The sequence below is a fragment of the Bacillus atrophaeus genome (assembly GCF_001584335.1).
GTDB classification, from domain to species: domain Bacteria; phylum Bacillota; class Bacilli; order Bacillales; family Bacillaceae; genus Bacillus; species Bacillus atrophaeus.
Window position 1 is genome coordinate 860,932 of the sequence record NZ_LSBB01000020.1, and the last position, 57,671, is coordinate 918,602.

Here is a 57,671-nt window from a genome sequence, read left to right on the forward strand (position 1 = left end):
CATCTGGCGCTGGAAAGCATCCGCCACGGCGAGTGCGAAGTCGCATTGGCAGGAGGAGTTAACTTATCACTGCATCCGAATAAATATATGACATACGGGGTTTGGGATATGTTTTCCAGCGATGGCTATTGCCGCACTTTCGGTAAAGACGGGGATGGCTATGTGCCGGCTGAAGGAATCGGTGCGGTATTATTAAAACCTTTACGCCAGGCGGTGGAAGACGGAGACCGAATTTATGCTGTGATTAAAGGAAGTGCTGTTAACCACGTGGGAACAGTAAGCGGGATTTCTGTGCCGAGTCCTGTTTCGCAGGCTGATCTCATTGAGACATGCCTGGACAAAACAGGGATTGACCCGCGGACCGTCAGTTATGTGGAAGCACACGGAACCGGCACGTCCCTAGGAGACCCGATTGAGGTACAGGGACTGGTGAAAGCCTTCCGGCAATATACACAAGATCAGCAGTTTTGTTCAATCGGTTCAGTGAAATCGAATATCGGGCATGCGGAATCTGCCGCAGGTATCAGCGGATTGAGCAAGGTTGCCCTGCAGCTTCATCATCAGACGCTTGTGCCTTCTCTACATTCAGAGGAACTGAATCCGTATGTAGATTTCAGGAAATCGCCATTTTATGTGCAGCATGAAACAGAAACATGGAAACAGCCTGTTATCAAGGAGAATGGCGAGGAAATCAGCTGCCCGCGCCGGGCGGGGATCAGCTCGTTTGGAGCAACAGGCTCAAATGCGCATATTATCTTGGAAGAATATATTCCTGAAATAGCGGAGCAGCACATTTCTTCGCCTGAGGACAAGCCTGTGATCATTCCGCTGTCTGCCCGCAATAAGGAACGGCTTCATGACTATGCGGAACGGCTGTTGGACTTCCTTCATGATGGCATTCACATTTCAGATTTGGCCTATACACTGCAGGTGGGCCGCGAACCGATGGAAGAACGGGTTGCTTTTGTAGCAAGCGGCATTCCGGAGTTGATCGGACAATTGGAAGCCTTCTGTCAAGGGAAAGAATCGATCCGCAATTGTTGGAACGGCCGCGTGAACAGAGGGAACGGCGATCATTCGGACTCTCCCGCAATGGTACATAAATGGTTGGAAGAAGGCAGTTTCGAGATCATCGCCAAACGGTGGGCTGATGGAGTTACTGTTGATTGGAAGCTCTTGTACGGAGAAAACAAACCAAAACGCATCAGCTTACCGACATATCCTTTCGAAAAAGTTCGCTATTGGGTGCCGGAAGCAGAAATCGGAACTGATATGGCGGCAACGAATTCGATAGAAGATCATGTCATTCACCCTCTGCTTCATCAAAACGTATCCGATATGTCGGGCGTGCGTTTTCGGTCGGAGTTTACGGGAAGTGAATTTTTCCTTAAAGATCATGTCATTAAAGGCCAGCGTATTTTGCCCGGAGCCGCTTTTTTAGAAATGGTTCGGGCGGCAGTGGAACAAGCGGTCAGGGAGCAATCGCAAGCCAGCATCCGGCTTCAAAATATTGTCTGGATACGCCCTTTTGCTGTAACCGATCTGCAATCGGACATACACATTCGCCTATATCCGGAAGACAATGGAGAAATCGCGTATGAACTGTATAAGGAGCCTGACAGTTTAGAAAAGGAGCCTATCATTTACGGACAAGGAAGCGCAGTGCTTTATCAGGCTGATGAACCTCCTGTATTGGACATTCAACAGTTGAAAAACAATTGCAGCCAGCGTATTCTTTCACCCGATGAATGCTACGAAGCTTATAAAAATATGGGGATTGAGTACGGTGCCGGCCACAGAGCGATTGACAAGATCTATGCAGGGGAAAACGAAGTTCTCGCTAAGCTGTCCATGCCATCTGCCGTTTCCTTTACACAAGACCGTTATATTCTGCATCCAAGCATGCTGGATTCTGCATTCCAGGCATCTATAGGCTTGAAGCTTGGGAACAGAGATTCAAGCCCGACAGAAAGCAAAGCAATGCTGCCTTTCGCATTACAGGATATTCAAATATTCAGAGGCTGCGCGTCCGCGATGTGGGTGCACGTTAGATACAGCCAGGGAAGTACGGCGCAGGACCGTGTCCAGAAGCTTGACATTGATTTGTGTAATGAAGAGGGACTGGTATGCGTGAGAATGAAAGGCTATTCTTCCAGAGTTTTAGAAAACGAAACAGATGGGGCAGACGCCGCGCCGGCAATCGGAACGCTCTTGTTCGAGCATGTCTGGGAAGAAAAAGCCATTTCAGAAAAGGATAGATCAATTGAATATAAAGAACATAAAGTGATTGTTTGTGATATAGAAGAAAAACTAACCGAAAGAATTCAAGCACAACTTGACTGTGTGATACTGCATTCTAATCGTCAAGCGATACATGAACGGTTTGAAACATATGCCGTACAGGCATTTGAAGAAATACAACAGACACTAAACGCAAAATCCGGCGGAAAGATGTTAATCCAGATCGCTGTCCCTGCACAGAGCAACCCGCAGCTTCTCAGCGGCCTGACAGGACTGCTTAAAACGGCACAGCTGGAGAATCCAAAACTGACAGGCCAACTGATTGAAATCGATTCCGGTATGAATGCAGACGATATGGCCGGAACAATAAAAGAAAACAGGCTATGCCCGAGTGACAAACACATCCGTTATTGGAACGAAAAACGTTATGTCGGCGAATGGAGAGAAACAGACGCAGAACAACTGGGCGTAAAAGTGCCGTGGAGAGATCAAGGGGTTTATCTTATCACAGGCGGAGCTGGCGGTCTTGGTTTGATATTTGCCAACGAAATTGCACATCAAACAAAAGAGGCTGTATTGATTCTTACAGGACGATCTCCGCTAGATGACAGGAAGATGTCCCAGCTCCAGGAATTACAACATTCAGGAGCGCGCATGGTATATAAGCAAGCCGATATTACAGAAAAAGAAGCTGTTCATGCTTTAACCGAAGAGATTCAAAAGGAGTATGGCAGTCTGAACGGGATCATTCATAGCGCAGGCATCATCAGAGACAATTTCATCATTAAGAAAAAGAAAGAAGAAATCCAAGAAGTGCTGGCTCCAAAGGTAACCGGTCTGGTCAACCTTGACGAGGCAACGAAAGATATACCGCTCGACTTCTTCATTCTGTTTTCTTCAGGAGCCGGAACAGTGGGAAGCGCAGGACAGGCGGATTATGCAATGGCGAATGCATTTATGAATACATTCAGCGAATACCGGAATAGCCAAGCGGCGTTACACAATCGTTATGGAAAAACACTCTCCATAAGCTGGCCGTTGTGGAAAGACGGGGGCATGCATGTTGATGCTGAAACTGAACGGATGCTGACACGGGATACCGGCATGATAGCCATGGAAACAGAAAGCGGCATTCAGGCATTATATCGCGGATGGGCTTCAGGAAAAGCGCAACTGATGGTGGCACAAGGCGTAGTGAAGAAAATCCATTCGTTTTTACAGCAAACGGCAAACAATTCTGCTCAAAATACAAGCGGCAGCAGCGGGAAGCCGTATGCAGAGAACGAAAATTCCGTGCTGAAAGTCCAAGAGGAGTTGCTGAGAGAAAAAGGGGAGAATTATTTCAAAAAAGTGCTTTCTGCTGTTATTAAACTCCCGGTAAACCGTATAGATGCCGCGGCTCCTATGGAAGATTACGGAATAGATTCTATTATGATCATGCACTTGACGGGTCAGTTAGAAAAGGTATTCGGTTCATTGTCCAAAACATTGTTCTTTGAATATCAGAACATTACATCCTTAACAGAATATTTTATTGAATCACACAAGGAAACGATGTTAGACATTTTGGGAATTGAAACAGAAGAAGCGCCTCCTTCTGAAAAGGTTGACATCTCAGATTCAGAGGCCAAGCATGTAAAACCGGTCACTTATGGCCGAAAGAAACCCGGGTTTGCTCCTTTGCGAATGAAAGTGCAAGAGCAGCCAAGTAAAAATGACAGTGAAGATATTGCGATTATCGGTATTTCCGGACGCTATCCTCAAGCGGACAACATCCACGAATTTTGGAAAAACTTGAAGGAGGGCCATGACTGCATTACTGAGGTTCCGGAAGACCGCTGGGATCACAGCCTTTATTATGATGAAGATAAGGACAAAGCGGGAAAAACCTACAGCAAATGGGGAGGCTTCATCAATGATGTAGATAAGTTTGATCCGCAATTTTTCCACATCTCTCCTCGGGAAGCAAAAATGATGGACCCGCAGGAACGTTTATTTTTACAGTGTGTTTATGAAACGATGGAAGATGCGGGATATACAAGAGAGCATCTTGGCCGTGAAAAAGATGCTGAACTGGGCGGGAACGTCGGAGTTTACGTTGGGGCCATGTACGAAGAATACCAATTATACGGAGCGCAAGAACAGGTGCGGGGCAGACCGCTGGCTCTGACCGGAAACCCATCCTCCATAGCGAACCGGGTATCCTATTTCTTTAATTTCCATGGACCGAGCATCGCGTTGGATACAATGTGCTCTTCTTCATTAACTGCGATACATCTGGCTTGCCAAAGTTTACAGCGCGGAGAATGTGAGGCGGCATTTGCGGGCGGGGTCAATGTTTCGATCCATCCAAATAAATATTTGATGCTGGGTCAGAACAAATTTATGTCAAGCAAAGGCCGATGTGAAAGCTTTGGACAGGGAGGCGACGGCTATGTGCCGGGTGAAGGCGTCGGAGCCGCGCTTCTAAAGCCATTGTCTAAAGCTGTTAAAGATGGTGACCACATTTATGGAATCATTAAGGGAACAGCCATTAATCACGGAGGAAAAACAAACGGATACTCAGTCCCTAATCCGAATGCTCAGGCAGCTGTAATTAAAAAGGCGCTTACGGAAGCGAAAGTTGATCCGCGGGCAATCAGCTATATCGAAGCGCACGGCACTGGGACATCCCTCGGAGATCCGATTGAAATAACCGGACTGGCAAAAGTGTTTAGAGAACAAACAAAAGACAAACAGTTTTGCGCCATCGGATCAGCCAAATCCAATATCGGCCATTGTGAGAGTGCGGCAGGTATCGCCGGGCTGACAAAGGTATTGCTGCAAATGAAGCACAGGCAGCTGGCACCTTCACTGCACTCAAAAGTACTGAATCCGAATATTGATTTTCTCAATTCTCCATTCAAAGTGCAGCAAGAGCTTGAAGAATGGGAGCAGCCGGTCATTCAAGTGAATGGACAACAAATTGAATATCCAAGAATCGCAGGCATCTCTTCGTTTGGCGCTGGAGGAGTAAATGCTCATGTGCTGATAGAAGAGTATATTCCGAAATCTGAGCCGACGATGTCAGCTCCGTCTGCGAATCAACAGCCGGCCATCATCGTACTGTCAGCAAAGAATGAAGAGAGGCTTCAAAAGCGTGCTGAAAGTCTGCTGGGTGCCATTCGTGACAAAAGGTATTCTGAAAAGGATCTGATCCGTATGGCATACACGCTTCAAGTCGGGCGTGAAGCGATGGACGAGCGTTTGGCGCTTGTGGCTGAAAATATGCAAGGACTCGAAGAAAAGCTGAATGAATTTATTGCCGGGAAGGAAAATACCGAACATCTATACCGCGGACAAGTCAAACGAAACAAAGAAACCATGGCCGTGTTTGCGGCTGATGAAGACATGGCAAAGACAATCGAAGCTTGGATACGAAAAGGAAAATATACGAAGTTTTTAGACCTTTGGGTAAAAGGTTTGAACATCGATTGGAACATGCTCTATCAAGATGACAAACCGCAGCGCATCAGCTTGCCTAGTTATCCTTTTGCAAGAGACCGCTATTGGATAGAAGAAAATGAGCGGCAGACCGTCGAAAAAAATTCAGTCAGACCGGTTGAACCGATTAAACCAATTAAACCAGTTGAAACGGTCAAACCTGTCGTTACAGTACAGCCTGTCAGTCAAGAGCCATCGATTTCTCGCAGAGTCAGCAGCAAGCCTGCCAATATCTCTTTGCAGCCCTTGGCAGTTCAGGCGATAACACCAAGTAATGGAACTGAAGACTTGCAAAATGTCGCTTCGGAGCCGCATCGATCCCTTTCTGCCGAAGTGCTGTGTGATGAACTGACGGCAAGCTTAGCAGAAGTGTTATACATGGACCAGCATGAAGTCGATCCGGATGAAACATTCATTGATATCGGAATGGACTCTATTACAGGGCTTGAATGGATTAAAGCGATTAACAAGCAATATGGTACGTCACTCGTTGTTACAAAGGTGTATGATTATCCGACGATCCGTGATTTTGCAGCATTTTTAAAAAGTGAATTAAGTAAACAAGCTGAAGGTGAAAAAACGGCAGGAGTTTTCGCGGTGAAAGCGCCAGATACACATATGCCGATAAACCGGACAGAAACAGTGTCAGCTAAACCGGTCAATATTTCTTTACAGCCATTAAGCAATCAGCAGCCCGCTCATAATGAACCCATAGAAGACATTCAGTATGCAGCCGCGGAAATATCGGCGACAAGCCAGTATCCGGAAACAGTTGAAACGCTCCATGAAGAATTGAAGGAAAGTATAGCCGATGTTCTTTACATGGATCAGCACGAGGTGGATATCGACGACACATTCATTGATATCGGAATGGACTCTATTACGGGGCTTGAATGGGTAAAGGCGGTTAATAAGCAGTACAATACGTCATTGACCGTAACCAAAGTTTATGATTATCCGACGATTCGTGATTTTGCGGGATTTCTAAAAACTGAGCTGGTCAAACGAGGCAAAGGAAAAAAGGAAGTCAAGCCAAAGAATCTCAATTCGCCTTCAGAAGTGTCTGTAAAGCCTATAGCATCACTTGAGGCGAAGCCGGCAGACGTACCGATTCAGCCTGTTCAATTAAAGCCGGTAAAGGAACCCGAAAAGAAAACAGCCCGATTTGAACAAGATTACCCAGCGGATGCGATAGCCATTGTCGGGATGTCAGGAAGATACCCCGGCGCAAGTGACGTAAGCACATATTGGGATAACTTAGTCCATGCCAGAAATTCAATCAAGGACATTCCGAAATCTCGGTGGGATGTGAACCAATATTATGACCCGGCTCTGAATCAAAAAGGGAAAATATACTGTAAATCACTAGGAATGTTAGATGATATCGAGCATTTTGACCCGTTATTTTTTAATATACCGCCGTCAGAAGCTGAACTGATGGATCCGCAGCATCGAATATTTTTACAGGAAGGCTATAAAGCATTTGAGGATGCCGGATATAACGCCCAAACATTAAATGATAAAAAGTGCGGAGTCTATCTGGGTATCATGAGCAATGAATACGGGATGATGCTGAATCAGCATCAGGCCAGAGCAAGCGCCACGGGGAACAGTTTTGCTATAGCGGCAGCACGTATTCCGTATTATCTTAATTTAAAAGGCCCTGCCATTCCTATCGATACGGCTTGTTCTTCCTCATTAGTCGGGACCCATTTGGCCCGCCAAGCTCTATTAAATAAAGAAATTGATATGGCGTTGGTTGGCGGCGTGAGCTTATACCTCACTCCGGAATCATACATCAGCATGTGTGAAGCCGGGATGTTATCGCCGGATGGACAATGCAAAGCGTTTGATAATAGCGCAAATGGTTTCGTACCCGGCGAAGGTGCAGGAGCGTTAGTCCTAAAGCGACTCAAAGACGCAGAAGCAGCTAATGATCATATATATGGAGTCATTATCGGTTCAGGAATTAATCAGGACGGAAAAACGAATGGAATTACAGCGCCGAGTGCAAAAAGCCAAATGGACTTAGAACGTGACATATATGAAAAATATGATATACACCCTGAGAGCATCAGTTATGTAGAAATGCACGGCACGGGAACAAAACAAGGGGATCCGATTGAATTAGAAGCCCTATCGACCGTATTTAAAGAGAAAACAGACCGAAAGAAATATTGTGCGATCGGTTCAGTGAAAAGCAACATCGGTCATACATCGGCGGCGGCAGGGGTAGCTAGCGTCCAAAAAGTGTTAATGTGCATGAAACACGAAACACTGGTGCCTACTTTACATTTCACAACGCCTAATGAGCATTTTCAATTTGAAGATTCGCCTTTATATGTAAATACCGAGCTTAAGCACTGGGAAACGAGTAAAGGACAGCCGCGGCGAGCCTGTGTGAGTTCCTTTGGATACAGCGGGACGAACGCCCACCTTGTGATTGAAGAATATCAGCCTAAAAGGCACAATGACAGGCCATCAGACCAGGATAGCCAAAAGTTATTTGTGTTATCTGCGAAAAAGACAGAGCAATTAAAAGGTTATGCCCGATTGATGAAAGACTTTGCGGAATCCCATGAAGATATAAATCTGGCTGATATGGCATACACCCTTCAGGTTGGCCGGGAGCCGATGGATTATCGGATGGCGTTTTTGGCAGATTCAAGAGAATCGCTTGTCAAAACATTAGAGGATTATATCGCCGATGTTCAGCATGCTGGGATTTATTCTGCTCATGTGAAAACGAAAAAAAGTGACATTAAAGCTTTTGAAACAGATGGTGATGCCAAAACATTGCTGCAAACATGGATAGAGAAGAGAAAGATTAAAGAAATAGCAGATTTATGGGTGAAAGGGCTTCGTGTAGATTGGAACGAGCTTTATGAAGATCAAAAACCTTATCGAATCAGTCTCCCCGCTTATCCATTTGCAAAAGAGTATTATTGGCTGCCCAAAGAAACAGCTGCAGCAAGCAGCAGTTCTGCAAGTCCTGAAACTGGGGGACGGCATTGCTTTTTACAAAAACAATGGGAGCTTTGCCCGATTGCTGCGAAGGAAAAAGGTAACCGGACGGTGGCCATATTGGCCAGTCCGAAGACAATGACGTTGGCTGAAGAGCTTTCTAAGTATTTCTCAAAATATCATATTTTTGATATTGAAGGACACACCGATTTCTCAGATGCGGACTGGGAGAGTTTCGATGGCGCAGTGGATTTGGCCGGGTGTGAAATGAGCGATAACCAATCCATGAAATGGATCAGCCCGCTGCAAAAGCTGATTGAGCATGGACGTAAACACAAACAAGGTTTAACCGTCATGTGTGTGACAAAAGGGCTGGAATCGTTTCAAAATAGAAATGTCAATTTATCAGGCGCCTCTCGAAGCGGTTTATATCGTATGCTTCAAAGCGAATACAGTTATCTCAAATCGAGACACATGGATGCAGATGAAGCGGCAAAAGAGACAGAGTTGGCGAGGCTGATCGCAGATGAGTTTAGTGCTGACAGTACAGAGACCGAAGTTTGTTATCGGGACGGACAGCGCTATCGAGCATTTTTGGAAGAAAGATCTGCCCATGAGGATAGCGAGCATCAATCAATATCGTTTCCGACAGACAAGGTGCTGCTGATTACAGGCGGGACAAGAGGTCTCGGATTACTATGCGCTCGGCATTTTGTGCAAACATACGGAGTTAAACGATTAGTGCTTACTGGCCGTGAGCCGCTGCCACCTCGTGCACAGTGGGAATCATTCAGTCGGCAAAACACGCCGCTTGCAAAAAAAATTCAAGCGGTCCAAGAGTTGGAAGCTTTGGGCGCACACGTGCAAGTGCTGTCTCTTTCCCTGTCCGATCCGCATGCTGTGAAAGAGAGCCTTGAAGCAATCCAGCACACCATGGGGGGAATTGGCGGAGTCATTCATTGTGCCGGTATGGTGAATACGAAAAATCCGGCATTTATAAGAAAGTCCGCAGAAGACATTCAACAGGTGTTGGAGCCTAAAGTCGAAGGCCTTCAAACATTATTTGACATTCTCAAAGAAGAGCCGCTGCAATTTTTCGTTCTGTTTTCATCAGTATCAGGGATTATTCCGGTTCTTGCATCAGGCCAAGCTGATTATGCCATGGCGAATGCTTACATGGACTATTTTGCAGAGGCACATTCTGATGATTGTCCGATTGTCAGCATCCAGTGGCCCAACTGGAAGGAAACCGGTTTAGGTGAGGTTCGAAGCAAAGCTTTGGAACAGACCGGGCTGTTAAGCTTGAAAAATGAAGAAGGATTGCACCTTTTAGATCAGATTCTGTCTGAAAAACGACATGCCGTGATCCTGCCGGCAGTGACCGATCTAGATGTATGGCAGCCGCATCAGCTGATGCAGCAGTCGATTCAGCCAGATTCTGTGATAAGTATGCCGTTTCCAAGTTCTGAGGCAAGCGGCGATCAAGCCGTTCAAAACCTGCTGCATGAAACGACAGCCTGGCTTGTAAAGATCTTTTCTGATGAGTTAAAGATAGACCCCAAGGATCTTGAAACCGATGAACCATTTCAAGAGTATGGCGTGGATTCGATCATTTTGGCTCAGTTATTACAGCAGATCAATCAGAAGATAGAAGGGGACATTGATCCGTCCATTTTATTTGAATATTCAACGATAGAGTCTTTTGCAAAGTGGCTGGTGTCTGCTTATGAATCTTCCCTATCAAATGCAGTATGCCGCTCCACCTCAAAAGAGCATGAGTCTGCCATATCTCCGCCTTCACTGAATGCGGTATCTCTTGGCGAAGCGGAACCGGAAAAGAGCCGTGAGATGAAACCGGTGAATCATACAGAAGACATCGCGATTATCGGTCTTACTTGCCGGTTTCCCGGAGCTGACACTCTTGAGTCATATTGGGATTTAATAGCTGAAGGACGATCAGCCATCAGACCTGTTCCGCCTGAACGCTGGGGTTATTCCAGTCCGTATTATGCCGGCGTAATTGATGACCTGGAGCGATTTGATTCTGAATTCTTCCTTATGTCGGAAGACGATGTCAGGGCAATGGATCCTCAGGCTTTAGCTGTATTGGAAGAAAGCTTGAAATTGTGGCATCACGCCGGGTATACACAAAAGGAAATTAAAGGAATGCAGGCAGGTGTTTATATAGGCGGGCGCAGTCAGCACAAACCTGATCCATCCAGTCTTTCAAAAGCACGTAACCCGATTGTAGCCGGAGGGCAAAACTATTTAGCGGCTAATATTTCTCAATTTTTCGATTTGCGCGGTCCGAGTATCGTGATGGACACAGCTTGTTCCTCTGCTTTGGTCGGTTTAAATATGGCCATTCAAGCTTTACGGAGCGGTGATATTGACGCTGCAGTAGTCGGCGGTGTCAGTTTGCTTGATACAGATGCTGCGCATCACATGTTCCAAGAGCGGGGCCTTTTATGTGAAAAGCCGTCTTTCCATGTATTTGACAAGCGTGCAGACGGTGTGGTGTTGGGAGAAGGCGTAGGCATGGTGTTAGTCAAAACGGTGAGGCAAGCGCTCAAAGACGGAGATTCCATCTATGCTGTCATTAAAGCCGCTGCTGTTAATAATGACGGAAGGACCGCGGGACCCTCTACTCCGAATCTGCAGGCACAGAAGGACGTGATGCAGACGGCGCTCGAAAAAAGCGGCAAAAAACCTGAAGACATCAGCTATATCGAAGCGAACGGTTCTGGCTCGGTGGTGACGGATTTACTTGAGCTTAAGGCGGTCCAGTCCGTTTACCGTTCCAGCGGCAGAGCTCCTTTAGGATTAGGATCAGTTAAGCCTAATATCGGACACCCTTTATGTGCAGAAGGAATCGCCAGTCTCATAAAGGTCGCATTGATGCTGCAGCATCGCCGATTGGTCCCGTTTATGTCGGGCGACCAAAAAATGCCGCATTTTGATATAGAAGAAACTGATTTGTATTTTTGTAAAACACAAGTTGAATGGGCGGCGGCAGAAGTGCCGACTGCAGCGATTAATTGTTTTGCGGATGGAGGAACGAATGCCCATCTGATTGTAGAAGCTTGGCAGGAATCGGTTCAGCGTCCGATTCGAAGAAAACCTCTGCCGCTTCCGGCATTAAATCGGCAGCCTATTTTAAAACAGAAAGCCGCCGCATCAGCTCGTACCGTGCAAAAGCAAGAGCTTCCGGCCAAGGGTGCTCCTAAAGAAATGTTTTGGAAAACATTCAAATAAGAGAGGAGTGGGGAAGAAATGATAACTGAACAATTAAGCCTATCGTTACAGCATCCTATTATGCAAAATCATAAGGTATATGGACAAGCGTTATTACCCGGCCTTGCTTATATAGATCTCATTTATCAAGTATTTCAAGAACACGGTTACGCTTATCAAGAACTTGAACTTAAACATGTAACCATTTTTCACCCGCTGATCGCGGAAGAGCAATATGACATCATTCTTTCTATTCACGTGTCTGAAAACAACGAAGGAAAATGGGTTATTCAAATTGACGGACAAAAACAGCAAGGAGACTTGTTAACAGACAAAAAACAATATGTAACTGCAGAAATGCATCAAAGAGAATCTGTTGCTTTCAGCGAAACCATTGATATGACTCATTGGGAAAAAACGGCTGACAAAGTTGTAGATTTGCACGATATCTATGACCAGTGCCGCCGTCATGAATTGGTGCATACAGGGATGATGAAGGCAAAAGGAAAGATATATGAAACGGGTGAAGGCGCCCTTATTGATATTTCTGTCGGCCAAGAAGCTCTGGTTCATTCCGAGTCGTTTATGTTCCATCCGACTCTCATTGACGGCAGCGGATTAGGGTCAAGCGTCCTGCTCTCGAATACGAATCAAGACAGACAGACTCTTTATCTGCCTTTGTTTTATGAATCCTTTTCCGCTTCGGAATTATTACAGAAAGAATGTGCTGCTCGCATTCAATCTTCTTCAGTTCGTCAGGAGAAAGAACTTACTTATATGACGATTGAATATTTCAATCAACAAGGAAAAAAGGTAGCCGAGCTTAAAAACTTTGCAAGTAAATCTGTGCGCGAAGCGGAAGCCATTCATCCGGAAAGAAAGGAAACGAATAGGTCTCAAGCACTGATGCAGCGGAACGAATCTGTTCAGACGGCAAGTGCAGACAACAGCCGGGAATATGCTGCAATTGAAGAGTTTTTACGTCAGCTTCTGGCTGAACAGCTTGGAAAACCGGCAGAACAGATTGAAACACATGCCGGGTACTATGAGCTTGGTTTGGACTCGCCTTCCTTGCTTGAAACCGTTCAGGCGATTGGTTCCAAGATAGGGGCGGATCTCTCTCCGACCCTGCTGTTTGAATACACAACCATTGCAGAATTGTCAGCTTATCTTGCTGAACACTTTTCATTTGGAGAGGCGGACAACGTTGTCCGCCAGTCTCCTTTACCTATGCCGGAAGATCCGGAGCCGGAATCATTAAAGGCTGATGAAACTGTATCGAAAGCCTGCGGAGACATTGCGATCATTGGGATGGCAGGCCGTTATCCCAAGGCTGAAAATATCCAAGCATTTTGGAAGAATCTAAAGGCGGGCATGGATTGCATCACTGAAATTCCGCCATCGCGCTGGGACTGGCAGGAATTCAGCCATTTGAAATCGCCTGCCGGGAAGCCTGTGTCAAAATGGGGCGGCTTTATCGAGGATGCAGATTGCTTTGATCCTCAATTCTTCAGAATATCTCCCAGAGAAGCAGAAAACATGGATCCCCAAGAACGTTTGTTTTTAGAGGCTTGCTGGGAAGCGATTGAAGATGCGGGATATACACCAAACACGCTTGCAGCACCGCAAGGCAGACATAAAAGACAGCATGTCGGCGTATTTGCCGGCGTTATGCATAAAGATTACTCCCTGATTGGAGCGGAGGCTTTATCTGAAGACAACCCATTTCCTTTGTCACTGAATTATGCTCAAATCGCCAATCGGGTTTCTTACTACTGTAACTTCCACGGACCGAGTATGGCGGTGGATACTGTATGCTCTTCTTCTTTGACCGCCGTTCATTTGGCGATAGAGAGCATCCGAAATGGAGAATGCGAGGTGGCACTTGCGGGCGGAGTTAATTTGTCGCTGCATCCGGCTAAATATATAAGCTATGGCAGTGTGGGAATGCATTCCAGCGACGGATATTGCCATACGTTCGGTCTAAACGGCGACGGCTATGTATCGGGAGAAGGCGTCGGAACGGTTCTGCTGAAGCCTCTGAAAAAAGCAGAGCAGGATGGGGACCGGATCTATGCCGTCATTAAAGGAAGTGCCATTAATCATGTAGGAAAGGTAAGCGGAATTACGGTTCCAAGTCCTGTGGCGCAAGCTGACGTCATCGAAGCCTGCTTAGAGAAAACAGGAATCAATCCTAGGACCGTCAGCTATGTAGAAGCCCATGGCACAGGCACCTCCTTAGGAGACCCGATTGAAATTCAAGGGCTGGTGAAAGCTTTCAGCCGGGATACGCAGGATAAGCAGTTCTGTTCCATCGGTTCCGTGAAATCAAATATTGGGCATGCCGAGTCTGCAGCCGGAATCAGCGGCTTGTGCAAGGTCGCCCTTCAGCTGCACTATAAAACGCTGGTGCCGTCTTTGCATTCACAAGAGCTGAATCCATACCTTAAACTGGATCAATCTCCTTTTTATGTCCAGCATGAAACAAAGGAATGGGAGCAGCCGACATTGACAGAAAACGGGGCTAGCATCACCTATCCCCGCCGTGCCGGATTAAGTTCATTCGGAGCTTCGGGGTCAAATGCGCACCTAATTCTGGAAGAATACATCCCGGCAGCTTCTATGTCTCCTGCAGCGGAAGCCGCACCGGCTATCATTCCGCTGTCTGCCAGAAACAAAGACAGGCTGCAAGCCTATGTGAAGAAACTGCTCGATTATCTTCATGAGGACATCAATCTTTCTGAGCTTGCTTTTACATTACAGTCAGGACGCGTAGCAATGGAAGAGCGAGCAGCTTTTCTGGTGACAGACATAAAGGATTTAATCGTTAAATTAAAAGCATTTGCGGCAGGCAATGAGAAGATCAATGATTGCTGGACCGGACAGGTCAAAGATGTGAATGATCTTTTTATGTCCAGCGTGAATCAAGCCGCAATGGAATCGGTGCAGAAGCCGATTACTGAAGGCGGTTTGAAGAAATTGGCGGAAGCATGGGTTCAAGGAAAGCCGGCGAATTGGGAAGAATTGTACGGGAATAAGAAGCCGCTCAAAATCAGTGTTCCGACCTATCCGTTTGCAAAAGAACGTTATTGGATACCGGCACCTGAAACGAAAAACAGCAGCACCGATGCCCAATTACATCCGCTGCTGCACCGAAACACATCAGACTTCACTGAGCAGCGATTTAGTTCTACCTTTACAGGCGAAGAGTTTTTTCTCTCAGATCATGTAGTTAATGGTCAGAAAATTTTGCCGGGCGTAGCCTATTTGGAAATGGCCCGTGAGGCAGCGGAAAAAGCAGCCGGTGTTCAGGAAGATGAACAAAGAGTGGTGTCACTCAAAGATATCGTGTGGATACGGCCTATCGTGATTGAGAGCGAACCGAAAGAGATACATATCGGCCTTTATCCGGAAGATAGCGGAGAGATTACCTATGAGATTTATAGTGAACCGGAAGATATGGATGAAAATCCGATCATACACTGTCAGGGCAGTGCAAGGATAGGCGACGTAACGGACATCCCGGCTTTAGACATTAAAACATTGCAGGCGCAATGCAGCCTGGAGACCGTAGCGTCAGACCAATGCTATGAGGCGTTCCGGAAGATAGGGCTTGACTATGGCGAGGGCTATCAAGGAATTGAAAAGGTGCTCGTGGGACAAGACCAATTGCTTGCAAAAATCTCCTTACCCGCTTTCTTGAAAGGCGGCCAGCAGCAATTCATGCTTCACCCTAGTGTAATGGATTCCGCTTTTCATGCTTCGATCGGTTTAATTGTAAGTTCAGTCAACGCAGGTACTCAAACACACAAACTGTCACTGCCGTTTGCAATGCAGGAACTTGACATCCTTGGCCCTTGCCCTTCTGACATATGGTCCTTTATTCGATACAGTCAGGACAGCAAAGCGGATGACAAAGTGAGGAAGTATGATATTGATTTATGCGATGAGAACGGCAACATTTGTGTTCGGATGAAAGGGGCTTCCATCAGAGCATTGGAAGGAGAACATTCATCTGCACCAAAAACGAATGCGGCAGAAAATGCGGCGCATCCGCCAGTCGGGCATACGATGATGATTCCCGTCTGGGAACCTATTTCTGCAGATGCAGAGGATGATCTCCCAGCTTTTGAAGAGCGGGCAGTTTTAATTGGAGGGTCTGAGGATGACCCGAGATTAATCAAACAGCATGATTCGAAGATTACAGTTTTAGATGTTCAGTCAACAGATGATATCTCAGCAATATCGAACAAGCTGCAAGCATGCGGCAGCATTGATCACGTGATATGGATCGCTCCGTCCCGCCAGCTGAACATAATGTCAGAGGATATGTTTATTGAAGATCAGGAAAAAAACGTTCTTCACGTTTTTAAGATTGTCAAAGCACTTCTTCAATCAGGATACGGTGACAAAGATGTAACATGGAGCCTTGTCACTGTCCAAGCGCAGCCGGTTGTTCAACAGGAATCAATAAACCCTTCTCATGCCAGTATTCACGGGCTTGCCGGCACAATGGCTAAGGAATACCCGAACTGGAAAATCCGGCTTCTTGATCTTGAGGAAGACTGTGTTTGGCCAATCAAGCAGATGTTTACACTTCCAGCTGACCGTCATGGGCATGCTTGGGCTTATCGTAATCAGCAGTGGCATCAGCAGGAATTGATCCCGTTTCAACACTCACCGTCAAACAGCACTCTGTATAAAACAGGGGGAGTGTATGTGGTTATCGGCGGTGCGGGATACATTGGTGAAGCGTGGAGTGAATATATGATCCGCAGCTATCAGGCGCAGATTATTTGGATTGGGCGCAGTCCATTAAATGACGCCATCCAGGCTAAATTAGACCGTCTTGCAAACGTCGGACCTATGCCTCACTACATTGCTGCCGATGCAGCTGATGTAAACTCCTTGCAGCAAGCTTACGAAAAAGTGAAAGAGCGTTATGCCCACATTCACGGCGTCGTTCATTCAGCGATGAACTTATCTGAGCAAAGTCTGGAAAATATGAGACTTGAAGAATTCAGATCGGGGCTGGCGGCCAAGGTAGATGTGAGTGTGTGTATGGCTCAAGTATTTGAGCGGGAAGATTTGGATTTTGTCCTATTTTTCTCCTCGCTTGTGGCTCATATCAAAAATGTGAAGCAAAGCCATTATGCTTCCGGCTGCGCTTTTGCAGATGCTTTTGCTTACCGGCTTTCACAAAACTGGACGTGTCCGGTAAAAGTAATGAATTGGGGATATTGGGGAAACAGCGAAGCGGCTGGTGATGAGAATTTTGTCCAGCTCATGGATCAAATAGGCCTAGGCTTGATTGAACCGGAGGCAGGCATGAACGCATTACAAGCACTGCTTTCGGGGCCGGTCAGCCAAGCGGCTTTCATTCATACAACCAAACCGGTTGCAGTAGAAGGCATGAATCAGATGGAGGCCATAACCGTTTATCCGCACCAGCCTCAGGTTGACGTAAAAAGCTTGAGAGGGCGTTTGTCAGAAAAAGGGTCAAATGCAGACCATATAAAAGGAGTAAAGCATGAGGAACTGGATGATTTCCTTTACAGGCTTCTTTTAGGTCAATTGCAAACGGCCGGGTTGTTTAAAGGTGACAGATTTTCTGCGGAACATTTTAAACGAAACAATAAAACCCGTGATTTTTATGAAAAATGGCTTCAGCAAAGCATAGCGTTCCTTCTGGAGCATCACGATCTTAAGCAAGATGGAGAGTCATTGGTGACAAAAGACAGAGCAGACCACAATATAGATGAGCTTTGGAAAGAATGGGGCGAGAAAAAGGCAGAGTGGCTGAAAGACAGCAATACGAAAGCAATGGTTGTGTTGGCAGAGTCCATGCTTAAAGCATTGCCGGATATTCTGGCCGGAAAAGTGCCAGCGACGGATGTTATGTTCCCTCATTCCTCTATGGAATTGGTGGAAGGAATCTATAAACACAATCAAGTTGCAGACTACTTCAATCAAGTGCTTTCTGATACATTAATTGCTTACTTAGAAGAGCGGCTGAAAGAAGACCCGCAAGCATCCATTCGGATCTTGGAAATAGGCGCGGGCACCGGCGGTACAAGTGCGGGCATTTTTCAAAAGCTGAAGAGCTATCAACAAAACATTGAAGAATATTGCTATACAGATCTATCCAAAGCATTTTTGATGCATGCGGAAAAAGAGTATGGCCCAGAAAATCCTTATCTGACCTATAAAATATTTAACGTGGAAGCACCAATTGTAAATCAGGAAATTGATGCAGGCGGCTATGACATTGTGATTGCGGCTAATGTCCTGCACGCGACGAAAAATATCCGCCAAACCTTGCGTCATGCGAAAGCGGTTCTAAAACATAACGGATTACTCTTATTAAATGAAATGGCCGGCAACAGCCTGTTCCCTCATATTACATTCGGACTTTTGGAAGGCTGGTGGCTGTATGAAGACCCTGAGCTTCGTATACCTGGCTGTCCCGGTTTATATCCTGATGCGTGGGAAAAGGCTTTAGAAAGTGAAGGCTATCAATCGGTGTTCTTCCCGGCGGAAAAAGCTCATGACTTAAGCCACCAAATCATTGCGGCACAAAGCAACGGGGTCATTCGCAATGTGACCCCGCCAAAGGAAAACGCGCTTCCGGCAGTAAGGGATTTCCGTTCAAGCCCGTTGAAAGACCCGGCGACTGAACAAATGAACGTGGCGGAGGAAGCCGGACAAACAAAAGATTCCGCACTCCAAGAGAAAAGTACGGAGTATATGAAAAAATTAATCGGAGAAACGCTGAAAATCCCAGCCGGCAAGATTGACTCGTCTGAACCGCTGGAAAAGTACGGTATCGATTCTATCGTCGTCGTCCAGCTGACCAATACGTTACGTAAGGTATTAGATCATGTCAGCAGCACGTTATTTTTTGAGTACCAAACCATTGATGCATTAGTAGCGCACTTAATCAAAACAAAAAAAGAAGCGCTCATAAAGCTGACGGGGTTAGATCATCAAATGCAGAATGACAAGCGAGTGGCAAAGCTGCTTCAGGATGGGCCATCGCAAGAATCGCCGCAGACCTTCAGAAAATCCCGGCGCTATCGCAAGCTTGGAAGCCAAAAGGAGCAAGAAGAGCCATCCCAAGCCATGACCAGCCGAGATGTAGCCATTATCGGCATTTCCGGACGTTACCCTCAGGCGGAAACGGTTGCTGATTTTTGGAACAATCTAAAAGAAGGAAAAAACTGCATTGAAGAAATACCTAAAGAACGCTGGGATTGGAAGACATATTACGATGAAGAAAAAGGAAAAGAAGGGTCGATTTATACGAAATGGGGCGGCTTCATAAAGGATATGGATAAGTTTGATCCTTTGTTCTTTCAAATTTCTCCGTTAGAAGCAGAAAGAATGGACCCTCAAGAGCGATTATTTTTACAAACCGCATATGCAAGTATTGAGGATGCGGGATACACGCCGGAAACGCTGTGTTCAAGCAGAAAGATCGGCGTATTTGCAGGAGTGATGAACAAAAACTACCCTACTGGCTACGGCTACTGGTCCATTGCCAACAGGGTGTCCTATCTTTTGAATTTCCAAGGGCCGAGCATAGCCGTTGATACGGCCTGTTCTTCTTCCCTGACAGCCATTCATTTAGCGCTGGAAAGCATATACAGCGGGTCAAGTGAATGCGCCATTGCCGGAGGAGTCAATTTGATTGTCGACCCGATCCATTACCAGAACTTATCTGTCATGAATATGCTCTCGTCAGGTGATAAATGCAAATCATTCGGGGACGATGCGGATGGATTTGTTGATGGAGAAGGTGTAGGGGCCGTCATCTTAAAGCCTCTAAAAAAAGCGATTGAAGACGGTGACCATATTTACGGTGTCGTTAAGGGCAGCATGGTGAATAGCGGAGGAAAAACCAACGGCTATACTGTGCCAAACCCGAACGCGCAATGCCAGTTAATGAAGGAAGCCTTTCAAAAAGCGAATATTTCGGCTCGGACCATCAGTTATCTGGAGGCTCACGGCACGGGCACGGCATTAGGTGATCCCATTGAAATCGCAGGATTAACAAGAGCTTTTGAGGAAGACACAACAGACAGGCAGTTCTGTGCGATCGGTTCTGCCAAATCCAATATCGGACATTGTGAAAGCGCGGCAGGCATCGCAGGGCTGACAAAAATACTGCTTCAGCTTAAATACGGCCAAATCGCGCCTTCATTGCACTCTGAACGGTTAAATCCAAATATTGAATTCGGCCATACTCCTTTTATCGTCCAGCAAGAACTCGGAGAATGGAAACGACCGATCATTGACGGGCAGGAGGTGCCGAGACGCGCAGGATTAAGCAGTTTTGGTGCGGGAGGGTCAAATGCTCATATTGTCATAGAAGAATATATTCCGAAAACGGAGACGCAAACGCTATATGCTCAACCGCCGGCTTTAATTGTGCTGTCAGCAAAAAATAGCGAACGGCTTCGGGATAGAGCAGAACAGCTGCTGGCGGCCATCAGTGAAAAGAGATATAGCGAAACAGATCTTGTCAGGGTGGCCTATACCCTTCAAACAGGTCGTGAAGCGATGGAGGAAAGGCTCGGCTTTATAGCAGATTCTATTGAAGACCTTGAGACCAAGCTGAACCATTATATAGAAGGTAAAGAAGAAACAGATACTCTGTACCGGGACCGTACTGATCATAACAAAAGAGCATTGGCTGTCTTTTCAGCTGATGAAGATATGGAAAAGATTATAGATGCCTGGATAAGCAAAGGAAAATATACAAAATTACTGGATCTTTGGGTGAAGGGCTTGTCCTTTGATTGGCACAAGCTTTATGGAACCAAGGCGCCGATCCGGATCAGCCTGCCGACATATCCTTTTGCAAAGGAACGCTACTGGGCCTCAGTGAATGAAGAGAAACCAGCTGTAAGGAGAGCGGCATCCACAGAGGACCATATGGAACAGCAGCAGGAGACGGCAGAAGACTTTCAGCTGATGACGTTTAAAGAGGCTTGGAAAGAGATGCGCGCACCTGAAGCAGCCCGTAAGAATATAAAAACGTTGGTTTGTTTTCTCTCTGACCCTGAAAAACAACAAGCATTCGTTTCAGCTGTCCAAACCTTTGACAAAGAGACGCGGATCATTTTTATTTCACAAGGTGCGGCATTTGAAAAACAATCTCAATATCACTATCGTATTTTGCGACATGAGCCCGGCGCATATAAGGAAGCATTCCGGCGCATTCAAGAAGAACACGGTGAAGTAGATGCGATTCTCTATTTATGGGCGCTAGAGGATCAAAGTTGTATTCAAGATTACTCATGCATTGTATATCTGTTACAAGCCATGGCATCTGCAAAGCTTCAGCCTTCCCGGCTGTTATTGGCGGGAGGTTTTGAAAATGGCCTGGACCGCTGCTATGTAGAATCATGGATCGGTTTTGAACGTTCGCTCGGACTGGTCCTTCCGAATACAAAAGTCACAGGCGTTTTTCAAACAATTGACAGCCAGAATCGGAGATCAATGGAGGATTGGGCGCGTAAGATCTGGACGGAATTACAGGCTGCAAGCGAACAAACCGTCCTGTATCAGGATGAACAACGTTATGTATCTATCATTGAACCGGCAGCCATACAAGCAGGAAACAGCTTATTGAAGCATGGAGGGACTTACCTGATTACAGGCGGATTAGGTGGGCTAGGTTATTTATTCGCCAAGCATTTGGCTGCAAAATATGCGGCAAACATCATTCTTACCGGCCGTTCGCCTGTCAATGAGGAAAAACAAAACCAAATACAAAAATTAAAGAATTTGGGAAGCAGCGTCATCTACGCAGAGGCGGATGTTTGTGATCCGATTGCGATGGGAGACTGCGTGAAACGCGGCATCGAACGGTTCGGAGCCATCAATGGCGTCATTCATGCTGCAGGTTTAGAAAGCGAGTCTGCTATTTTTGAAAAAGAGATGGAAAGTTTCCGTCACATTATTGAACCGAAAATCAATGGAACCATAGCGCTTGATGAATGGCTAAAAAAAGAAACGCTTGATTTTATCTGTTATTTTTCATCATCATCCGCTATTTTAGGAGACTTTGGTTTTTGCGATTATGCGATAGGGAATCGATTTCAAATGGCTTACGCACATTATAGAAATGATCATCTCAATCAAGGCAAAACATTTGTCATCAACTGGCCTGTGTGGAAAGACGGAGGTATGGCAATCGGTAATGCCGAGACAACCGATATGTATCTGAAATCAAGCGGCCAGCGTCTATTAGAGGCAGATGAAGGTATCGGCATATTTGAACGAATCTTATCTCAACAAGATACGCAGCATCTCATTATAGCAGGTCAGCCTAGCCGCGCCCGGCGCTTTTTGGGACTCAATGAACATATACAGCCTGAACCGGCCCTTTCAACTCATCCCGTAATAGAAAGACAAGATGAGAACAAGTCATTAAGTGTGGAAAAACGTCTTGAAATGGATTTGAAAGAGCATATCCATACTTTGCTCAAAATCTCAAAGGACAAGTTAGAGATGAATAAAAATTGGGCCGACTTCGGATTCGATTCGATCTATTTGGCCAAATTCTCAAACCTATTGTCCGACCATTACAAAATTGAAGTAACACCGGCTTTATTTTTCGGCTATTCCACTCTAAAAGAACTGATCCGATACTTTTTAACGGATCATAAGGAGATGATTGAAGAATTTTACCGGGAAGACGTTCGGAAACAGCCTGTCTTGCCAAAGTCTCCAGTTGCAACAGATGATGCGGCAGCAGCTAAAGGCGAAGAATCCCGAAAAAGAAAAAGTGTTCAGCAAAATCATGCAGAGCCGATCGCCATTATCGGAATGAGCGGCAGATTTCCTCAGGCGGATACGGTTCAGGAATTTTGGGACAATCTGAAGAACGGAAAAAATTGCATTTCGGAAATTCCAAAAGAACGATGGGATTGGCGTGATGGTAACGGGGATTCAGAAAAAGCAGTGCCAAGATGGGGTGCATTTTTGAATGACATAGACCGATTTGATCCGCTGTTTTTTCAAATATCACCTAAAGAAGCGGAAAGCATGGACCCGCGCCAGCGCATTTTCTTAGAGGAAGCATGGCATACATTTGAAGACGCAGGATATATGGGAAAACGGATTAAAGGAAAGTCTTGCGGCGTTTATGTGGGTGTGGAAGAAGGGGAATATGCGCATTTAACCGGTGATACGGACTACATTAATGGCACCCAAAACGCCACATTATCTGCCCGAATCGCATACGCTTTGGATTTGAAAGGGCCTAATATGTCGTTAACAGCGGCGTGTTCCTCAGGGCTCGTTGCCATTCATCAGGCATGTTCGGCATTACGCCAGGGAGACTGTGAAATGGCGTTAGCCGGCGGTGTCAGCCTGAATATGACTCAGATGTCATATGCGGCGCTGACTAGGGCTGAAATGCTTTCTCCAAACGGGCAATGTAAAGTATTTGACCAGGATGCAAATGGGCTCGTGCCTGGCGAAGCGGCAGCAGCTGTGCTGTTGAAACCATTATCAAAGGCGATTGAAGACAAAGATCACATTTATGGATGTATAAAGGCAAGCGGGGTCAATTATGACGGGAAAACAAACGGTATCACAGCCCCTAACCCTTTCAGCCAGACGGAATTGATAGAAAGCATATATGATAAATTTCAAATCAATCCGTTGGATATCCAATATGTGATGGCGCACAGCACCGGATCAAATATAGGAGATCCGCTCGAAGTCCAAGCGTTAACGAGGGCATTCAATAAGTATACAAAACAGAAGCAATTCTGTGCAATCGGCTCTATTAAATCGTTAATCGGACACACATTTGCCGCTTCAGGTGTCGTTAGTTTAATCAGCATGCTGATGGCTATGAATGACCAAACCATTCCGGCGACACATCATTGTGAAACAAGCAATTCATATATTCAGTTTAATGAAAGTCCCTTTGTGTTCCATAAAGAAAATCAGGCATGGAAAAAGAAAAACGGCATGCCGAGGGTGGGAACGATCAGCACGACGGGCATAAGCGGAACCAATGCACATGCAGTAGTGGAAGAATATGACGTAACGCGTTCACACTCAACTGAGTGCCCGCAAGTCATCGTACTTTCTGCTCAAAACGAGGAACGGCTGCAAGCTGTTGCCCGAAAAATGCTTGAGTATGCCGAGCGTAATGAATTTTCTTTACCTGACTTTGCCTATACGCTGCAGGTCGGAAGAGAAGCAATGGAAGCCCGTTTGGCAATGGTTGTGAACAATAAAGAAGAACTGGTGCGAAAATTGAAGGAATATGACGAAGCGGTGAAGAATGGTGAATCATTCGAAACTTTTGCATCCCTATTTACGGGGAATGCGGAAGAGAACCAAGAACTCCAAGACGAAACGGTTTTACAAGTTTTCGTCAAAGAAAACAATTTGCAAAAAATCGCACAGTATTGGACCAAAGGAAACGATATGTCATGGGAATTACTCCATAACGGCAATGAAGTTCGCACTATCCCTTTACCCGGCTATCCATTTGAAAGGGAACGCTATTGGGTGTCAGCAGGCAAAAAGGAACAAGACCAGCCAAAAGCCATAAAGCAGTCTATAGAAGAAAATGAAACGATTCAAGTCTTAGAAGACCAATCAAGCCAGGAAAAAATGCAGGAATGCATTGTGCAATTTTTATCGCGGGAGCTCAACCTAACGCGACATCAAATCAGTTTCAAAAGAAAATTTCTAGATTACGGACTGGATTCCATTCTTGGCCGAAAACTGATGCGTCATATAGAAAAAAATGTTCATATCAAAATCACCGGACGCGACATTCTCGAGTTTCAGACGGTCCAGTCATTAGCAGCTCATTTGGCGTTAAAAGCTGACGGACAAAATCAGCCTATAAAAGTCCCGTCAACAAAGAAAACGAGTTCATACACTGATGAGCAAATCATCGGCATGATGAAAGAGGTGGCGCAAGGGAAATTGGATTTTAAGAGTGTGCAAACCATCATAGAAGGGAGTAAATAGCATGAATCATAAAGACATTCTTGACGCCTACAGATCGGGAGAATTAACCATCACTGAGGTAGAAGAACAGCTTCAAGGCATAAAGCGGCAATCGTCTAAAGGTCCGCTTTCAGAAGGTCAAAAAGGGTTATGGATGCTTCAAAAAATGTCTCCTGATATGGGCGCTTATAATATTCCTTTATGCTTTCGTATCAGTAAGAAATTAGATATAGAGAAATTCAAGAAAGCCCTTCTGTTTGTGCAGAAACAATATCCTGTTTTAACCAGTGTGATCAAAGAGGAGAATGGGATTCCTTTTCAAACGGCTGAGTCATCAAAGACTCTTCATTTTGAGGAAGCGGATATGTCAGATATGAATTCATCTGACATTCTGCCTTTCATCAGAGAAAAAGCAAAAGAACCTTTTGTACTGGATAAAGGCCCGTTAATGCGCACTCATCTTTTTCATTTATCAAAGGATGAATGCATGGCGCTTATTACGATTCACCACGTGATTTTTGACGGTGTTTCGCTGTTGACGTTTATTTCAACGCTTTTAGATGCGTATTCAGAATTTATTCAAGGCAGAGAGCCGGCTTTACAGGTTTTATCAGCAAGCTATCATGATTTTGTTGATTGGGAGAAAAACATGCTGGATACAAGAGAAGGGGCAGAGCATCTTGCTTACTGGAAAGAACAGCTTTCCGGGACACTGCCTGTTCTTGAGCTTCCGGCCGACCATCCCCGGTCTTCAGCTCAGAAAGGGAAGGGGCAGGCTTATAAAAGCTTGCTCCCTCATGAACTGGGCAAACAAATCAAATCATTCGCACGTTCCCATCACGTGAATGAATCTGTTGTGTTTCTCGCGCTTTATAAAGTGTTGCTGCATCACTATACGAATCAAAAGGACATCATTGTCGGAATGCCGACGATGGGGCGGCCTGAAGACAGTTTTGAATCTATCATCGGCTATTTTATCAATATGATTGCGGTGCGGAGTAAGGAAATAGGCACACAGACATTCACAGACTTCATTCGTGATTTGCAGCTCACAGTAGCTGATGGCCTGGACCATGCTGCATATCCGTTTCCCGCGCTGGTAAGAGAATTACATGTAGACCGCGCGGCAGCGGAGTCTCCTGTTTTTCAAGCGGCCTTTCTCTACCAGAATTTCTTTCAAACAGCAGGTGTAAACAACATGCTGGAACAATATCAAACTCTCGGCATCGAATTTGTTGAAGAACTTCGCCAAGAGGGGGAGTTTGAACTGGCATTGGAAGTTTACGAGCAGGGCGATGAAACAGCGCTTCATCTGCTGTATAATCCTGATTTATTTGAAATATCCTCCATTGAGAGGATGATGGGACACTATATAAAGCTTGCGGAAGAGATCATACACGATCCGTCTGCGTCACTTGAGACGTACTCTAACCTATTACATCTAGAGCAAACCAATTTGCTGAACCAGTGGAATGCGACAGAGACAGATGATTCAAAAGACAAATGCATCCATGAAATTTTCGAAGAAAAAGCGAAAAAAACCCCTGATGCGATTGCGGTTATTTTTGAAGAAGAAACTCTTACATATCAGGAATTAGATGAAAAAAGCACATCGGTGGCAGTGTACCTTCAAGAACTAGGCGCAGGCCCGGAAAGTGCGGTCGGAATTTGTACGGAACGTTCGTTGGATATGCTCGTCGGAATTTTGGGTATTCTCAAAGCCGGCGGTGCGTATGTGCCGTTTGATCCGAATTTCCCGAAAGAGCGATTAGAATTCATGCTCAAGGATAGTGAAGTATCAATTGTCCTCACGCAATCAAAAGTATATGACAAAATAGAGCAATTGCATGTGAAAAACATAAACATCATAACTATTGACTCTGCCTGCGAAAAAACTAACCTGACTCAACAAAACAGAATCCTGAAACGGGAGGTAAAACCGCATCATCTCGCTTATATCCTTTATACCTCCGGCAGTACGGGGAAACCTAAAGGGGTCATGGTCGAACACAGAAGCATTATGAATACCCTGAATTTTCTTGAAGCTCATTATCCCGTCACCGCTGAAGATGCGTATTTATTGAAAACAAACTATGTTTTTGATGTATCAATATCGGAATTATTCGGGTGGTTTATAGGAAATGGCCGTCTCATTATTCTTCCGCCTGGCGGGGAAAAATCACCCCAGCTATGCATGGACTATATTGAGAAATACCAAGTGACCCACATCAATTTCGCCCCCGCCATGCTGAGTGTTTTTTTAGAAATGGCGGCAGATCATAAGGGTTTTACAGAGAATGGCCCGATCAAATATATGATGGTTGCGGGAGAAGCATTCCCTAAAGAATTGGTGAAAAAGGCGGTCGCTATTTTTAAAAACAGCAGTATTGAAAACATTTACGGACCTACGGAAGCCTCTATTTACGCTGCATATTTCGGATGCACGAAAGAGGAGATTTCCAGTCATCATACGCCGATCGGAAAGCCAGTTTCCAATACGCGGATTTATATTGTGGATCAGCACCTACAACCTGTTCCGATCGGAAAGCCCGGTGAGCTCTGTATCGCAGGAGACGGATTGGCGAGAGGATACTACAACCAGCCAGAGCTGACAGCGGAAACATTCATAGACAATCCGTTTGAGCCGGGAACAAAGCTTTACAAAACAGGTGATTCAGCCAGGTGGCTGTCTGACGGTAATATCGAATATTTGGGACGCATTGACAGCCAAGTGAAGATCCGCGGCTTCCGTATTGAGTTAGGCGCAATTGAATCGAAACTCAGTGAATATCCGGGAATTCTGGATCAAGCGGTAGTCGTCAATCAACTGGAGGGCCATAAAAGGCTGGCAGCCTATTATACCGAGCAAAAGTCGGCTGTTGATCCGAAAGAGCTGCGCCGCCATTTGAAATCCAGCCTGCCTGAATATATGATTCCTTCGCACTTTATCCGCTTGGATGAGATGCCGTTAACGCCGAGCGGGAAAGTGAACCGGAAAGATCTGGAGTATCGGAAGATAGTTTTGGAGAGAAAGAAAACAAATCTTCTGCCGTTATCGGAAGTAGAGGATAAAGTGCACCGTATCTGGGAGGACATTCTCAAGGTCAGCGGGTTTGGAGCAGAAGACGGATTTTTCGATGTGGGAGGCGATTCTCTTCTTGCCGTGACTGCGGCTGAACGGATCAAAAAAGAATTGGATTTCGAGTTTAGTGTAACGGAACTATTTGAGTACTCCAACATCAGAGCAATCAGTCAATACATTATTGAATCCAAAAAGACGGATGCGGTCCATTCCTCATTTGACAAACAGCAGGAAATGAAAAGGGATGAAAAACAGCCGGAACAGCAAACGCTCCCGCCATATGCTGAAGACAGCGTGGCGATTGTGGGCATTTCATGTCAATTTCCGGGTGCGAAAAACCATCATGATTTTTGGACGAACCTAAAAGAGGGCAAGGAAAGCATTCAGTTCTTCTCAAAAGAGGAGCTGCGCACTTGCGGCGTGCCGGAAGAACTGATTCAACATCCTGACTATGTTCCTGCGCAATCCGCAATAGAAGGAAAAGACTTGTTCGACCCTGGTTTCTTTCAAATGTCTCCTAAAGATGCTGAATTTATGGACCCGCAGCTTCGGCTCTTATTGCAGCATTCTTGGAAAGCCATAGAGGATGCAGGCTATGTGTCTAAAGAGATTCCGGGTACAAGTGTGTATATGTCGGCAAGCAATAACTCGTACAGATCGTTATTGCCAGCGGAGTCAACAGAAGGGCACGAATCTCCTGACGGCTATGTGTCATGGGTGCTGGCCCAAAGCGGAACCATTCCAACGATGATTTCACATAAGCTCGGGTTAAAGGGACCCAGCTACTTTGTCCATGCCAACTGCTCTTCATCGTTAGTAGGGCTGTATCAAGCGTATAAAAGTATAACTTCAGGTGAAGCGAAATATGCTTTAGTCGGAGGAGCGACATTGCACGCGCAGTCAGGCATAGGTTATGTTCATCAAACTGGATTGAACTTTTCAAGTGACGGACATGTAAAGGCGTTTGATGCGTCTGCCGACGGAATGGCCGGAGGCGAAGGAGTGGCGGTCGTCCTGCTTAAAAAAGCCGCGGATGCGGTGAAAGACGGAGACCATATTTATGCCCTCATGAGGGGAATCGGTCTGAATAATGACGGAGCGGATAAAGTCGGTTTTTATGCACCGAGCGTAAAGGGGCAAACAGAAGTCATTCAGAACGTATTGGATGCAGCAAATATTCATCCCGAAACGGTCAGCTATATTGAAGCACACGGGACAGGAACCAAATTAGGAGACCCGATTGAATTTTCCGCTTTGAATCAGGTTTATAAACAGTACACAGACAAAAAACAATTTTGCGGAATCGGTTCGGTGAAAACCAATATTGGACATTTGGACACAGCCGCAGGTCTAGCCGGCTGCATCAAGGTCGCCATGAGCCTATACCACAATGAGCTTGCGCCATCCATCAACTACCGCGAGCCGAATCCGAACATCAATTTGGACGACTCTCCCTTTTATGTGGTCAAGGAAGGGAAGTCATTAGAAAAAAAGGAGACGGTACATCGTGCGGCTCTAAGTTCGTTTGGGCTTGGAGGAACTAACGCCCATGCCATTTTCGAACAATATGCCTCTTTCTCAGATGTCAGGGAGGAAAGTAAGGGAAATCCGCCGTACCTCATTCCTGTATCGGCCAAAAACAAAGAGCGCCTGCAAGCATACGCAAGAGAACTGCTGGCATTTATCAATCGGAAAGATCAAGTGCACATTTGTTTAGCAGATGTGGCGTACACATTCCAGATCGGCCGGGAAGCAATGGACAGCAGAGTCGTCTTTATGGCGAGTGATGTTGAAGAATGGAAACAGCAGCTGGAGAACTTTATAGATGGAAAGCTGCCGACAAAAGGCTGTTTTCAAGGAGAGAAGTCACGAATCAAAGATGCTGCGCCATGGCTGGAAGACGATGAAACACAAGAATTGATTTCATCATGGCTTTCCAAAGGCAAGCAGAAAAAGCTGGCCGAGATGTGGGCAGAGGGCCTTCATGTTGAATGGCGGAGGCTTTACCCGCATGCGAAGCCGCAGCGCATGAGTTTACCGACATATCCTTTTGCTGAAGAACGCTATTGGCCTGAAATCAGCGCCGCAGATGATAAACGATCGGCAGGACCATCTCTTTTGCATCCATTGGTGCACCATAATACTTCTGTTTTATCAGAGCAGCGGTTCAGTTCCATCTTTACCGGGCAAGAATATTTTATTGCCGAGCATATCATTAAGGGAATGGCGATCGTGCCGGCGGCTGTCACGCTTGAAATGGCCAGAGCCGCTGTCGAACAAGGGCTGGATGATGTAAAAGAACAGCGGACCATCCGTCTTAAAAATGTGGTATGGGTTCGTCCGGTTGTAGCGGGGCATCAGCCGATCAAAGTCAATATTGGACTTTATGATGAGGATGACGGGCAGATTCTCTATAGAATGTACGGCGAACCGGAAGACGCTGACACAGATCCTGTATTATACAGCCAGGGCATTGCGGAATTATGCCAGACAGATCATGTGACTGCGTTGGATCTTGCCGCTATAAAAAATCAATGTAATCAAGGCAGCATGGATACCGCGTTATTCTATGCGGGAATGATCGGAGCTGATTACGGGCCGGGATACAAAGCTGTAGAGACTGTTTATATGGGAGATGGCCAATTACTCGCCAAGTTATCTCTTCCGGACTCCGTCTCTCATACGCAAGACCAATATGTCCTTCATCCGAGTGTCATAGATGGAGCGTTACAGGCCGCTGAATATTTGCAAAATATCACCAGGGCCGGGCTTTCTGGCAGTGAGGAGGACTTCAAAGCAGCATTGCCGTTTGCTTTAGAGGAACTTGAAGTCATTCATCATTGCGTTCCTGATATGTGGGTTTATGTTCAATTCAATGAGAAAAATAAACCGGGGGACTTAATACAGAAAGTCGATATTCATCTATGTGATGAGCATGGAACAGTTTGCGTACGTATAAAAGGATTTTCGACAAGAGTGATGGATGGGGATGCACCATCTGAAGCCGGTTCAGAAACCTTAATGCTTGAACCTGTTTGGAAAGAGCAAAACGCAGCCCCCGGCGCACAGGCTCATGAATATGCGGAGCATCTTGTGTTCTTCTGCGAATATGACCAAGAAATCCGGGATCGCGTTGAAGCGGAAATGGGGCATGTTGTTTTCAATTTAGATGGAAGACCTGGTTCACTTGAGGAACGCTTCCATTCTTATACCGAACAAGTTTTTAAGAAGGTTCAAGCTATTTTTCAGAGTAAACCGCAAGGCAGCATTCTGGTTCAAATTGTCACCTCCTCAGAAGGCGAACAGCAATTGTTCTCCGGGATGACAGGACTGCTGAAAACAGCCGAGCTGGAACATGCCAGACTGACAGGCCAAATGATTGAAATCAGCGATAAAGAAGGCTGGGAAAGCATTTCTGACAAACTGAAGGAAAATCAAACAAACCGCGGCGCACATATCAGATACAAAAACGGTAAGCGATATATCGCCGATTGGAATGAATTAGAACCTGCAAATCATGAAGCCGGACATCCGTGGAAAGACGATGGTGTTTATCTCATCACAGGCGGTGCGGGAGGCCTAGGCCTTATTTTCGCAAGAGAAATTGCCGAAAAGACGCAACATGCGTCATTCATTCTTACAGGCCGTTCACCGCTTGGAGAGAACAAAAAGAGAAAGCTTGAAGAAATTCGCAATATGGGAGCAAACGTTTCCTATAAACAAATGGATGTTACCGATAAAATCGGAGTCTATCAATTAATTAACGACATTCAGCAAGAGTACGGCCGTCTTAATGGCATTCTTCATAGCGCTGGAATCATTAAAGACAACTATATGATCAAGAAATCAGCAGAGGAACTGCATGCGGTGCTGTCACCTAAGGTAAAAGGACTTGTTTACTTAGATGAGGCGAGTAAGGATATGGCTTTAGATGTCTTCATTCTCTTTTCATCTCTTTCTGGAAGCATAGGCAGCATCGGGCAGTCGGATTACGCGGCGGCTAATGTATTTATGGATGCGTATGCCGGATATCGCAGGACGCTGGCTGATCTTGGGCAGCGGCACGGAAAGACCATATCTGTGAACTGGCCATTATGGAAAGAGGGCGGCATGAAGGTCGATAGAGAAACAGAAGAAAGACTTGTGCAAATGGCCGGAGTCGTTCCTTTGGAAGCAGAAAAAGGCATAGGGGCGTTATACCAAGCGCTGAATTCCGAGATGAACCGGGTCATGGTCATCCAAGGCGATTTGCAGAAAATCAAGCAAAAACTTCTGCAAAAACAGGCTCCGGCTTCTGCTGAACAGAAGGTAACGGAAACTGTAGCTGAACCAATAAGAAGAATTGATACCGGCAGCTTGCTGGATAAAGTGAAAGCTGTTTTAAAACAAGAGGTAGCCAAATTACTAAAGGTGAAGATTGGAGATATTGATGACTATGCCGAGATGACGAAATATGGCTTCGATTCCATATCCATGACGGAATTCACCAATCACTTAAACCGGAATTTTAAACTTGAACTGACGCCTACCATCTTCTTTGACCATCCGACGATTCATGAGTTTGGCAAACATTTGGCACAAGAATATGAAGCTGTATTTGCGGAAAAATTTACGGTGCGCGCCAAAACACAGTCTCGTATTCCGGCTGCAGATAAAAAAGAAGAACAAATTCAAGTTACAGCCAAAAAGCGACGTACACGGCAAGTGATCCTGCCGGAAACAATGCAGGGTGAATCTGCTCCTGAGCCAATCGCCATAGTAGGGATAAGCGGCATTTTCCCAATGGCGAAAGATGTTGATGCGTACTGGCATAACCTGAAAGAAGGCAAGGACTGCATGACGGAAATACCGAAAGACCGCTGGGATTGGCGCGAGTACCAAGGAGATCCCGCCAAAGAGGCAAATAAAACAAACGTCAAATGGGGCGGTTTTATTGATGGAATCGGGGAATTTGATCCTTTATTCTTCGGTATTTCCCCGCGCGAAGCCGAGCAAATGGAGCCTCAGCAGCGTCTGTTATTGACGTATGCATGGAAGGCGATTGAAGATGCGGGGTATTCGGCGAAAAGTCTGTCAGGCACAAAAACAGGCGTATTCATCGGGACGGGCAATACAGGCTATGGTTCGCTTCTTTCAAAAGCAAACTCGGCAATAGACGGTTCTGCAGCGGCAAACACGAGTCCGTCAGTCGGTCCGAACCGGGTCAGCTATTTCCTTAATCTGCATGGCCCGAGTGAACCTATAGACACAGCGTGTTCGAGCTCATTAGTCGCCATTCACCATGCGATCTCTTCTATCGAAGAGGGCACCTGTGACATGGCGTTAGCCGGCGGCGTAAATACCATTATCCTGCCGGAGGTTTATATCAGCTTTGATAAAGCGGGAGCATTAAGCAAAGAAGGCAGATGCAAAACATTCTCAGATCAAGCTGATGGTTTTGCACACGGTGAAGGGGCCGGCATCCTGTTTCTGAAAAAATTAAAAGCAGCTGAAAAAGCGGGAGATCATATTTACGGAGTCATCAAAGGAAGCGCAGTGAATCACGGCGGCCGTGCTGCTTCTTTGACAACGCCTAATCCGAAGGCACAGGCAGAAGTCATTCAGGCAGCATACAAAAAGGCGGGAATTGATCCGAAAACGGTAACTTACATTGAAGCGCACGGAACCGGAACGGAACTGGGTGATCCGGTTGAAATTAACGGATTAAAGGCCGCTTTTAAAGCATTGGATATAAACAAAGGAGATTCGGCTGTCAATAGCAATTATTGCGGATTGGGTTCGGCGAAGACAAACATCGGGCACTTATCGCTTGCAGCCGGTGCAGCGGGCATTATCAAAATTTTGTTGCAGCTTAAGCACAAAACACTAGTGAAAAGTCTGCACTGCGAGTCTATCAATCCATACATTCAGCTGAAGGACAGTCCGTTTTATATCGTGCAGGAAACACGAGAGTGGAAAACGATACAAAACGAACAAGGTCAAGAGCAGCCGCGGCGTGCAGGCGTAAGCTCATTTGGCATCGGCGGTGTCAATGCCCATGTGGTCATCGAAGAATATGTTCCGAATTCCGCAAGATCATCTGTTGAAACGCCGTACATCACTTCTCAAAATCCGGGAATCTTTGTGTTATCCGCGAAAAATGAAGTGCGGCTGAAAGAACATGCGAGGCAATTGGCAGATGCGATCGGTAAATCATACAAAGACGAAGATCTCATCAATATCGCTTACACTCTGCAAGCCGGGCGCGACGCAATGGAAGAACGGTTAGGGATTATTGCCGGATCGGTTCAAGAATTGCAAGAAAAATTAAAAGAGTTTGCAGAAGGTCAAAGCAATGTAGAAGATTTGTATAGAGGCAAGATTGATAAAGGCACATTACAAACGCTGACAACGGATGAAGAAATTCAAGAGGCCATTGAAAAATGGATGGAGCGCGGCAAGTTTGCCAAGCTGCTTGAGTTATGGGTGAAGGGACTGGATGTCGACTGGACCAAGCTGTATGCCGATAATCAGCCGAAACGCATCAGTTTGCCGACCTATCCGTTTGCAAAAGATCGCTACTGGATTTCTGACAATAGTGAAAAGAACAGAACCCTTGACTCAAACAAAAGAGCTTCTCATTCAGTCACTTCTGCTGTGTTACATCCATTAATGCATCAGAATACGTCGAATCTCATGGAACAGCGGTTTAGTTCCATCTATACGGGAGAAGAATTTTTCCTTGCGGATCATGTTGTAAAAGGGCAGCGGATTTTACCGGGAGTGGCGCATCTTGAAATGGCGCGGGCTGCTATCGAACAGGCTGCAGAATTACAAGAAGGCCAGAACAGCATCAAGCTGAAAAATACGGTTTGGGTGCGGCCGATCGTTGTAGAAGATCAGCCGCTCAAGGTTCACATTGGGCTTAGTCCTGAAGATCATGGTGAGATCGCGTATGAAATTTACAGCAATCCAGAAGCCCCTGATGAAAAACCAGTCGTTTACAGTCAGGGCAGTGCTGTATTGAACCCTGATGCAGATGTGCCTGTCATTGATTTGCGTTCTCTGCAGGCGCAGTGCAATCAAAGTCAATTCACTGTCAGCGAAGTATATGACACTTATAGAATGATAGGGTTTGACTATGGCCCGGCTTTTCGAGGGGTAGAGAGGGTTTACACAGGAGAAAATCTGGTATTGGCAAGACTATCGTTACACCCGGCTGTTTTGGATACGGTGAATCAATACGCAATGCATCCGGGTCTGATGGACTCCGCATTGCAGGCATCAAGCATTCTGACAGGAGCCGGCGATAATCGGCTGATGCTGCCTTTTGCAGTCCAAGAACTTGAGGTCTTTGGGGCATGTTCTTCTGTTATGTGGGCATACGCCAGATACAGCAAAGACAGCAAAGCGACTGATAAGGTGCAGAAGCGGGATATCGATATTTGCGATGAAAACGGCAATGTTTGCGTACGGATGAAAGGATTGTCTTTCAGAGCAGCGGAAGGAGAAGCCGATGCAGCGGGGAATACGCAAACGAGGGAAACATTAATGCTGGAGCCCGGGTGGATACACCAGGATGCAGGAAAAGATGGCGACCCTGAATATGAACGGCATATCGTGATGGTTTGTGAAATGAACGGTATCTCAAAAGAAAGCATCGAAATGAGAATCAAAGGGGCGGAATGCATCGTATTGGAGTCCGTTCACGAGGGATTGGCAGAGAGATTCCAAGAATATGCAGAGCAGGCATTTGAAACCATACAGGGCATTCTCAAAAGTAAGCCGAAAGGACATGTATTGATTCAAACGCTTGCCGCTGCGCAAAGCAAACAGCAATTGTTCTCAGGCTTGACGGGGCTGCTTAAAACCGCCGGTCTGGAAAACTCAAAACTGAAAGGCCAAATGATCGAAATAGAGCCAAATGAAGAGATTGAAAGTATTGCAGAGAAAGTAAAAGAGAATAAAAGAAACGCAGAAGACCGGCATATCAAGTATGAAAAGGGCAAACGTTATATTGCTGATTTAAGCGAAGTTAACGAAACCGATCGTGAAATAACAATGCCGTGGAAGGACAATGGCGTGTATCTCATCACGGGTGGCGCAGGAGGACTTGGATTTATTTTTGCTAAAGAAATTGTGAGCCAAGTCAACCAGCCCGTGCTTATTCTCACAGGGCGGTCTGAGCTGAGTGCGGATAAGCACTCCCAGCTTAAAGAACTTCAACGCTCGGGTGCCCGGGCAGAGTACAGACAGATAGATGTGACGCAAAAGCTTGCTGTGGCAGATTTAATCACAAGCATAACAGCGGATTATGGCGACCTGAATGGCATTATTCATAGCGCGGGTCTCATTAAAGATAATTATCTGATTACGAAAAACAAGGAAGAACTGCAGCAAGTACTGGCACCAAAGGTAAAAGGGCTTGTCAACGTGGATGAGGCAAGCGAGCATTTGGCGTTAGATTTCTTTATCCTCTTTTCCTCTATATCAGGTGTCGTCGGCAGCGCGGGCCAGGCGGATTATTCGATGGCTAATGCTTTTATGGACAGCTACGCCGCTTATCGCAACGCGCTTGTGACGTCCATGTACCGGCACGGAAAAACCTTGTCGATCAATTGGCCGTTATGGAAAGAGGGCGGCATGCATGTAGATGAAGAAACAGAAAAGATGACATTGAAAAACACGGGTGTCACTGCCATGCGGACTGAAACCGGTATTCAGGCGCTATATAAAGGCTTGGCCTATGGCACAAATAACGTCATTGTCATGGAAGGCATCAGAGACATCATGAAGGATAAGTTGTTTCAAAAGACGCCTTCTGCGGCCGAGCCGAAGGAAACAGTGCAGGAACCAGTGGACCCGGCAGCAGCAATCGAGGATGGAGCCTTGTCGAATCAAATTGAGGAAGTTTTAAAGCAAGAGATATCTCAATTGCTTAAAATCAAACCTGAAGAGATTGATGCGGATGTTGAGTTTAATCAATATGGGTTTGATTCCATCACGCTGACTGAATTTGCCAACAAGCTTAATGATGAGTACAAGCTGGATCTGACGCCTACGATTTTCTTTGAATATGCAACAGTCAATACCTTTGCAGCGTATTTGTCAGAAGAGTATTTGGATAAGTTTACAGCACAATTTGCAGCGGATGTGAAAGTTGAAAAACCTGTACAGTCTGTTGAAAAAAACATAGAAGGCAACAGATTCTCACACAAACAGCGGTTTGCAAAACAAACAGTTCCTCCTGTGCAAACAGTGGCTGACCAGGCACCTGAGCCTATTGCCATTGTAGGGATGAGCGGGGTTTTTCCGAAAGCAGAGGACGTTGAGGAATACTGGGCCAACCTGAAAGAAGGCGTAGATTGTATTACCGAAGTGCCGAAAGACCGCTGGGATTGGCGGGAGTTTTACGGAGATCCTTTAAAAGAAGCAAATAAAACGAATGTCAAATGGGGCGGATTTATTGACGGAGTCGCCGATTTTGATCCATTGTTCTTTGGCATTTCTCCATTGGAGGCTGAGCAGATGGAGCCTCAGCAGCGTCTATTACTGACCTATGCATGGAAAGCGATCGAAGAAGCGGGATATTCAGCTCAAAGCCTCTCAGGGTCAAAAACGGGCATTTTCATCGGTACAGGAAATACGGGATACAGCTCACTGCTGTCCAATGTAGAAATAGAAGGCTCATCTGCCGCTAACATGAGTCCTTCAGCAGGCCCGAACCGGGTCAGTTATTTATTAAATATTCATGGGCCGAGCGAACCCATTGATACGGCATGTTCAAGTTCCTTAGTCGCTATCCATCACGCAGTATGTGCGATTGAAGCCGGGAACTGCGAAATGGCGATCGCAGGGGGCGTCAATACAGTTGTAACGCCTCAAGGCCATATCGCCTATGATAAAGCCGGAGCGCTTAGCAAAGAAGGAAGATGCAAAACATTCTCAGATAAAGCAGATGGTTTTGCAGTCAGCGAAGGAGCAGGAATCCTATTTTTGAAAAAACTGAAAGCGGCTGAGCAGGCGGGGGACCATATTTACGGAGTCATTAAGGGAAGTGCGGTAAATCACGGCGGCCGCGCCAATTCTCTGACAACCCCTAATCCGAAGGCACAAGCAGAAGTCGTAAAAACCGCATATACGAAGGCTGGCATTGACCCGAGAACCGTGACGTATATTGAAGCGCACGGAACAGGAACAGAGCTCGGGGATCCGGTGGAAATCAACGGATTGAAGGCCGCCTTTAAAGCGCTGTATGAGAAAACGGGAGACCCTTCTGTTCAAACGAGCCATTGCGGACTGGGGTCAGCAAAGACAAACATCGGGCATTTGTCGCTTGCGGCCGGTGTAGCGGGCGTCATCAAAATCTTGTTGCAGCTAAAGCACAAAACGCTTGTGAAGAGTCTCTACAGCGAGTCGGTCAATCCGTATATTAAGCTTGAAGACAGTCCGTTTTATATCGTGCAGGAATCAAGGGAATGGAAGGCGCTCAAAGATGCAGAAGGCCGGGAATTGCCTCGCCGGGCAGGAGTAAGTTCATTTGGCATCGGAGGCGTAAATGCCCATGTGGTCATCGAGGAATATATTCCAAAAGAGACCTCTCCGGCTGCTGAAGCGCCAGCTGTGTCATCTCAAAATCCAGGCATCTTTGTCTTGTCGGCAAAAGAAGAAGAACGTCTGAAAGAACAAGCGCAGCAATTATCAGAAGCTATCAGCAAGCAATCCTTTACAAACAGTGATCTCATTGATGTTGCGTACACGCTTCAAGCGGGACGTGATGAAATGGAGGAAAGGTTGGGGATCATCGCCGTCTCGGTTCAAGACTTGCAGGAAAAACTGAAAAAATTTATAACAGGCCAAACAAATGCGGAGGGCTTGTACAGAGGCAGAGTTGACAAAAGAGCATTACAGACGCTGATGGCGGACGAAGAAACGCAGAAAGCCATGAAAAATGGATGGGAGCACAGGACTTACGCAAAGCTGCTTGAATTATGGGTGAAAGGAATGAAGATGGATTGGAACAGCCTGTATGGAGAGGATCAGCCGAAACGTCTCAGCCTCCCGACCTATCCATTTGCGAAAGAACGTTACTGGATAACGGATATGAAAGAAAAAGATCAAACACATCAAATATCAATAAAAAGCGCCGGTGCAGCAGTCATCCACCCATTATTACAGGAGAACATATCCGACTTGTCAGAGCAGCGCTTCAGCTCAGTCTTTACCGGTCAGGAATATTTCTTTAAGGATCATATGGTGCAGGGCAGTCCGGTAATGCCGGGCGTGGCTTATCTGGAAATGGTGCACGCTGCCGTCACGCAGGCGGTCAGAGGGCTGAAAGATAAACAGTCTGTCATCCAGATAAAAAATGTCGTATGGATTCAGCCGATTGTATCAGACGGCCAGCCCGTTCAAGTCGACATCAGTCTCGACCCTCATCAGGACGGTGAGATTGCATTTGAAATCTATACTGATGGTGAAAAGAACGAACGACATATTCACAGCCAAGGCAGCGCAGTCATCTGCGGCGCTCAAGAAATGCCAAAGCTTGATATCGGCACTTTGCAGGCGCAATGCAATCAAAACACGATTTCAGCGGAACAGTGCTATGAGTTATTTAAGGCGATCGGCATAGATTATGGCCCGGGCCTTCAAGGAATCAAAAACTTATATATCGGCTGCAATCAAGCATTGGCGGAGCTTTCCTTGCCATCTTCGGTCTCTGGCACAACAGATCAATTCGTTCTTCATCCGAGCATGGCGGATTCTGCTTTACAAGCGTCGATCGGGTTAAAGCTGAATTCAGGTGACGATCAGCTTTCCTTGCCTTTCGCACTGCAAGAACTTGAAGTCTTTAGTAAATGTACGGGCCGAATGTGGGCGTCTGTCACATCTCGTACAAACGAGGAGAGAATCCAAAGGCTGGATATAGACTTGTGTGATGAACAAGGGCAGGTATGCGTGAGAATCAAGGGCATCTCATCTCGGGTGCTTGAAGAAGACGGCCAAAGCCCCCGTGACCGGAAGACGCCCGAAGTGACGGAATCACTTAATGGAGCGCTTCTGATGGCGCCGTTATGGAATCAAGTTCATGTGGAAAAGAGCAGAGTCGTTCCATCAGCTTCTGAGCGTGTGGTCATTATCGGAGGAGATGAGAAGAGCAGCAAGGCTGTTCAAAGTCAGTACCCGCACGTGCAATCTCTGACTATAGATCAGCATGATCGTATTAATGAAATTGAATACAAGCTGAAAGCATGCGGTGCGTTTGACCATATTGTCTGGATTGCTTCGGCCCGTTCTGCCGGGAAGAAAGCGGACAATGAAATGATTGAAGCTCAGAACCAAGGAGTTATCAAGATGTACAAAGTCATAAAGGCTATGCTCGCTTTAGGCTGCGGAGACAGGGATATAAAGTGGACGGTGGTGACTGAGAACACCCAATTTGTCGATCAGCATGACATTGTAAATCCTGTACACGCAGGGATTCACGGTCTGATCGGTTCCATGGCAAAAGAATACACCAATTGGCAGACAACACTGATTGATTTAGGCGCTGCTGATGATTGGTCGCCAGAGATATGGTCCTTACCGGGCGATCGGGATGGGAATACATGGGCCTGCCGGAATAAGATTTGGCACAAACAGCGCCTTGTCCCCGTGCACAAGACCCAATCTGTTCAGTCCAAGTATAAGCATGGAGGCGTATATGTTGTGATAGGAGGCGCAGGCGGTATAGGAGAAGCCTGGAGCGAATACGTCATTAAAACATACCAAGCCCATGTGGTGTGGATTGGCAGAAGGAAAAAGGATGAAGCCATCCAAGCCAAGCTGGACAAGCTTGCGGACTTGGGGCCGGCCCCGTTTTATATCGAAGCTGATGCGGCAAACCAAGTAGATTTAGAAAACGCATATGAAAAAATTAAACTAATGCATCAAGAGATTAATGGAATCGTTCATTCTGCCATCGTTTTACAGGACCAGAGCCTTGCCAATATGACCGAAGAACGCTTCAGAAATGTTCTTTCGGCAAAAGTGGATGTAAGTGTGCGAATGGCCCAAGTCTTCCAAAATGAGCCTTTGGACTTCGCGTTGTTTTTCTCGTCAGTACAATCATTTGCGAGGGCTTCGGGACAAAGTAATTACGCAGCAGGCTGCAGTTTCAAAGATGCTTTTGCTCATTGGCTTTCGCAAGTATGGCCTTGTGCAGTGGCCGTGATGAATTGGAGTTATTGGGGCAGCGTCGGCGTTGTTTCCTCACCCGATTATCAGCAGAGAATGGCTCAGGCGGGCATAGGCTCAATTGAAGCCCCAGAAGCCATGGAAGCATTGGAATTACTGCTTGGCGGACCGTTACATCAGCTTGTGCTGATGAAAATGGCAAACGAAGCTGCCAGTGAAGCGGAACAGTTAAAAGAAACCATTGAAGTGTATCCGGAAGAACATAGCTCTACCATTCAAAAACTGCGAAGCTATCATCCGGGAGACAGCACAAAGATCCAACAACTGATATAAGGAGGGGCTTCGCCAATGCGGAATACAGAAGACATTCTTTGCAAAATGCTATTAGCGCAATTACAGTCCATAGGATTTTTCTCAGAAACAAAATCCCAGCCGATCTTGCAGGATTTCTATGGCAGATGGTTTGAGGAGAGCTTATCAATTTTGGTGCGAAACCATCTTCTTCAGCAAGCTGGTGATGCATATGTACCAACGCAATCAATAGAGAATTTGAATGTACTCTGGAAGGAATGGGATGAAAATAAAGCCGCTTTGCTTCAAGACAGCAATATGAAAGCCATGGTGGTGTTAGTGGAGACTGCGCTCAGAGCTTTGCCGGATATTCTTACCGGCAAAGTATCTGCCACCGACATACTGTTTCCCGATTCCTCCATGGATTTGGTCGAAGGAGTGTATAAAAACAATCAAGTCGCAGACTATTTTAATGATGTGCTTGCGGGCACCGTTTCAGCCTTTATGCAAGAGCGGCTGAAACAAGAGCCCGGCGCAAAGGTTCGAATGTTAGAAATCGGGGCGGGAACAGGCGGTACAAGCGCTTCTGTGTTTGAAAAATTGAAAGTGTATCAGAGCCATGTAAAAGAGTATTGCTATACGGATCTCTCTAAAGCATTTTTAATGCATGCGGAAAAAGAGTACGGGCCGGAAAATCCTTATTTGACATATAAAGTATTTAATGTGGAAGAGAATGTTGCTGAACAAGGCATAGAAGCGGGCAAATATGACGTGGTCATAGCGGCGAATGTCCTGCATGCGACGAAAAATATCCGCCAAACCTTGCGAAATGCTAAAGCGGTTTTGAAAAAGAACGGGCTGCTTTTGCTGAATGAAATAAACAGCCATAATTTATACTCGCACTTAACGTTTGGTCTTTTGGAGGGCTGGTGGCTGTATGAAGATCCCGAACTGCGTATCCCGGGCTGCCCTGGTTTATATCCAGAGATGTGGCAAAAAGTATTAGAGGGTGAAGGCTTCCGTTATGTCTCGTTTATGGCTGAAGAATCGCACCAGCTGGGCCAGCAGATCGTTGCGGCCGAAAGTGACGGAGTGGTCCGGCAAAAGCAGCCGATAGAACATGAAAAACAAGAGGTGCAACAACAAAAAGCAGACCATCCGCAAGAAAAAACGGAAGACCCCGAAGAAGAGTCTATCACGGCGCAAACGATACAATTTGTAAAGGAAACGTTAGCGAAATCGATTAAGCTGTCTCCGGAACGAATAACGACAGATACAACGTTCGAGAAGTATGGAATCGATTCAATTCTGCAAGTGAACTTTATTCGAGAGTTAGAAAAACTGACAGGTGATCTTCCTAAAACGATTTTATTTGAGCACACAAACATCCAAGAACTGGTCGATTATCTTTTAACGCAGCATGCTGAGAAGCTTAAAAAGTCATTGACGATAGAAAAGAAAGAACCTGCAAGGATGGAGGCTCCGATTCCAACGGAGTCTTCAAATCCTGCATTGCCGTTTGCTCATAAAACGCGCCGTTTCGCAAATGAGCGGAAGATCATTCGCACCCCTCAAGCAGCCAAGACAAATACTGCTCCTTTCGAAACAGCGGGTAAGGAACAGGCCGGGGGTTCAAAAGAGGAGCTGTCCGCGCATTCTAGCTCAGAGGATATTGCGATTATCGGCATAAGCGGCCGTTATCCTATGTCCGATAATCTGGAAGAGCTTTGGGAGCATTTAAAAGCCGGAGACAATTGTATTACAGAATCTCCTGAATCAAGGTGGCGCACATCACTCATTAAGACTTTATCGAAAGACCCGTTACGAAAAAGTGATAAAAAGCTTTATGGCGGATTTTTAAAAGACATCGACAAATTCGACCATCATCTATTTGAAGTAAATGAGAAGCAAGTGATGGAAATGACTCCGGAACTTCGGTTATTCTTGGAAACCGTCTGGGAAACATTTGAAAGCGGAGGCTATTCTCAATCCAAAGTAAGTGAGCTGCACGACACAGAAACCGGAGTAGGCGTCTTTCTTGGAAACATGTACAATCAGTATTTTTGGAATATCCCGTCGTTAGAACAAGCGGTGCTGAGTTCTAATGGGGGAGACTGGCATATCGCAAATCGTGTGTCTCACTTTTTCAACCTGACCGGACCGAGCATGGCCATTAGTTCTGCCTGCTCCAGTTCGTTAAGCGCCATTCATCTTGCCTGTGAAAGCCTGAAACAGAAAAGCTGCTCAATGGCCATAGCAGGAGGGGTTAATTTAACGCTGGATCTCTCCAAGTACGATTCATTGGAGCGTGCGAATCTTTTAGAAAACGGAAATCAAAGTAAGAGTTTTGGCGCAGGAACAGGCTTAATACCGGGAGAAGGCGTCGGCGCCGTGCTGTTAAAACCTCTTTCCAAGGCGATTGAAGATCAGGACCATATTTACGGGGTCATCAAAAGCAGCTTTGCCAACCATAGCGGCGGCCGACAGATGTATACGGCTCCCGATCCGAAGCAGCAGGCCAAATTAATTGCGAAGTCCATTCAGCAATCCGGAATTGACCCGGAGACGATCGGGTATATTGAATCAGCGGCAAACGGATCAGCGTTAGGAGATCCGATTGAAGTCATCGCGCTTACCAACGCTTTTAGTCAATATACGGATAAGAAACAGTTTTGCGCAATGGGTTCCGTTAAATCCAACCTGGGTCATTTGGAAGCGGCTTCCGGCGTTTCCCAGCTGACGAAAGTTCTTTTACAGATGAAGAAAGAAACGCTGGTGCCGACGATAAACGCAAGTCCAGTAAATCCGAATATTCATTTGGAAAAGACAGCATTTTACCTTCAGAAACAAGCGGAGCCGTGGCATCGGTTGAAGGATCCCGAAACAGGAAAAACATTGCCTCGAAGAAGCATGATTAATTCCTTCGGCGCGGGCGGGGCCTATGCGAATCTCATTGTGGAAGAATATATCGGCGCTGCTCCTGAGAAGACAGCAACTTCTTACCAGCAGGAATATCTCGCCGTTTTTTCAGCGAAAACGAAATGGAGTTTGCTCAGCTATCTAGAAAAAATGTGCGTATATTTAGAAAAAAATGTTTCAGCTGATATTGGAACGGTTGTAAGGTCATTACACAGGATCAATCATCATTTAGAACATAGAACTGCATTTACGGTTTCATCGGTGCAAGAACTTATCGAAAAACTAAAGATCTTCCAAAAATCAAAAGAGAGTTCAATCTATGAGGGGATTTATACATCTTTCGATTTACAGCCTGGTGCTGTTCTGGCAGATGTTGAAACAAAAGATACAAGAAAGCTGGCACAAGAATGGGCAGCAGGGGCGGCAATTCAATTTGATCAAATGGATCAAGGCAGCGGTTCTGACTGGATCGACCTGCCGCATTATGCGTTCGACCATCAGGCAGCATTTTATTTTGATGAACCGATACAATACGGGCGGAATGCGGATGTTGCATGTAAGGAAAAATATTACGCGGTCCATGATTCGTACGTATATGATGAGCCTTACGTGAAAGGGCATGTGTTTAATAAAGAACACGTACTCATAGGAGCAACGTATGGAAGTCTTGCCATTGATGCTTTTTTTGAAATGTTCCCTGAAGCAAACAGCGGCCGCATCAGTAAATTAAATTATGTAACTCCTGTAGCAGTGAAAGAAGGTCAAACAATTGATCTCAAAGCGGAGGCGTTCCAAAAAGAAAACGCAACAGATGTACAAATGTTGTATCGTGACCATACATCTGATTCCTGGAAGCTTGCCGCATCAGGGCAATGTCAAAAAGGCCTTTTTCAAACAAAGAAAATTAACATTGAGAGCATCAAACACTCGTTTACCGAACTTCATCACATCGATCAGATGTATTCAAGCGGCAAGGGAGTTGTGGAATGGGGAGAGGTATTCAAGACCATTACCCGCCTCTATAAAGGAAATGACGCCATACTTGCAAAAGTGCGTTTAGATCAAAACGCAGAAAAAATACATCGTTATGCTGTAAGTCCGTTGATCACCAACAGCGCTTACTTGGCAATGCTCAGTTTATTAGAACAATTAGATATAGAAGGCAGTTTTTTACCATTCGGAATCAATGAAATTGAATTTAACAGAAATACTAGAATGGAAGAATGCTGGCTGCTGATCACCTTAGTTAAAAGTTCCGGCGAAATGCTGATGTTTGATGTTGATGTGATCAATGAAGCATCTGAGACGGTCCTGCACTACTCAGGTTACTCTTTAAAGCGATTCCGTTTGACTGATCAAGAAAGCAAGAAGAAAGAACATGCTGTCTCATATGAAAAGCAGGCAGATAATCCGAATCATCTGATGGACCGCATATGCAACTACGTAACAGATAAACTGGCTGTGATCATAGACGATCCTATGAAACTGTCTCTTGCAAAGGTCAATGTAATGGATTTAGGAATAACTTCTTCCCAATTGATTGCGTTGACAAGAGAGATCGAATCCGAGACAAAGATCGAATTACAACCCACGCTGTTTTTTGAGTATCCGACTGTTCAAGAGCTTACCGTTTTTTTTGCGAAAGAACATAAAAGGTCCTTTATTCAATTGTTTGGCGATACCAAACAGCAGAAAAAATCCTTTGATATGAACGAAAATAAAGTGAAACATATTCAAGCACATGACAGACAGACGAAAGAAACAACCGCACCTGCGGCTGAAGGCATAGCCATTATCGGCATGTCGGGGCAATTCCCGAAAGCAAACAATGTGACGGAGTTTTGGGATAACTTGGCCCGCGGAAGAAATTGTGTTTCGGAAATACCGGAAGAACGCTGGGATTGGCGCGAATACGGCGGAAATTCTAAAGAAGAAAAGACAAGTCTTCAATGGGGCGGATTTATAGAAGGTATTGGTGAATTTGACCCGCTGTTCTTTGGCATTTCACCCAAAGAGGCAGCGAGTATGGATCCCCAGGAGTTTCTGTTACTGACACATACATGGAAGGCGATGGAAGACGCCGGCATTACAGGTCAAACATTATCTGACCGGCCGACAGGCGTTTTTATTGCAGCCGGCAATAGCGATAATACAAATGCAGCCATGATTCCTTCGTTAATACCAAATCGTATTTCTTATGCACTGAATTTGAGAGGCCCAAGTGAATATTATGAAGCTGCCTGTTCGTCAGCACTTGTTGCCTTACACAGAGCCATTCAATCTATTCGGAATAACGAATGTGAGCAAGCCATTGTGGGTGCCGTGAATTTGCTGCTTTCCCCAAAAGGCTTTATTGGCTTTGATTCAATGGGATACTTGAGTGAGGACGGGAAAGCCAAGTCTTTTCAAGCAGAAGCAAATGGTTTTGTCAGAAGTGAAGGAGCAGGGGTGCTCTTGATCAAACCTTTACGAAAAGCCATTGAAGATTCCGACCATATTTATACGGTCATTAAAGGGACGGGTGTATCGCATGGCGGCAGAGGGATGTCGCTGCACGCGCCTAATCCGAACGGAATGAAGGATGCTATGCTGAAGGCTTATCAAGGATCAAAAGTAGATCCCAAAACAGTGACTTATATAGAAGCGCACGGGATTGCCTCGCCTTTAGCGGACGCCATTGAAATCAATGCGCTGAAATCAGGCTACAAACAGCTTGAAACAGAGCATATACAGGAATTACAAGAGGAAACACCATGTTATATCAGCAGCTTAAAGCCTTGTATTGGACACGGTGAACTTGTCTCAGGCATGGCTGCTCTCATGAAGGTCAGCATGGCGATGCAGCATGCAACCATACCGGGAATTCCCGGATTTACCTCTCCAAACGATCAAGTATCAACTGATGGGAGCAGATTCCTGCTGACAGAGGAGAATCATAAATGGGAAGAACGAAAGGATCATGCAGGCAGACTAATCCCGCGCAGAGCGAGTATTAACAGCTACGGATTCGGAGGTGTAAATGCGCATGTGGTCTTAGAAGAATATATCCCTTCTCATAGAGAATCACCAGCAGACGAGACCGTAAATGAACCCCAAATCGTGGTCCTTTCTGCTAAGAATCAAGACCGGCTTCAAGCGGTTGTTCAACAAATGCTTGGCTACGTAAAACAGCAAAATGAGCTTTCATTAAAGAATTACGCCTATACACTGCAAGTCGGGCGTGAGGCGATGAATGATCGGCTGGCATTGGTGATCAGCAGTAGAGATGAATTGATTGCAGGATTACAAGATTGCTTGAAGGCTATGAAAGAAGAACGAAAGCCGCAGAGCGCTATCCCTGTTTTTACGGGGAATTCCAAAGAGGGCTTCTCAGATATCGGCACCTTGCTTGAAGGGACATTGGGAGAAGTTGTGATGCAGACTCTTTTGGCAGAAAATGATCTTGAAAAAATCGCTTTCTGCTGGACAAAAGGAGCGGAAATCCCATGGGAAAAACTCCAGCAAGGAAAAGGTGCACACAGAATTTCCTTGCCCGCTTACCCTTTTGAAAAACGAAAATGCTGGAACGGATTTAATAAAAAAGAGGAAAGTGCACGTGCTTTTTCAGATGAGGGTGTACATGATCGTCAAGAAGGCAGCTTCATTCAAATTTTATCCGATCTATTAGGAATGACACCGGGGGAAATAAGCCCTCATACGCCTTTACAAGAATACGGGTTTGATTCTATCCTTTGCATCCAATTATTACAGCAATTGCAAACGGATATTGATCCTTCAGTCACTCTGGCTGAGCTGCAAGCATGTGAAACCGTGCAGGATATGATGAATCTGATATCGGAAAAACAGGATCAATCATCGTCGGACCATCCGGGCAAGACCTTCCGCCGACAGTTTCCGGAATTGATCCAATTAAATGATAGTCAGCAGGGGCGTCCTGTATTTTGGTTTCACGGAGGAGTAGGCGGGGTCGAGATTTATCAGCAATTTGCGGGAAAAAGCCAGCGTCCTTTTTATGGAATTCAAGCCAGGGGGTTTATGACAAACCGTGATCCTTTACATGGAATCGAAGACATGGCTTCCTATTATATAGAGATCATCCGAGCTGTACAGCCGGAGGGCCCTTATGACGTAGGCGGTTATTCCTTAGGCGGAGTGCTGGCTTATGAAATCACACGCCAGCTGCAAAAAACAGGACAAACGGTGAAAAGCATTGTCATGGTCGATTCTCCATACAGCACAGAATATAAAGAAGATAAGCCTGCTTTGAAAACATCAATGCTTCAAACAATAAATACGATGCTGGCATCGGTTGCTCAGCCGGAAAAGCTAACTGGCGTTCTCATCAGTCGTGAAGAAGTAAATGTAAACGCAGAAGATGAAGACTTTTTAAAAGAACTGATTGGTTTGGCAAGACAACGGGGATTGAACAAATCGGAAAAACAAATACGCACGCAGATTAAGCAAATTGTTAAAACTCAGCTCGCTTATGAAGTCGAGGAGTACACAGTGAAGCCGCTGCCTGATCCTGAAGCGTTAAAATGTTATTATTTCCGTAACAAAAGCAGGTCATTTCTTGGTGAATTAGACGTTTATTTCACCCTCTCTAATGAAGAAATACCATTAGACCATGCAGGGTACTGGGAGGAGTGGGAGCGGCAGATTGCCCAATTCCATCTATTAGACGTCAATTCCTCCAATCATTTAATGATGTTAACTGAACCCAAACCATCTAAAGCTATTCTAGAGTTTTGTGAAAAGCTATACTCAAACAGAGGTGTAGTAAACGCGAATTTTCTTAAGGCCTTCAGAAAAAAACTCGAAAACGCCAATGAAGAAAAAGCAGATGAACTGGTGAAGCGTTGAGGAAGGAATGACTATATAAAAAACCCCCTTTTAAAGGGGGTTTTTTCAATGGCTTATCCCATGAAAATGGACAAGACGGATGTTTGCATTAGCTGTGGCGGGAAAGCGAGTTTTTCTTTGCAAGTGAAACAGGCAGGCTTTCTAGCCCTCTTAAAAAGGCATTTTTTCTCCATTTCATTTCATCAGATGCAACTGCAAGCTCGATATACGGAAACCGTTTAAGAAGCGCATTAAAGGCAATTTGGCCTTCCAATCTGGCAAGCGGGGCCCCTAAACAGAAATGAATGCCAAAGCCGAAAGAGATATGCCGATTCGGAGACCTTGAAATATCGAATTTTTCTGGATTTTCAAAACGCTTAGGATCGCGATTGGCAGAGCCAATGCCTATAAAAATCATATCTCCTCTTTTTATAGAATGGCTTTTTATAGAATGGCCTTGGTATGTGAAGTCCTCGAGTGCCCACCGATTCGCCATCATGACTACCGGAGCGGTATATCGCAGCAGCTCTTCTACCGCCGTGTCTATCATGTCGGGATGCTGTTTTAACTTCTCCAATTCCTCTCTGTGCTGGAGCAAGGCGAGGGTGCCCGATCCAAGCAGGTTGACGGTCGTTTCAAGGCCGGCCACAATCAACAAGAACAGCATCGAGTAAAGCTCTTTTTCGCTTAACTTGTGCCCATCCTCTTCAGCATGCACCAGTTTGCTGATCATATCGTCTTTCGGGTGTATCCTTCTTTCTTGTATCAGCTTGCCGATATAGTCCTTAAATTCTCTGAGTGATTGGTTAGTCTTCTCCTGGTTACCCTCTGAAGTGTCTACCATGGCGTTGGTCCATACCTGAAATTGTGAACGATCCTCCTCCGGTATTCCCATCATTTCAGAAATCACAATAAAAGGTAATGGAGACGCAAATGATTTCATAATATCCGGTTCATTCTCTTTTTCCATGTCATCTAATAAACGTTCAGTTATTTGTTCGATGCTGGTACGCAAATTTTCGATGATGCGGGGGGTAAAAGCTTGGTGAACCAATGACCTTAAACGAGTATGATCAGGCGTATCCTTTGCCAGCATATGATCTGATACAAAGTCGATATCATCGCTTACATTAAGCTTCTTAATCTGTTCTTTGCTCATCACATTTTTTACGTCTCTGGTAATTCGATTGTCCTTTAGAAATGCCATACAATCATCGTAACGAGTAATTAACCACGCCCGATATGTAACGCCGAAACGGTGTAATTCGAAGTGATGAATAGGGTCGTGCTCTCTAAAATGGCCCAAAACTGTAAAAGGATTTTCGTGAAACTCTGAAGAATGCGCATTAAAAACCAATTTTTCCATCTGAATTCTCCTCGCCTTTCATTTTAAAAGACACTCAAAACAAAATGATATCATTCGGTATCAGACCAAATATCCCATGTGAGCCTTACGCATGTCCCGCATCGGCACGGACAGGTATAGGCATATGACCCCCTTACTAAAGTCACATATCGTTCAGGCTGTTGAAAACCTTGGACAGCCCGTTATGTTTAAAACTATATATCTATTTAAGAGGGCATTCAATAGTTTGTTTCAAAAAAATGACTGCGCATCCATTTTAATATAACACCATAAAAAGAAGCGCCTTTGAAAGTAATCAAAGACGCCAATAAGGCAGGGGAAAGATGTCAGTTCTGTTGAATATCAATGGTATAGACTGCGCGATCTGTCAAAACCTTCAGTCCTCCGTTTTCCTGATGAATGTGAATACTACCCGATAAAGGGATCTCATAAGCATTTTCTGGGAGCGGCACGTTGCCTTCTTCAGTAAAAGTAGTTCCTTTTCCTTCGAGGACCAGTTCATCATTTGCTACGTAGTCATCAGGATGCTTAGTGCTGCGTATGGCCACTTCATTAAGGTGAAGAACAATCTGATCCAAATCTGAAATCTCGTCTTGGTTATTGGTCAGCTCGCCTTTTCTAATATCAAGCGTCTGTCCAATCTGCGCTTTCAGCCATTCGGAAAGCTCAGTGCTAGTGAGTGTCATCAGCGATTCCTCCTTTTTATCTATACGATACTATTCCCAATTATTTTGCGTTTTACACGAAATAGATGCCTGATGAGGCTCAGAATAACCGCTCTAATAGAACCTAAATATGTAATGTTTACGGACAGCTCCTTTGAAAAAATAAAAAACACTGCTAAACCTGTCTTTATAGATTCAGCAGTGTGTAATAGCTTATGATGAAAGGTTATTCGCCGGGAATGGAATTCTCTGCATTTACAGCGCCGGCACCGTAAATATTCGGATCATTGTCCGACCATTTATCTGCGCCGTTTTTGAGAAGTTCTTTTACTTCATCAGGGGTAAGTTCCGGATTGTGTTCGAGGATTAAAGCGGCAATTCCCGCGCAAATCGGTGTTGCCATAGAAGTCCCTGACATTGTAAAATACTGCGTCCCCACACGGCTCGACTTTTGCAGCTTATCGATATATGACCGCGGGGAGCGGAGGGAGACAATATTGACACCGGGCGCCAAAATATCGGGCTTTTCTTTTCCGTAGACCGTTGGTCCGCGGCTTGAGAAGGAAGCGACAATATCATCTTCACGGCTCACCGTATCATTATCGTCCAATGCGCCGACTGTAATGACTTTTTCGCTTACACCCGGACTTGAAATGGTCTGTGGATCAGGTCCTGAGTTTCCGGCGGCGACACAAACCACAATGCCTGCGTTCCATGCTTCTTCCACTGCTTTGACTAAAGGATCATCAAGCTCATTATCGTAGCGGAGCGCTTCACCGCCAAGGGACATACTGATGATACGAATCGGTTCATCAGGGTTGTCTTCATTATACTGGATACACCATTCCACACCCTCAATGATTGCCGCTAACGTACCTGATCCTTGCTTATTTAACACTTTAACGCCAATTAGGTTGGCCTCAGGAGCCGGGCCGCGGTACTGGCCTGAAGAAGATGCGCCGCTGCTTGCAACATCACCCGCGCAATGGGTGCCGTGGCCATTATCATCATATGGATCGGTCTTTTGATTGACAAAATCGGCAAATCCTTTTATTCTGCCCTCTAAATCAGGATGCTCATAAATTCCGGTATCTACTATAGCAACGGTGACGCCTTTTCCGGTCAATGCTTGATTGTTTCTGATGACTTCTTTCGCATGGCTGGCTTCAGTTGCTGTGTCAAGAAGCGCTTTAACCTCACGATTTAAATAAACTTTGCGGATATCATTGCATTGAGAGAGAAGAGCATGTAGAGCTGAAGGCGTTACCTCTGCACTGCAGCAATTGATCTTGTGAAAGCGATGCTTTAATGTACAGCGTTTTTCATTTTGTAAAATGTCTCCTGTCGCTTGATAACCCGTTTCATGACAGCCTTCCTCAAATTCTATGATCACTGACATCTTTTTTCGATTTCTCAATTTTGTCTCAAAAAATTGATGTAAAAAACACGGCGTCCATTTAAAAGGTTTGTATAGCTGCAAAACGTTCTCACGCAACGGCCAATCTAGCTTATGAGCGTTTGCCCTCACCATTTGTACCATAGAGTAACCAAACATCATATGATTCCTCCTAATATGAGTTTCTCTGTATACTCTATGAATGGAGGGTCTCTTTTGTAAGTTTGATTGTCCTTCTTGGAAGCGGACAAGAGCGGTTTTTAATGGCTGATTTTCATGTCACAAGGAAAGAGTAAGCTGCCGGGCCGGAAGATAATGGTTCTAGTTTGAGGGTTGAATAAGAACGTTTGTTCCTGTATGGTAAGAGAAAAAAGAAGGAGCTAAAAAGCGCATGAACATCCTGATAAAACGCTCTTTAGAAGATCAGGTTCCGATTGATATAATATATATGAAAAAAGACGGTTCAATTTGTAAAAGAACCATTATTGTGAAACATCAAAACAGCCATGATATAAAAGCCTTCTGTTGCACCAAAAAACAGATGAGAACGTTTCTTTTAGATTCCATCCTCTCTTGCGCGCCTGTTCAAAAAAAGAAGCAATTTCTTCGTTTTGCCAATTAATATAGGCTGTCGGTTATAAATAGACAGCCTATTTATAAAAATAGTTCCCATATATTTTTTAAAAACAGCCTGCTTTTCACCAAGAACCTAGGGAGTGTGGGTATTTATTCCTTTTCTTCATTTTTTATCCCAACTTTTTTCACTGTTATAAGCTGATAGACACCCCCAACTGTGACAATCAATTGATTTTTAGAAACCGGGAAATTTTTCACTGATGATAACGGGTATACAATGGTAAGATAAAACCTATTGACTAAACCTCATATAATGAACCGTGCCATTCTTTTAGGAAGGAGACGAACATGAGAAGAATCTTACTTAATGTCATAATCATTGTAGCAATGGTCCTGTTAATAAGATGTGTTCATTATGCATCAGAACCGGAACCCTCGAATCAGCCTGATAAATATGCGGACTTTAGAAGCTTAGAGGCGAATGAAAACCCCGAGGACTATAACATCGAATATAACGGGAAAAAAGGAAGCCGTGTATTAATTATGTCACCGCATGGAGGCAGAATTGAAGGCGGTGTAAGCGAGCTTGTCCGTTTTTTTGATATGGAATACTCTACATATCTTTTTGAAGGTTTAAAGTCACACGATAACCAGACGCTGCACATTACCAGCACTAACTTTGATGAGCCGACAGCCGAGGAGAAAATCAAACAGCACCAATACATTATCGCCTTTCACGGATATAAAGGAGAAGATAAGAACACACTTGTAGGCGGAAGTGACCGCAAGCGGGCGAAAATGATTGTAAAAGCCCTTGAAAATAGCGGTTTTTCTGCAGAGTTGGCTTCCTCAAAGACCGGTCTGGCAGGACTGGATGCAAACAATATTAACAATCAAGGTAAAACGGGGCTGAGCATCCAGCTGGAGATCAGCAGGGAACAGAGAGAAGCATTTTTTGATGATTTTAACTATAAGGAAAGAAAATATACCAAAACGACGGAATTTTATCGCTATGCCAGAGCGATCAGAAGAGTGATTGACGAGGAATATTCTTAAGTATCGTCATTTTAGATGAAATAAATGGAACTTGTCCTCGGTGCGTACTTTATCAAGCAAAACAGAGGACAAATTTCAAAATCATCAGTAGACTGAAAAAAGAAACAAAAAGGAGGATACAGCATGGCAGATCATCATTTTTATTTAAAAGCACAATGGCCGGGGAAGCGTAATGATGTCGGCACGATAGAAAGCGGAAATCTCATGACATCTATTTCGATTCCAAAGGAAATGGACGGACCGGGGCAGGGTACCAATCCTGATGAAATGCTTCTTGGCGCAGCCGCTACCTGCTATATTATTACGCTCGCAGCCATGATGGAAAGAAGCGGCCTTGAAAAAGAGGATCTGCATATGGAGTCAGAGGGTATTGTTGAAGTCAAAAACGGAATTTTCACGTATAAAACAATTATTCACCGCCCTGTTATTTTGCTGAAGCCTGATGCTTCGCAAGCTGATTTGGCGCTCGCGCATAAACTGGCGGAAAAGGCGGAGTCTTCTTGTATGATTTCGCGTGCAGTTCAGGGGAACGTGGAATTGAAGCTTGAAGCTTCAGTAAGAGCTTCGGGGGAATAATGGGTTCAAACGGTCAGTGTAAGACCGTTTGTTCTTTTTTTGCCGATTTTGACTTGTTAAGCAGAACAACCCCGGCTATCACAAGGGTAAGGCCAAATATCCCTTTCATGCTGATGGTTTCGCCAAAAAGCAAATAACCGATGATAGCGGTCAGCGCTGTACCGATGCCTGACCATGTGGCGTATGCCGAAGATAAGTCAATCGTTTTAAGTGACATGCTTAAAAAAGTGAAGGCGGATGCAAATCCTGCTATTACTCCGATGCTGGGTCCGATTTGAGTAAAGCCTTCAGACAGTTTCAGCATTGTGCTGCCAAATACCTCTGTGATAATTGCCGCAGCTAAAAAAATCATTCCTTTCATAAAAACACCGCCTTTTTTACCAATTTAATAACACAACTCCCGATATTAATAACAGAATCCCGGCAATTCCTTGTTTATTCAGCTTCTCTTCAAACCACTTTGCTCCGATAACCGCTGTCAGCACCGTGCCCGCTCCGCTCCAAGTGGCATATGATAAGCCGAGAGGTATATGGTTTAATGTCAGCGACAGCATATAAAAGGCAAGTGAATAACCGATGATGACGAACATGATCGGCTTCCAGCGGGTGAAGCCATGAGAGACTTTCAGCATGGCAGCGCCCATTGATTCTGATAATATAGCAATTGCGAGGAAGGTGTAACCTAATATCATATAAAATCCTCCTCTATTACATTCATTAAGCGTTTGAGCAAAAGCGCTTTTTCTTTTTGTTGCAACGGTTCCAGCTGAAACATTTCTGAAAACCAGATTCCGTCACAGACAAGCCGGATCAGGTGTGACGTCGCAGGATCAGAAATTTCTTCATCTGCCCTTTTTTTAAATTCTGTATAAAATGTTCTCCATGGCTTCAGCAGCTCTTCGTTGAAAGACATGGTCGCAAGCATACTTGTGCACAATTGAACTGTATTTTGGAGTTCAAGATCGTCAAGCGTCGCCAAAACAAACGATTTGACGAAAACGGCTTTATCAGACTGCAAATTTTCTTGATGATGATCCAGTAAGTTCTGAAAGTTTGATATGGCGTATTCATTCATTTCGTTAATAAGCTCTTCTTTACTTGAAAAATGATAAAGGAGCCCGGCTTTTGTCATGTTTGCTTCTTTCGCCACACGGCTCAAGGTTAAATGCTTTAATCCTTTTTCAGTAATTGTCTTAGCGGCTGCTTCAAAAATTTCTTCTTTTTTTGACAAAAAAAAACACCTACTTTACTTACCGGTTAGTAAAGCACATGATATATGATGTTATTTTATGAGTCAAGAGATTCATCTTACCTCAAATTCGGACGTTAAAAAAGACCCCTTTTTAAGGAGTCTGCTTTTTTTAATAGTAATATGGATATGGGGGATACGGATAATAAGGATATCCTCCGTAACCATACGGATAATAAGGATATCCTCCGTAACCATACGGATTAAACAAAGCGCTTCCCACTAGGCCGCCAACAAGCCCTCCGATAAACGGGCCGCCATAAAACCCAAAACCGGGACGTCCGAAGCCATAACCGAAACCAGGTCTGCCAAACCCAAATCCAGGTCTTCCGAAACCAAAACCCGGTCTTCCAAAAGGCCTCATATCACTTTCAGGTGAATAATGCTGTACTTCATTCATAATTAAGGCACCTCCGATAATAAAATAAACTTTAGCTGATACCAGAGTATTCAGCCTATACCGATTTGATTGGGCGTTTTCACCAAAAGGGAAATTAAAGAAAGGAGTGAGCCGCTTTGGGGCTGTACCAATCTGACTGGTCAAAAGCTCCCCCGCACGTTCATGCTTATCAAGCAAAAACGAACGTGGTGGAAGGGCACTATCACCTGATTGAAGGATTCTCACAGCCGGAGAACGGAAGCAATACGGATAGGCATACGCATTATTATACGGGGATTACGTCTTTTGAAAACGGTCATTTTCACCGCTACTATGGCATTTCCGGACCCGCTATCCCGAGATCGGACGGGACGCATTATCATGAAATAAAAGAAACCACTTATCTCGCCTACAATGAACCGATAGAAATACAGTACGGCGGTGTTGTGTATGATCCGAGAAACAACGGGAGAAAGACGCATAGACATGACATGAAGGGGCGAACGCGGGAAATAGTAGGCAATGAGCCGCTCGGCTGGTAAAAGACGTTTACCGCGTCAGAAAAAGGGCAAAATGAATAGGTGGTTGAATATATGAGTAGTGTTATAATAGGGGGAGATTTGTAAAAGAGAGTGATGTGCAGTGAAAAAGACAAAACAGCCCGTTGTCATTCTGGTCGGACCGACGGCAGTGGGAAAAACAAATATAAGTATCCAGCTTGCTAAAGCGTTAAATGCCGAAATTATCAGCGGAGATTCGATGCAGATTTATAAAGGCATGGATATCGGCACGGCAAAGATTTCTGAGCGGGAGATGGAGGGCATACCTCACCATTTGATTGATATTCTTGACCCATCTGAGCCTTTTTCAACCGCTGATTACCAAAGATTGGTAAGGTCTAAGATCAAAGAGATCAGCGAAAGAGGAAAGCTTCCCATGATTGTCGGAGGGACGGGTCTGTATATTCAATCTGTTCTGTATGATTATACATTTACAGAAGAAGCGAACGATCCCGCTTTCCGCAAAAAAATGGAGGAAGCGGCTGTTCAGGAGGGCGCCGAAGCCCTTCACGCCAGATTGGCTGCGGCCGATTCTGAAGCTGCAGCTTCGATTCATCCGAACAATATCAGAAGAGTGATCCGCGCCTTAGAAATTTTACATACGTCAGGCAAAACGATGTCACAGCATTTAAAAGAGCAGAAAC

General features: G+C 45.3%; 16 protein-coding genes (2 of these 16 only partly in view). 9 read left to right on the forward strand and 7 right to left on the reverse strand.

Annotation, left to right across the window (positions count from 1 at the left end):
* The 4 genes from AXI57_RS17910 to AXI57_RS17925 form a co-directional block, all read left to right on the forward strand.
* Positions 1-11,943, forward strand: the 3' portion of a protein-coding gene (locus AXI57_RS17910) for a type I polyketide synthase (RefSeq protein WP_061670819.1). It extends 1,869 nt beyond the left edge of the window; the window shows 11,943 of its 13,812 coding nt (coding positions 1,870-13,812); its start codon lies beyond the left edge, outside the window; its stop codon occupies positions 11,941-11,943.
* A gap of 18 nt (positions 11,944-11,961) precedes the next feature.
* Positions 11,962-24,933, forward strand: coding sequence for an SDR family NAD(P)-dependent oxidoreductase (locus AXI57_RS17915; protein WP_061670820.1), 12,972 nt, complete (start codon positions 11,962-11,964; stop codon positions 24,931-24,933).
* Positions 24,934-25,012: 79 nt separating this feature from the next.
* Complete coding sequence (locus AXI57_RS17920) at positions 25,013-41,485, forward strand: non-ribosomal peptide synthetase (protein WP_141292137.1); 16,473 nt, start codon at positions 25,013-25,015, stop codon at positions 41,483-41,485.
* Positions 41,486-41,500: 15 nt separating this feature from the next.
* Positions 41,501-49,225, forward strand: a complete 7,725-nt coding sequence (locus AXI57_RS17925) for a beta-ketoacyl synthase N-terminal-like domain-containing protein (RefSeq protein ID WP_061670822.1) — start codon at positions 41,501-41,503, stop codon at positions 49,223-49,225.
* Between the two features lie 88 nt (positions 49,226-49,313).
* Here AXI57_RS17925 and AXI57_RS17930 read toward each other — a convergent pair whose 3' ends face one another.
* The 3 genes from AXI57_RS17930 to AXI57_RS17940 form a co-directional block, all read right to left on the reverse strand.
* Positions 49,314-50,570 (reverse strand): cytochrome P450 family protein, encoded by a 1,257-nt coding sequence (locus AXI57_RS17930; protein WP_061670823.1) that lies wholly within the window; start codon positions 50,568-50,570, stop codon positions 49,314-49,316.
* Between the two features lie 326 nt (positions 50,571-50,896).
* On the reverse strand, positions 50,897-51,256 hold the full coding sequence (gene ymzB, locus AXI57_RS17935) for a protein YmzB (RefSeq protein WP_061670824.1): 360 nt from the start codon (positions 51,254-51,256) through the stop codon (positions 50,897-50,899).
* A 205-nt stretch (positions 51,257-51,461) separates the two neighbouring features.
* Positions 51,462-52,790, reverse strand: coding sequence for a S8 family peptidase (locus AXI57_RS17940; protein WP_061670914.1), 1,329 nt, complete (start codon positions 52,788-52,790; stop codon positions 51,462-51,464).
* Between the two features lie 232 nt (positions 52,791-53,022).
* Here AXI57_RS17940 and AXI57_RS17945 point away from each other — a divergent pair, with 232 nt between their 5' ends.
* The 3 genes from AXI57_RS17945 to AXI57_RS17955 all read left to right on the forward strand — a co-directional run bounded on the left by AXI57_RS17945 (position 53,023) and on the right by AXI57_RS17955 (position 54,839).
* Positions 53,023-53,253 carry a WYL domain-containing protein gene (locus AXI57_RS17945; RefSeq protein ID WP_061670825.1) on the forward strand — a complete coding sequence of 77 codons (231 nt, stop codon included), beginning with the start codon at positions 53,023-53,025 and terminating at the stop codon, positions 53,251-53,253.
* A gap of 302 nt (positions 53,254-53,555) precedes the next feature.
* Positions 53,556-54,263 (forward strand): poly-gamma-glutamate hydrolase family protein, encoded by a 708-nt coding sequence (locus AXI57_RS17950; RefSeq protein WP_003328825.1) that lies wholly within the window; start codon positions 53,556-53,558, stop codon positions 54,261-54,263.
* A gap of 123 nt (positions 54,264-54,386) precedes the next feature.
* On the forward strand, positions 54,387-54,839 hold the full coding sequence (locus AXI57_RS17955; protein WP_010788680.1) for an OsmC family protein: 453 nt from the start codon (positions 54,387-54,389) through the stop codon (positions 54,837-54,839).
* Between the two features lie 13 nt (positions 54,840-54,852).
* Here AXI57_RS17955 and erbB read toward each other — a convergent pair whose 3' ends face one another.
* The 4 genes from erbB to AXI57_RS17975 all read right to left on the reverse strand — a co-directional run bounded on the left by erbB (position 54,853) and on the right by AXI57_RS17975 (position 56,488).
* Positions 54,853-55,200: an SMR family multidrug efflux transporter EbrB gene (erbB, locus tag AXI57_RS17960; protein ID WP_003328823.1), complete on the reverse strand. Its 348-nt coding sequence runs from the start codon at positions 55,198-55,200 to the stop codon at positions 54,853-54,855.
* Positions 55,201-55,216: 16 nt separating this feature from the next.
* Positions 55,217-55,531, reverse strand: coding sequence for an SMR family multidrug efflux transporter EbrA (erbA, locus tag AXI57_RS17965; RefSeq protein ID WP_003328822.1), 315 nt, complete (start codon positions 55,529-55,531; stop codon positions 55,217-55,219).
* Complete coding sequence (locus AXI57_RS17970) at positions 55,528-56,070, reverse strand: TetR/AcrR family transcriptional regulator (RefSeq protein WP_003328821.1); 543 nt, start codon at positions 56,068-56,070, stop codon at positions 55,528-55,530. Before AXI57_RS17970 ends, erbA begins: the two co-directional genes overlap by 4 nt.
* A 130-nt stretch (positions 56,071-56,200) precedes the next feature.
* Positions 56,201-56,488, reverse strand: a complete 288-nt coding sequence (locus AXI57_RS17975) for a hypothetical protein (RefSeq protein ID WP_061670826.1) — start codon at positions 56,486-56,488, stop codon at positions 56,201-56,203.
* 116 nt (positions 56,489-56,604) lie between these two features.
* On the opposite strand from AXI57_RS17975, the gene AXI57_RS17980 reads away from it, so the two are divergent.
* Positions 56,605-57,009 (forward strand): YmaF family protein, encoded by a 405-nt coding sequence (locus tag AXI57_RS17980; RefSeq protein WP_010788682.1) that lies wholly within the window; start codon positions 56,605-56,607, stop codon positions 57,007-57,009.
* Between the two features lie 100 nt (positions 57,010-57,109).
* A protein-coding gene (gene miaA, locus AXI57_RS17985) for a tRNA (adenosine(37)-N6)-dimethylallyltransferase MiaA (RefSeq protein WP_061670827.1) crosses the window boundary here: on the forward strand, positions 57,110-57,671 show its 5' portion. It continues 383 nt past the right edge of the window; 562 of the gene's 945 nt are visible here — the first part of the coding sequence; it begins with the start codon at positions 57,110-57,112; its stop codon lies beyond the right edge, outside the window.

Excerpts from the sequence above, each read along its gene's own strand:
- AXI57_RS17915 (WP_061670820.1), top strand. The coding sequence starts at position 11,962 with ATGATAACTGAACAATTAAGCCTATCGTTACAGCATCCTATTATGCAA.
- AXI57_RS17925 (WP_061670822.1), top strand. The coding sequence starts at position 41,501 with ATGCGGAATACAGAAGACATTCTTTGCAAAATGCTATTAGCGCAATTA.
- AXI57_RS17930 (WP_061670823.1), bottom strand. The coding sequence starts at position 50,570 with ATGGAAAAATTGGTTTTTAATGCGCATTCTTCAGAGTTTCACGAAAAT.
- ymzB (WP_061670824.1), bottom strand. The coding sequence starts at position 51,256 with ATGACACTCACTAGCACTGAGCTTTCCGAATGGCTGAAAGCGCAGATT.
- AXI57_RS17940 (WP_061670914.1), bottom strand. The coding sequence starts at position 52,790 with ATGTTTGGTTACTCTATGGTACAAATGGTGAGGGCAAACGCTCATAAG.
- AXI57_RS17945 (WP_061670825.1), top strand. The coding sequence starts at position 53,023 with ATGAACATCCTGATAAAACGCTCTTTAGAAGATCAGGTTCCGATTGAT.
- AXI57_RS17950 (WP_003328825.1), top strand. The coding sequence starts at position 53,556 with ATGAGAAGAATCTTACTTAATGTCATAATCATTGTAGCAATGGTCCTG.
- AXI57_RS17955 (WP_010788680.1), top strand. The coding sequence starts at position 54,387 with ATGGCAGATCATCATTTTTATTTAAAAGCACAATGGCCGGGGAAGCGT.
- erbB (WP_003328823.1), bottom strand. The coding sequence starts at position 55,200 with ATGAAAGGAATGATTTTTTTAGCTGCGGCAATTATCACAGAGGTATTT.
- erbA (WP_003328822.1), bottom strand. The coding sequence starts at position 55,531 with ATGATATTAGGTTACACCTTCCTCGCAATTGCTATATTATCAGAATCA.
- AXI57_RS17975 (WP_061670826.1), bottom strand. The coding sequence starts at position 56,488 with ATGAATGAAGTACAGCATTATTCACCTGAAAGTGATATGAGGCCTTTT.